At 62.6% G+C, this 54,376-nt stretch carries 62 protein-coding genes, 1 other RNA gene and 1 pseudogene (1 of these 64 cut by a window edge); 25 read left to right on the plus strand and 39 right to left on the minus strand.

Annotated features, from left to right (window positions below):
* Positions 1-539: 539 nt before the first annotated feature.
* The 17 genes from ftsH to X773_RS60335 all read right to left on the minus strand — a co-directional run bounded on the left by ftsH (position 540) and on the right by X773_RS60335 (position 15,547).
* Complete coding sequence (ftsH, locus tag X773_RS60255) at positions 540-2,465, minus strand: ATP-dependent zinc metalloprotease FtsH (protein WP_023677989.1); 1,926 nt, start codon at positions 2,463-2,465, stop codon at positions 540-542.
* 106 nt (positions 2,466-2,571) lie between these two features.
* Positions 2,572-4,002 carry a tRNA lysidine(34) synthetase TilS gene (gene tilS, locus X773_RS60260; RefSeq protein WP_023677990.1) on the minus strand — a complete coding sequence of 477 codons (1,431 nt, stop codon included), beginning with the start codon at positions 4,000-4,002 and terminating at the stop codon, positions 2,572-2,574.
* 57 nt (positions 4,003-4,059) lie between these two features.
* Complete coding sequence (gene ybgF / locus X773_RS60265) at positions 4,060-5,169, minus strand: tol-pal system protein YbgF (RefSeq protein WP_023677991.1); 1,110 nt, start codon at positions 5,167-5,169, stop codon at positions 4,060-4,062.
* A gap of 188 nt (positions 5,170-5,357) precedes the next feature.
* Positions 5,358-5,864, minus strand: coding sequence for a peptidoglycan-associated lipoprotein Pal (gene pal / locus X773_RS60270; protein WP_023677992.1), 507 nt, complete (start codon positions 5,862-5,864; stop codon positions 5,358-5,360).
* A gap of 231 nt (positions 5,865-6,095) precedes the next feature.
* Positions 6,096-6,473 carry a four helix bundle protein gene (locus X773_RS60275; protein WP_023677993.1) on the minus strand — a complete coding sequence of 126 codons (378 nt, stop codon included), beginning with the start codon at positions 6,471-6,473 and terminating at the stop codon, positions 6,096-6,098.
* A gap of 82 nt (positions 6,474-6,555) precedes the next feature.
* A complete protein-coding gene (tolB, locus tag X773_RS60280; protein ID WP_245274748.1) occupies positions 6,556-7,827 on the minus strand; it encodes a Tol-Pal system beta propeller repeat protein TolB in 1,272 nt (423 codons plus the stop codon).
* A gap of 77 nt (positions 7,828-7,904) precedes the next feature.
* Positions 7,905-9,062, minus strand: coding sequence for a TonB family protein (locus X773_RS60285; RefSeq protein WP_023677995.1), 1,158 nt, complete (start codon positions 9,060-9,062; stop codon positions 7,905-7,907).
* A gap of 7 nt (positions 9,063-9,069) precedes the next feature.
* Entirely contained in the window at positions 9,070-9,528 is a 459-nt protein-coding gene (gene tolR / locus X773_RS60290; RefSeq protein ID WP_023677996.1) for a protein TolR, read from the minus strand.
* A gap of 9 nt (positions 9,529-9,537) precedes the next feature.
* On the minus strand, positions 9,538-10,248 hold the full coding sequence (gene tolQ / locus X773_RS60295; protein ID WP_023677997.1) for a protein TolQ: 711 nt from the start codon (positions 10,246-10,248) through the stop codon (positions 9,538-9,540).
* Between the two features lie 296 nt (positions 10,249-10,544).
* A complete protein-coding gene (ybgC, locus tag X773_RS60300; RefSeq protein WP_023677998.1) occupies positions 10,545-11,015 on the minus strand; it encodes a tol-pal system-associated acyl-CoA thioesterase in 471 nt (156 codons plus the stop codon).
* Between the two features lie 127 nt (positions 11,016-11,142).
* Positions 11,143-12,183, minus strand: a complete 1,041-nt coding sequence (ruvB, locus tag X773_RS60305; RefSeq protein WP_023677999.1) for a Holliday junction branch migration DNA helicase RuvB — start codon at positions 12,181-12,183, stop codon at positions 11,143-11,145.
* Between the two features lie 46 nt (positions 12,184-12,229).
* Complete coding sequence (locus X773_RS60310) at positions 12,230-12,514, minus strand: AbrB/MazE/SpoVT family DNA-binding domain-containing protein (RefSeq protein ID WP_023678000.1); 285 nt, start codon at positions 12,512-12,514, stop codon at positions 12,230-12,232.
* Between the two features lie 40 nt (positions 12,515-12,554).
* Positions 12,555-13,175: a Holliday junction branch migration protein RuvA gene (gene ruvA / locus X773_RS60315; protein WP_023678001.1), complete on the minus strand. Its 621-nt coding sequence runs from the start codon at positions 13,173-13,175 to the stop codon at positions 12,555-12,557.
* A 13-nt stretch (positions 13,176-13,188) separates the two neighbouring features.
* On the minus strand, positions 13,189-13,611 hold the full coding sequence (locus X773_RS60320; protein ID WP_023678002.1) for a type II toxin-antitoxin system VapC family toxin: 423 nt from the start codon (positions 13,609-13,611) through the stop codon (positions 13,189-13,191).
* Positions 13,589-13,858, minus strand: coding sequence for an AbrB/MazE/SpoVT family DNA-binding domain-containing protein (locus X773_RS60325; protein WP_023678003.1), 270 nt, complete (start codon positions 13,856-13,858; stop codon positions 13,589-13,591). Before X773_RS60325 ends, X773_RS60320 begins: the two co-directional genes overlap by 23 nt.
* A 56-nt stretch (positions 13,859-13,914) precedes the next feature.
* On the minus strand, positions 13,915-14,427 hold the full coding sequence (ruvC, locus tag X773_RS60330) for a crossover junction endodeoxyribonuclease RuvC (protein WP_023678004.1): 513 nt from the start codon (positions 14,425-14,427) through the stop codon (positions 13,915-13,917).
* Between the two features lie 265 nt (positions 14,428-14,692).
* Positions 14,693-15,547, minus strand: a complete 855-nt coding sequence (locus X773_RS60335) for an SDR family oxidoreductase (protein ID WP_023678005.1) — start codon at positions 15,545-15,547, stop codon at positions 14,693-14,695.
* Between the two features lie 192 nt (positions 15,548-15,739).
* Between X773_RS60335 and X773_RS60340 the strand changes: the two genes are divergently transcribed.
* On the plus strand, positions 15,740-16,057 hold the full coding sequence (locus X773_RS60340) for a helix-turn-helix domain-containing protein (RefSeq protein ID WP_245274745.1): 318 nt from the start codon (positions 15,740-15,742) through the stop codon (positions 16,055-16,057).
* Positions 16,058-16,095: 38 nt separating this feature from the next.
* On the opposite strand, the gene X773_RS60345 is transcribed toward X773_RS60340, so the two are convergent.
* Positions 16,096-16,623, minus strand: coding sequence for a DUF1465 family protein (locus tag X773_RS60345; RefSeq protein ID WP_023678007.1), 528 nt, complete (start codon positions 16,621-16,623; stop codon positions 16,096-16,098).
* A 579-nt stretch (positions 16,624-17,202) separates the two neighbouring features.
* Between X773_RS60345 and X773_RS60350 the strand changes: the two genes are divergently transcribed.
* Positions 17,203-17,754: a DUF2269 family protein gene (locus X773_RS60350; RefSeq protein WP_023678008.1), complete on the plus strand. Its 552-nt coding sequence runs from the start codon at positions 17,203-17,205 to the stop codon at positions 17,752-17,754.
* Positions 17,755-17,794: 40 nt separating this feature from the next.
* Here X773_RS60350 and X773_RS60355 read toward each other — a convergent pair whose 3' ends face one another.
* Both X773_RS60355 and X773_RS60360 read right to left on the minus strand, forming a co-directional pair.
* Positions 17,795-18,565 carry a sulfite exporter TauE/SafE family protein gene (locus X773_RS60355; protein ID WP_023678009.1) on the minus strand — a complete coding sequence of 257 codons (771 nt, stop codon included), beginning with the start codon at positions 18,563-18,565 and terminating at the stop codon, positions 17,795-17,797.
* 92 nt (positions 18,566-18,657) lie between these two features.
* Positions 18,658-19,107, minus strand: a complete 450-nt coding sequence (locus X773_RS60360; protein WP_023678010.1) for an Lrp/AsnC family transcriptional regulator — start codon at positions 19,105-19,107, stop codon at positions 18,658-18,660.
* 132 nt (positions 19,108-19,239) lie between these two features.
* Between X773_RS60360 and X773_RS60365 the strand changes: the two genes are divergently transcribed.
* From X773_RS60365 to X773_RS60375, 3 genes are all read left to right on the plus strand, one after another.
* Positions 19,240-20,124: a DMT family transporter gene (locus tag X773_RS60365; protein WP_023678011.1), complete on the plus strand. Its 885-nt coding sequence runs from the start codon at positions 19,240-19,242 to the stop codon at positions 20,122-20,124.
* 176 nt (positions 20,125-20,300) lie between these two features.
* Entirely contained in the window at positions 20,301-20,948 is a 648-nt protein-coding gene (locus X773_RS60370) for a thiamine phosphate synthase (protein WP_023678012.1), read from the plus strand.
* Between the two features lies 1 nt (position 20,949).
* A complete protein-coding gene (locus X773_RS60375; RefSeq protein ID WP_023678013.1) occupies positions 20,950-21,981 on the plus strand; it encodes a tetratricopeptide repeat protein in 1,032 nt (343 codons plus the stop codon).
* 42 nt (positions 21,982-22,023) lie between these two features.
* Here X773_RS60375 and X773_RS60380 read toward each other — a convergent pair whose 3' ends face one another.
* Positions 22,024-23,040, minus strand: a complete 1,017-nt coding sequence (locus tag X773_RS60380) for an NAD(P)-dependent alcohol dehydrogenase (RefSeq protein ID WP_023678014.1) — start codon at positions 23,038-23,040, stop codon at positions 22,024-22,026.
* Between the two features lie 113 nt (positions 23,041-23,153).
* On the opposite strand from X773_RS60380, the gene X773_RS73720 reads away from it, so the two are divergent.
* From X773_RS73720 to X773_RS60410, 7 genes are all read left to right on the plus strand, one after another.
* A complete protein-coding gene (locus X773_RS73720; protein ID WP_198023577.1) occupies positions 23,154-24,011 on the plus strand; it encodes a LysR family transcriptional regulator in 858 nt (285 codons plus the stop codon).
* A gap of 138 nt (positions 24,012-24,149) precedes the next feature.
* The gene (efp, locus tag X773_RS60385; protein ID WP_023678016.1) at positions 24,150-24,716 is read left to right on the plus strand and encodes an elongation factor P; all 567 of its coding nucleotides are present in this window, start codon (positions 24,150-24,152) and stop codon (positions 24,714-24,716) included.
* A gap of 81 nt (positions 24,717-24,797) precedes the next feature.
* On the plus strand, positions 24,798-25,598 hold the full coding sequence (locus tag X773_RS60390) for an inositol monophosphatase family protein (protein ID WP_023678017.1): 801 nt from the start codon (positions 24,798-24,800) through the stop codon (positions 25,596-25,598).
* Between the two features lie 99 nt (positions 25,599-25,697).
* Positions 25,698-26,405 (plus strand): hemolysin III family protein, encoded by a 708-nt coding sequence (locus X773_RS60395; RefSeq protein WP_023678018.1) that lies wholly within the window; start codon positions 25,698-25,700, stop codon positions 26,403-26,405.
* 115 nt (positions 26,406-26,520) lie between these two features.
* The gene (locus X773_RS60400; protein ID WP_023678019.1) at positions 26,521-27,546 is read left to right on the plus strand and encodes a MotA/TolQ/ExbB proton channel family protein; all 1,026 of its coding nucleotides are present in this window, start codon (positions 26,521-26,523) and stop codon (positions 27,544-27,546) included.
* Between the two features lies 1 nt (position 27,547).
* The gene (locus X773_RS60405) at positions 27,548-28,579 is read left to right on the plus strand and encodes a peptidoglycan -binding protein (protein WP_023678020.1); all 1,032 of its coding nucleotides are present in this window, start codon (positions 27,548-27,550) and stop codon (positions 28,577-28,579) included.
* A 264-nt stretch (positions 28,580-28,843) separates the two neighbouring features.
* Complete coding sequence (locus X773_RS60410; protein ID WP_023678021.1) at positions 28,844-29,242, plus strand: hypothetical protein; 399 nt, start codon at positions 28,844-28,846, stop codon at positions 29,240-29,242.
* Positions 29,243-29,321: 79 nt separating this feature from the next.
* Here the strand turns inward: X773_RS60410 and X773_RS60415 are convergent.
* Both X773_RS60415 and X773_RS79060 read right to left on the minus strand, forming a co-directional pair.
* Positions 29,322-29,579, minus strand: a pseudogene (locus X773_RS60415) (DUF1304 family protein); the annotation flags it as partial.
* Positions 29,580-29,594: 15 nt separating this feature from the next.
* Complete coding sequence (locus X773_RS79060; RefSeq protein ID WP_280952106.1) at positions 29,595-29,717, minus strand: hypothetical protein; 123 nt, start codon at positions 29,715-29,717, stop codon at positions 29,595-29,597.
* A 134-nt stretch (positions 29,718-29,851) separates the two neighbouring features.
* Between X773_RS79060 and X773_RS60420 the strand changes: the two genes are divergently transcribed.
* The gene (locus tag X773_RS60420; RefSeq protein ID WP_023678022.1) at positions 29,852-31,153 is read left to right on the plus strand and encodes a carboxypeptidase M32; all 1,302 of its coding nucleotides are present in this window, start codon (positions 29,852-29,854) and stop codon (positions 31,151-31,153) included.
* A gap of 206 nt (positions 31,154-31,359) precedes the next feature.
* A complete protein-coding gene (locus tag X773_RS60425; protein WP_023678023.1) occupies positions 31,360-33,387 on the plus strand; it encodes a DUF3857 domain-containing protein in 2,028 nt (675 codons plus the stop codon).
* 118 nt (positions 33,388-33,505) lie between these two features.
* Here X773_RS60425 and X773_RS60430 read toward each other — a convergent pair whose 3' ends face one another.
* Entirely contained in the window at positions 33,506-35,308 is a 1,803-nt protein-coding gene (locus X773_RS60430) for an ABC transporter transmembrane domain-containing protein (protein ID WP_023678024.1), read from the minus strand.
* 204 nt (positions 35,309-35,512) lie between these two features.
* Here X773_RS60430 and rpmE point away from each other — a divergent pair, with 204 nt between their 5' ends.
* Positions 35,513-35,734: a 50S ribosomal protein L31 gene (gene rpmE, locus X773_RS60435; RefSeq protein ID WP_006327661.1), complete on the plus strand. Its 222-nt coding sequence runs from the start codon at positions 35,513-35,515 to the stop codon at positions 35,732-35,734.
* A 68-nt stretch (positions 35,735-35,802) separates the two neighbouring features.
* Here the strand turns inward: rpmE and X773_RS60440 are convergent, their stop codons facing one another.
* Positions 35,803-36,444 carry a TetR/AcrR family transcriptional regulator gene (locus X773_RS60440; protein WP_023678025.1) on the minus strand — a complete coding sequence of 214 codons (642 nt, stop codon included), beginning with the start codon at positions 36,442-36,444 and terminating at the stop codon, positions 35,803-35,805.
* Positions 36,445-36,575: 131 nt separating this feature from the next.
* Between X773_RS60440 and X773_RS60445 the strand changes: the two genes are divergently transcribed.
* The gene (locus X773_RS60445) at positions 36,576-37,055 is read left to right on the plus strand and encodes a DUF1772 domain-containing protein (protein ID WP_023678026.1); all 480 of its coding nucleotides are present in this window, start codon (positions 36,576-36,578) and stop codon (positions 37,053-37,055) included.
* A gap of 26 nt (positions 37,056-37,081) precedes the next feature.
* Here X773_RS60445 and X773_RS60450 read toward each other — a convergent pair whose 3' ends face one another.
* From X773_RS60450 to X773_RS60460, 3 genes are all read right to left on the minus strand, one after another.
* The gene (locus X773_RS60450) at positions 37,082-37,393 is read right to left on the minus strand and encodes a SelT/SelW/SelH family protein (RefSeq protein ID WP_023678027.1); all 312 of its coding nucleotides are present in this window, start codon (positions 37,391-37,393) and stop codon (positions 37,082-37,084) included.
* Complete coding sequence (locus X773_RS60455; protein WP_023678028.1) at positions 37,390-38,139, minus strand: YebC/PmpR family DNA-binding transcriptional regulator; 750 nt, start codon at positions 38,137-38,139, stop codon at positions 37,390-37,392. Before X773_RS60455 ends, X773_RS60450 begins: the two co-directional genes overlap by 4 nt.
* Before the next feature lie 237 nt (positions 38,140-38,376).
* Positions 38,377-38,700, minus strand: coding sequence for a helix-turn-helix domain-containing protein (locus X773_RS60460; RefSeq protein WP_023678030.1), 324 nt, complete (start codon positions 38,698-38,700; stop codon positions 38,377-38,379).
* A gap of 51 nt (positions 38,701-38,751) precedes the next feature.
* Here X773_RS60460 and X773_RS60465 point away from each other — a divergent pair, with 51 nt between their 5' ends.
* From X773_RS60465 to X773_RS60480, 4 genes are read left to right on the plus strand one after another with little or no spacing between them, the layout of a single operon-like run.
* Positions 38,752-39,234, plus strand: a complete 483-nt coding sequence (locus X773_RS60465) for an SRPBCC domain-containing protein (RefSeq protein WP_023678031.1) — start codon at positions 38,752-38,754, stop codon at positions 39,232-39,234.
* A 28-nt stretch (positions 39,235-39,262) separates the two neighbouring features.
* Complete coding sequence (locus X773_RS60470; protein WP_023678032.1) at positions 39,263-39,655, plus strand: VOC family protein; 393 nt, start codon at positions 39,263-39,265, stop codon at positions 39,653-39,655.
* 55 nt (positions 39,656-39,710) lie between these two features.
* Entirely contained in the window at positions 39,711-40,073 is a 363-nt protein-coding gene (locus tag X773_RS60475) for a glyoxalase/bleomycin resistance/dioxygenase family protein (RefSeq protein WP_023678033.1), read from the plus strand.
* Positions 40,074-40,103: 30 nt separating this feature from the next.
* Positions 40,104-40,571, plus strand: a complete 468-nt coding sequence (locus X773_RS60480; RefSeq protein ID WP_023678034.1) for an SRPBCC family protein — start codon at positions 40,104-40,106, stop codon at positions 40,569-40,571.
* Between the two features lie 21 nt (positions 40,572-40,592).
* Here the strand turns inward: X773_RS60480 and X773_RS60485 are convergent, their stop codons facing one another.
* The 4 genes from X773_RS60485 to ssrS all read right to left on the minus strand — a co-directional run bounded on the left by X773_RS60485 (position 40,593) and on the right by ssrS (position 43,218).
* Positions 40,593-41,357 carry a TerC family protein gene (locus tag X773_RS60485; protein ID WP_023678035.1) on the minus strand — a complete coding sequence of 255 codons (765 nt, stop codon included), beginning with the start codon at positions 41,355-41,357 and terminating at the stop codon, positions 40,593-40,595.
* Positions 41,358-41,427: 70 nt separating this feature from the next.
* A complete protein-coding gene (locus X773_RS60490) occupies positions 41,428-42,252 on the minus strand; it encodes a YmdB family metallophosphoesterase (RefSeq protein ID WP_023678036.1) in 825 nt (274 codons plus the stop codon).
* Positions 42,253-42,333: 81 nt separating this feature from the next.
* The gene (locus tag X773_RS60495) at positions 42,334-42,921 is read right to left on the minus strand and encodes a 5-formyltetrahydrofolate cyclo-ligase (RefSeq protein WP_023678037.1); all 588 of its coding nucleotides are present in this window, start codon (positions 42,919-42,921) and stop codon (positions 42,334-42,336) included.
* 141 nt (positions 42,922-43,062) lie between these two features.
* A non-coding RNA gene (ssrS, locus tag X773_RS74655) (6S RNA) lies at positions 43,063-43,218 on the minus strand.
* 176 nt (positions 43,219-43,394) lie between these two features.
* Between ssrS and X773_RS60500 the strand changes: the two genes are divergently transcribed.
* The 5 genes from X773_RS60500 (at position 43,395) to msrB (ending at position 47,333) form a co-directional block, all read left to right on the plus strand.
* Positions 43,395-44,234: a MoxR family ATPase gene (locus tag X773_RS60500; RefSeq protein WP_023678038.1), complete on the plus strand. Its 840-nt coding sequence runs from the start codon at positions 43,395-43,397 to the stop codon at positions 44,232-44,234.
* A gap of 117 nt (positions 44,235-44,351) precedes the next feature.
* Positions 44,352-44,798, plus strand: coding sequence for a GNAT family N-acetyltransferase (locus tag X773_RS60505; RefSeq protein ID WP_023678039.1), 447 nt, complete (start codon positions 44,352-44,354; stop codon positions 44,796-44,798).
* Positions 44,799-44,806: 8 nt separating this feature from the next.
* The gene (locus X773_RS60510) at positions 44,807-45,997 is read left to right on the plus strand and encodes a VWA domain-containing protein (RefSeq protein WP_023678040.1); all 1,191 of its coding nucleotides are present in this window, start codon (positions 44,807-44,809) and stop codon (positions 45,995-45,997) included.
* Positions 45,998-46,819, plus strand: coding sequence for a hypothetical protein (locus X773_RS60515; RefSeq protein ID WP_023678041.1), 822 nt, complete (start codon positions 45,998-46,000; stop codon positions 46,817-46,819).
* Positions 46,820-46,928: 109 nt separating this feature from the next.
* Positions 46,929-47,333, plus strand: coding sequence for a peptide-methionine (R)-S-oxide reductase MsrB (msrB, locus tag X773_RS60520; RefSeq protein ID WP_023678042.1), 405 nt, complete (start codon positions 46,929-46,931; stop codon positions 47,331-47,333).
* A gap of 3 nt (positions 47,334-47,336) precedes the next feature.
* Here msrB and X773_RS60525 read toward each other — a convergent pair whose 3' ends face one another.
* From X773_RS60525 to X773_RS60555, 7 genes are all read right to left on the minus strand, one after another.
* Complete coding sequence (locus X773_RS60525; protein WP_023678043.1) at positions 47,337-47,651, minus strand: hypothetical protein; 315 nt, start codon at positions 47,649-47,651, stop codon at positions 47,337-47,339.
* Between the two features lie 66 nt (positions 47,652-47,717).
* Positions 47,718-48,158 carry a hypothetical protein gene (locus X773_RS60530; protein WP_023678044.1) on the minus strand — a complete coding sequence of 147 codons (441 nt, stop codon included), beginning with the start codon at positions 48,156-48,158 and terminating at the stop codon, positions 47,718-47,720.
* A 61-nt stretch (positions 48,159-48,219) separates the two neighbouring features.
* Complete coding sequence (locus X773_RS60535; protein ID WP_023678045.1) at positions 48,220-48,480, minus strand: DUF2312 domain-containing protein; 261 nt, start codon at positions 48,478-48,480, stop codon at positions 48,220-48,222.
* Between the two features lie 164 nt (positions 48,481-48,644).
* Positions 48,645-52,103, minus strand: coding sequence for a pyruvate carboxylase (gene pyc / locus X773_RS60540; protein WP_023678046.1), 3,459 nt, complete (start codon positions 52,101-52,103; stop codon positions 48,645-48,647).
* Between the two features lie 231 nt (positions 52,104-52,334).
* Positions 52,335-53,465, minus strand: a complete 1,131-nt coding sequence (locus tag X773_RS60545) for a branched-chain amino acid ABC transporter substrate-binding protein (RefSeq protein ID WP_023678047.1) — start codon at positions 53,463-53,465, stop codon at positions 52,335-52,337.
* Between the two features lie 138 nt (positions 53,466-53,603).
* On the minus strand, positions 53,604-53,951 hold the full coding sequence (locus tag X773_RS60550) for a DUF6867 family protein (protein WP_023678048.1): 348 nt from the start codon (positions 53,949-53,951) through the stop codon (positions 53,604-53,606).
* A 19-nt stretch (positions 53,952-53,970) separates the two neighbouring features.
* Positions 53,971-54,376, minus strand: the 3' portion of a protein-coding gene (locus X773_RS60555) for an ABC transporter ATP-binding protein (RefSeq protein ID WP_023678049.1). The gene runs 323 nt beyond the window's last position; the window shows 406 of its 729 coding nt (coding positions 324-729); its start codon lies beyond the right edge, outside the window; its stop codon occupies positions 53,971-53,973.

A 54,376-nucleotide genomic window follows, 5' to 3' on the forward strand; every position in this document is an offset into this window, starting at 1 on the left:
AGCACACGCCGGCGGAATCCGACACGTCACAACCGAGTCAATCCGTCGCAGCAAGATGTGTATACGCCCTAGCCTCGTGCGGGGGAGATGTCCGGCAGGACAGAGGGGCACTGTCCAGGGCACTGTCCCGCCGACATCGATGGTCGCCAGCACGCGCCACGTCGGGTCGAAGGAGCCTGAAATAAAAAAACCCGCCTCCGTGGGCGGGTCGGCGGCGCCAATTGGCACCATACTCAAATTAGTAGCATACCTGCCGGCACAAAGCAAGAACAAAATGTGGCGCCGTCGGCAAAAAATGCGAACTTCATTCTCCGGCGCGCCTTGTCGATCTTCCCGAAGTCGTCAACGAGGACGATAGAAGGCCCCATTCCTTCGCGCCCCTCTCTGTCCTGCCGGACATCTCCCCCACGAGGGGGGAGATTGGCCGTTATCGTCACTTTCGCCAATTTCCAGCGATGCAGGAAGGGTCGCATTCCCCAAGAGAAAACGCCGCGGTTAGAGCCGCGGCGTTTCGAAGTCGATCTGTCCTGGGCCGGAGCCTAGCTTGATGGCTGGGGTTCCATGCCGCCTTCGGGCTCGGGGCCCTTCTTGCGGCGGCCGGACTTCGGCACGGCCGAGCCGCGGCTCGGCGGCGTGTCGTCGCCAAGGTCGCGCGCGGGCTTATTGCCGGCGATCAGCTGCTTGATCTCCTCGCCGGACAGCGTCTCGTATTCGAGCAGGCCCTGCGCCAGCGCGATCCATTCCTTCTTTTTCTTGGTCAGGATGGACCTTGCCGTCGAATAGGCCTCGTCGATCAGCCGGCGCACTTCGGCGTCGATGATCTGCGCCGTCTCTTCCGAGATATTCTGCGTGCGCGCCACCGAATGGCCGAGGAACACCTCCTCCTGGTTGTCGCCATAGGCGACATGGCCGAGCTTGTCGGAGAAGCCCCAGCGCGTCACCATGGCACGCGCCAGCTTGGTCGCCTGCTCGATATCGGAGGAGGCGCCGGAGGTGATGTTCTCCTTGCCGAACTTGAACTCCTCGGCGACACGGCCGCCCATCATGATGGCGAGGCGCGAGATCATGTATTTGTAGCTCATCGAATAGCGGTCGCCTTCCGGCAGCTGCATGACCATGCCGAGTGCCCGGCCGCGCGGGATGATGGTCGCCTTGTGCAGCGGATCGGCCGACGGCACGTTGAGTGCCAGGATGGCATGACCGGCCTCGTGATAGGCGGTCAGCTCCTTCTCGGCCTGTGTCATCGCCGACGAGCGGCGCTCGGCGCCCATCATGATCTTGTCCTTGGCGTCCTCGAATTCGGCCATGGTGACGAGGCGCTTGTTGCGCCGCGCCGCCATCAGGGCGGATTCGTTGACCAGGTTCATCAGGTCGGCGCCGGAAAAGCCCGGCGTGCCGCGCGCGATCACCTTGAGGTCGACATTGGGCGCCAGCGGCACGTTGCGCACATGCACTTTCAGGATCTTCTCGCGGCCGACGATGTCGGGGTTCGGCACCACCACCTGGCGGTCGAAGCGGCCCGGCCTCAGCAGCGCCGGATCGAGCACGTCTGGCCGGTTGGTGGCGGCGATCAGGATGATGCTTTCGTTGGATTCGAAGCCATCCATCTCGACCAGCAGCTGGTTCAGCGTCTGCTCGCGTTCATCATTGCCGCCGCCGAGGCCGGCGCCGCGATGGCGGCCGACCGCGTCGATTTCGTCGATGAAGATGATGCAAGGCGCATTCTTCTTGGCTTGGTCGAACATGTCGCGGACGCGGCTTGCGCCTACGCCGACGAACATCTCGACGAAGTCCGAGCCCGAAATGGTGAAGAACGGCACGTTGGCTTCACCCGCGACCGAGCGGGCGAGCAGCGTCTTGCCGGTTCCGGGAGGACCGACGAGCAGCACGCCGCGCGGGATCTTGCCGCCGAGCCGCTGGAATTTCTGCGGGTCGCGCAGGAACTCGACGATCTCTTCCAGATCTTCCTTGGCTTCGTCGACGCCGGCGACGTCCTGGAAGGTGACGCGGCCATGTGCTTCGGTCAAAAGCTTGGCCTTCGACTTGCCGAAGCCCATGGCGCGGCCGGAACCGGACTGCATCTGGCGCATGAAGAATATCCAGACGCCGAGGATGAGGATCATCGGCAGCCAGGAGATCAGGGTGCCGAACAGCGAATTGGAGCCGTCGGATTCAGGACGCGCATTGATGGTGACGTTCTTGTCCTGCAGGCGCGAAACCAGCGACGGGTCCCCAGGCGAATAGGTCTGGAAGCCGTTGGAACTGTCCGTGTAATTGCCGGAGATACGGGCGCCGGCGATGGTCACCGACTTGATCCGTCCCGCCGCGACTTCCTGCAGGAACTGCGAATAGGGAACATCGCTCGAGGCTCCACGCGTCTGCGGCGTCTGGAAAAGATTGAAGAGCGCGATGAGCAGGACCGCTATGATCGCCCAGAGCGCGAGGTTGCGATAATTCGGATTCATCAATTGTCCCGTTGGCGCCCGCTGGGCGGACACGCGTCGTGAGAGGAAACTTGGCCCTAACATAGGGAGAGCGTTCCCCCTTGCCAAGCATAACAGCAGGTCTCGGTTAAGCTTTCGCCCGTGGTAGGCCGGCACTGTGGCCGCCGAATGGCACGGCTGGAACGGGCGCCGCGCCAAGCAACGCGGCGACGGCATCGGCCGGCGCCAGATCGAAGGACGGCAGGAAACGGGCGAAGGGCGCGACTGCCGGATATGCGGCGACAGCCGCCGGCATCGGGCCTTCCCCGGGCAAACCCGGGCCTTCCCCGAGCAAACCAAGGCATTCGCCGTCCCGCCAGAGCGCCGGCTCGGCGGCCAGGGCGGCACGTACAAGGCTTGCCGGCGTGCCATGCCCTTCAATTGCCCGCTTTGCGGCAAGAGCCGCCCCGAGCGGTGCCACCAACGGCGGCGCGATCAACAATGCACCTGAACTGTCGCCCAATGTGATCCGTCTGCGGCCGTCCCACAGGGCATTGTCGGAAACCGCAACAGCGGGCGGCAGATCCCGCAATTCGCGGTGCAGAAAGATGCCGGTACGCCGGGCATCGATCACGGTCCGCGACAATGTGGCACAAAGCGGCCCGGTGCGGAACCGGCCGAAAAGGGCTTCGCTGCGGGCCTGGTCGGGAAGGAAGGCGGTGCCGCCGGTCGCCGCCAGCAGGATGCGCAGCGCATAAATGGCCGTCCGGCTGTCGGCGGCCGTCGCAAAATCCCGATCGAGGCGGACGAGGCCGGCGGCCGGCCTGGAGGCCAAGCTGCGGATCAGCATGGCCGCGCGATTGCCCAGCTGCTCACGCTCGGCCGCCGCCTTTCTGGCCAGCGCCATAGCTTCAGCCATGCGAGGCGCATCGTCGCCTTCAACAAGTGCTGCGCGGACGCGCGGCCGCTCGAAAGCAGTGTCGGCATTGGTCGGATCTTCGATCCAGGCGACCTGTTCGCGTTGCAGCAATTCGCGCAGCTCAGCACGCCGCACGCCGAGCAGCGGCCGCACGATCCAGTGCCGCCAATCGTAGAGGGTTGCCGGCGCCATGCCGGCAAGGCCCCGCCCTTCGTCGCGCGGCCTCTCCTCACCTGGCCCGTCGTCACGTGCTTGCCGCATCAGCACGGTCTCGGCCTGGTCGTCGGCGGTGTGGCCGGTCAGGATCAGGCCGATGCCTGCCGCTTCGGCGGCCTCGGCGAGCAGCCGGTATCGGGCTTCGCGCGCGGCGGCAGGCAGGCCGGTCGATGGTTTGTGCCCCGACCAGGCGAGGACGCGATGGGCAATGCCGCGCGCCGCGCACAGCCTGGCCACGGCTTGCGCTTCCGCTGCCGCTTGCGGCCGCAATTGATGATCGATCGTTACCGCCAGCAATTTCGTTGCCGGGGCGTTACGGTCGAGATGGGCTTTGAGGAGGAGGAGAAGGGCGGTCGAGTCGCTGCCGCCGGACACGGCCGCAACAGCGCCGTTGGAAAAGTCGATCCGCGAAAAATCCGGAAGGTCAGGCTCGGTGTCGAGCATCATGCATGTCGCCCAAAAGTGGGCCCGGTTTTGGGGCAACGACATGCAAAGGAAAAACTAGCACGCCGCGAGCGCCCTTTCCTGCTTGACCCGCTCCTTGAGCGCGCCGGAAATATCGGGGTAGCGCTTGCCGATCTCGCTGAAAGTGGCACAGGCCACGTCGCGCTGCTTCAGCCCGACCAGTGAAACGCCGAGCTTCAGCAGCATGTCGGGCGCTTTCTTGGCCTTGGGATAGTCCTTGCTGGCAGCAAGGAAAATCTCGGCCGCATCGCGGTATTTCTGCTGGCCGAGCAGCGATTCACCAAGCCAGTAATGCGCATCCGCCGCTTTGGCGTCCCGGGGAAAACGAGCGATGTGGTCGCGGAAACCCTGTTCGGCGGTGCTGTAGTCGCCCGACAGGATGAACTGGTAAGAATTGCGGTAAAGCTCCTCCGGGTCGTTGGTCGACGGGAGTGCCGCGACCACCGTATCGTCGGATTTACCGGCCTTGTTGCCGGCTGCGCTGGCGCCGTTGGCTGGGGCCGTACTCTGCTGCGGCGCGTTCGCCTGCGCATTGCCATCGGCTTCGACGACATTGCCGTTTTTGTCGACGGTGATGGTGCCGAACGTCTTGGGCGGCGCGCCGGGGATCAGCTTGCCGGGATCGCCGTTGGGCGATTCGACGATGACGTCCTCGACGCTCTTGTCGCCGTCTGCCGCCTTGCCCGCATCGGCCGGAGCCGGCGTCCCCGGCGCCTCCGCCACGTTACTGTCGCCGTTGTGGCTGTCGCTGCTAGGCGCCACCTCGGACTTCTTCTGCTCGGCCGGCTGCTGCGCGCCTTGCGGACCGCCTTCCAACTGCTGGAAGCGGAATTCGTTGTCTTCCTGCTGCTTGCGGATCTGCTCCTGCATCTGCAGGACCTGGAAATTGAGTTCCTCGATCTTGCCATTCATCTGCCGGAGCTGTTCCTCCAGCGCCGGAGTGCCGGTGCCATCCTGTTGCGCGAATTGAACCTGATCCGGCTTTTTCTTTTCGCCGAAAATGCCGGGCAGTTTGATCGTCGGCAGATGGAAGGAAAAACCGCTTTCCGATGACTGCCCGGTGCCGTTTGCCCCGTCAGCAAGTGCCGCGATACTTGATACGAGCAGCAGCGCAAGCGTGCCGCTCAAGACCGATCTGAAATGCATGTGCCTCTCGCCGTGAAACCATTGTTGCGCGCCTCTCATTCGAAGTAGACCAGTCAACTGGGGACTAGCCAGACGCTCTCGGCTCTTAACAGGACGTGAGACTTCGGCCAAATTTTGTTTGGAGCGAGGAGATATGAAAAAGGCGGCCTTTTGGCCGCCTTTCGCACCAAGTGTTGCATTTATGCCGATCAAGAACCGGCGCCGCCCAGCGTGGTTACGGCGCGGCGGTTCTGCGACCAGCAGGAGATGTCGTCGCAAACGGCGACCGGACGCTCCTTGCCGTAGGAAATGGTCTTCAGGCGCTGCGCCGAAACACCCTTAGCGACCAGGAAGTCGCGTGTGGCGGCAGCACGGCGGGCGCCGAGCGCCAGATTGTATTCGCGCGTGCCGCGCTCGTCGGCATGGCCTTCGATGACGATGGCGTACTGCTTGTATTGGTTCAGCCACTGCGCCTGGCGCGACAGAGTCGTCTGCGCATCAGCGCGGATCGAGGATGAATCGGTGTCGAAGAAGATGCGGTCGCCGATGTTGACGGTGAAGTCCTGGGCCGACCCGGGCGTTGCCGCGCCGGCGCCGTTGAGGCCGAGATCGGCGGCGCTGTTCGGCGTCTTCTTCGAGGCGCAACCGGTGATCGCGAGCATCGCGACCAGCGCGATCATGACCGGGTTTGTGGTAAGTGCTGCGATACGGCCCATGCCGCCTCTCCTTCGCAATTCGAGTGATTTCATTGATCGTCCAGTAACCACGTTTGGGTTAACCGGCGCTCAAGAAACACGGTTAAAATTTGGTTTCGGCTGCCGTCCGCAACCGTTCTGCCGAGGGCTACTCAAAGGCGACAATGAGCGCGGACCGTAGGCGGAAATGCGGCCAAAACATGAAAAAGAGGGAATTGAGGAACTGAAGAACTGAGGAATTGAGGAAAGAGATCACCTCAGCTTCTCTCTGAGATTGACCAGCATTCCGTAGATGCGGGCATAGGATTGCAACCAATCGTCGCGTTGCGCCTGTGTGATGTACTCGAGGTCGAACGCATACGAAATCCAGGTCTCCACCTCACTGCATGATCCTATGGCCATCGAAATGAAGCGTGCGAATTCGGGCTTGGAGTGAGTCTGTTTGGCAAAGCCTTCGGCCAAATTGGCGCAGATCGCCTTGCTGGAACGACGTAGTTGATCGGCGAGCGCGTATTGCTCCATTTTCGGAAAAGCAAGCGTGGCTCTGTGTACCCCAAGGGAAACCGCATAGGCACGCTTATAGACTTCTAAATCCCTCGCGTGCTCGATGTAGACCCCTGCCTTCTCCATTCTTCAGTTCTTCAACTCTTCAGTTCTTCAACTCGTCAGTTCTTCAATTCCTCAGTTCTTCAATTCCTCAGTTCTTCTTCCATCACTCCAGCAGCGGCGACCAGGCCGGATCCGAGGCGAAGTTCGCCGTCGGGATCGACTGTTCGTTGCGGCCGGTGAGATCGACCGAAACAAGTTTTGGTCCACCGTTCGAATCGCGGAAGAACATCAGCACCCGGCCGTTGGGCGCCCAGGTCGGCCCTTCCTGCTGAAAGCCGGTGGACAGGATGCGCTCACCCGAACCGTCGGTGCGCATGACGCCGATCTGGAATTCGCCGCCGGTCTGCTTGGTGAAGGCGATGAGATCGCCGCGCGGCGACCACACCGGCGTCGAATAGACGCCGTCGCCGAACGAGATGCGGGTCTGGCCCGAGCCGTCGGCGCCCATCACATAGATCTGCGCGCGGCCGCCGCGATCCGAGGTGAACACCACCTTGCTGCCGTCAGGCGAGTAGGACGGTGAGGTGTCGATGGCGGTCGAGTTGGTGAGCCTGGTCGTCGAGCGGCTTCTCAGATCCATGGCGAAGATGTTGGAATTGCCGTCATCGCGCAGCAGGCTCATGATCACCTTCTGGCCGTCGGGCGAAAAGCGCGGCGCAAACGTCATGCCGGGGAAATTGCCGACCAGCTCGCGCTGCCCCGTCTCGATCTGCAAAAGATACACCCGCGGCTGACCGCTTTCATAGGACATGTAGGTGATTTCCTGCCGGTTCGGCGAGAAGCGCGGCGTCAGCACGATCGATTTGCCGTTCGAGAGATAGCGGACGTTGGCGCCGTCCTGGTCCATGATGGCAAGCCGCTTCTTGCGCGCATTCTTGGCACCGGACTCGTCGATGAAGACAACGCGCGTGTCGAAATAGCCCTTCTCGCCGGTCAGCCGCTCGTAGATCGCATCGGCGATGATATGGGCGACGCGCCTGGTATTGGCGTCGTTGGCGAAGAACTGCTCGCCCGACATCTGCTGGCCGGCAAACGTGTCCCACAACCGGTACTGGGCGCGAATGCGGCCGTCAGCCTCCTTGCCGACACTGCCGGTGACCAGCGCCTGCGCATTGATCACCTTCCAGTCTTCGAAGCGCGGCGTGGCATCCGGGTTCGAGATCTTTTCAATGAAAGCGCTTTTGTCGATCGGCGCGAACAGGCCGGAGCGTTTCAGGTCGGCACTGACGATGCCGGAAATCTCGGCGCCGAGCGCATCGCCGCCCTGGAAGTCCGTGATGGCGATCGGCAACGGCTCGACATTGCCCTTGTTGACGTTGAGCTCAACGAGCGCCCGCGCCGGCAGGGTGACAGCAACAGTCATACCCAGCGCCATCGCTGCGATCGTCAGGAGCGGCTTGAGGATGGATTTCATGTCTTCTCGCTTCTTTCGCTGATTCTGTAGCGCCGGGCCTAAAGACCGAGCATCTCCCTGGGGTCAAAAGTGACCCGAACGTCGGACCAGATGTCTTGCTTGCCCGCCGGAACCTGCAGGCCGGCCACATCGCATTTCTGAACCGCGCGCACTGCGCTTTCGTCAAACGGGCGGTTTCCGCTCGACTTTTCAACGCTCGGCCGGCCATCCAGCTTGCCGGAGGCGTCCAGATTAAACCGGACCACGACGACGAAATTCTCCGAACCCTCGAGCCCTGCCGGAAGCGTCCAGCAACCACCAAGCTGGGCCTCCAATGCCCCCTGCTCCGATTTCGAAAGCTTCTGGCCCTGATCCTTCTCGCCGCCGAGCGATGCCTGCTGGGTCGAGCGCTTGGCGCCGCCACCGGCTGGCTTCCGCTTGTCGAGCAGAGCCGAGATCTCGTCGGCGTTGAATTGCTTGTCGTCCGATTTCGGCCTGGAGGAGGCTTCCTTGACCGGCTTGTCGGTGTCCTTGCGCTCCGGCGCCTTCGCGCTTTCAGCCTGGGCCGGCTGCGGCTTCGGCCGAGCCTCAGGCGCCGGCGCCGAGTCCGGAAGCTGCGCCTCCTCGGTCGGCGGTTGCTTGGCAATCGCCTCGGCAACGGCATCCGGCTTGACCTCGGGCTGCGGATCGATCGCGGCAGTCTTGTCCTGCGGCGGCGTGGGCGTCGGCTCCTTGGCCGGCGTCGGCTTGGGCTCGGTCTGCTTGACAGGTTCGGGCTTGACCTCTTCCTTCGGCTGCGGCACCGGCGCCACCTCCGTAGCGGGAATAGGCTTCGGCTCTTCCTTCGGCTTCGGCACGTCCTCGGGCTTGGGCTTTTCGACCGGCGTCGGCGCGGGTGGCGGAGCCGCCGTCATGTCGACTGGCTGGGGCTTGGGCTCAGGTGTCGGCGGCTTGTCGGTGTCGACGCTGTTATCGCCGACTTTCTGGGCATCGGGAACGATGTCGGGACGCTGCGTCGGTACCGGCGCCGGCTTGTCGTGCATTACAGCCTTCTTGTCGCCTTGCAGGACCTGTGCCGTCGCTTCCATCGGCACGATCTCGACCGACACCGATTCCGCATCGGACGCAGGCATCGCGGGCGGCGAGGACAACGTGAACAGCCCGAAGGCGATCGCCACCGTATGCAAGATCACCGATGTGGTGAGGCCGGTCCTCATCTCGCGTTTATTGATCCTGTTTCGGCAGTGTAATCAGGCCGAGGTTCTTGTAGCCTGCGTCCTGGATGAGACCCATCACCACCATCGCGTCGCCATAATTGGTGGTCTTGTCGCCCTTGACGTAAATGCGCTCTTCGTAGCCGGTCTTAGAAATCGCCTTCAGCTTGGCGATCAGCTCCTCCTGCGGGATTTCGGTCTCCTGCACGAAGATCTTGCCTGTGCCGTCGATCGTAATCGTAATCGGCTGGGTATCGGCGTTCATCGCCTTGGCCTTCGTCTCCGGCAGGGTGACCGGCACGCCGACCGTCAACATGGGTGCGGCGACCATGAAGATGATCAGCAGCACCAGCATCACGTCGACCATCGGCGTGACATTGATTTCCGATATCATCGCGTGATGGCGGCCGCGCCGCCTGTGGCCTCGACCACCGCGCCCTCCGCCACCCGCGCCTACAGACATTCCCATGATCGTTCCTCAAGCCTTCTGCGCGACTTTTTCATCGATTTGGCGCGAGAGTATGGCGGAGAACTCATCCGCGAACCCTTCCATGCGCACCGCGATCTTGCTCGCGTCGGACGACAGCTTGTTGTAGGCGATGACGGCCGGGATTGCGGCGAGCAGGCCGATGGCCGTCGCCAGCAGCGCTTCGGCGATGCCGGGCGCGACCACCGATAGGCTGGTGTTCTTCGAGGCGGCGATCGCCTGGAACGAGGTCATGATGCCGATAACCGTGCCAAACAGGCCGATGAAGGGCGCCGCCGAGCCGGTGGTGGCGAGAAAGCCGAGCCGCCCTTCAAGCTTTTCCATCTCGCGGGTCAGCGCCAGATCCATCGCTTTGTCGATGCGGGTCTGCAGGCCGAGTGGCGATTTCGCGCCTTTCTCGAAGCTCTTCTTCCATTCGCGCATGGCGGCGACGAAGATCGCGCTCATGCCGGTCGTCTTGCGGTCGGCGAGCGTGCGGTAAAGCTCTTCCAGCGACTGCCCCGACCAGAACACCTGTTCGAAGCGGTTGAGCGCCAGCCGCATGCGGGCATAGGCGACGAGCTTGTCGACGATGATCGCCCAGGTCCAGATCGAGGCACCAAGCAGCCCGATCATGACCAGCTTGACCACCCAACCGGCCTGCATGAACAAGGCCCAAATCGATAAATGCGCGCCCGGTTCGGCGAGAGCGATGTTTTCCATGTTACGTCCTTAAAGATTTTCCGGGCGTGGCTGGCGGCTGGCCCATGGGCATCCCTTGTGGTCCGTTCGCGTTAGGCTTGCGGAATAACCCCAAATGCACCGTTGGCGGCCTTTTCGGGGCAAATATTGGTGAAAGGAAGGCGCTTGGATTCTCCCAATCTTAACCAATCCCTTCATGGACCGTTATGGTTAAGGATGGGTTAGGACGTACAGCGCGGCGCATTGCCGCGCCCTGATAGGCCGCCTCGCGATTCTGGCCTGGACCGGGAGCTCCGGGATCGTCCGCCTCTGAACCTTTATTTGCGCGTTCTGGGCATGAAGGCTGCGATCCAGTCCTTGGGAAAGCGCCGCGGCCGCCCGTTCTCGCCGACGATCGCCGCTTCGACACGCGCCTCGACCAGCACTTCGCTGCCGCGCTTCAATTGCTGCGCCATGACGATGCGGGCGCCGGAAATCTCGTCGGTGCGCGTATCGATGGTCAGGATGTCATCCATGCGGGCCGAACCGCGGAAATCGATCTCCATGCGCCGCACCACCCAGACTATTTTCTCGCCATGCTTGCCGTCGGCAAGCTCGGTGTGGTGGACGCCGGCCAGCCGCAGATAGTCGGACCGGCCGCGCTCGAAGAATTCGAGATAGCGCGCGTGGTAGACGACGCCGGAAAAATCGGTGTCTGCATAATAGACCCGCGCCATCAGTCGATGGCCGAATTCCGTCAGCGCGCCGGAAAGTCCGGCGGACAATGCCGATTCACCGTGATCGTCCATTGCGCTGTCCTTTTGGCCCGACAGGCCCTGTTTCAAGCAACACCTGTTTTGCGCATAGACCGGCGATGATCAAGACCTGGAGGGCTGGGCCGGGGAACTGCCAGCACCGAGCCATAAGTAGCGGAACTTAGGGTTCTTCCTGGAACAGGCTGATCTGCTGCTGCGCCAGGTCCTTTGGCGCGTCGAGGCCGAGATGCCGCCAGGCATTGGCCGCCAGCACGCGGCCGCGCGGGGTACGCATGATGAAGCCTTGCTGGATCAGAAAGGGTTCGATGATGTCCTCGATGGCATCGCGTGGCTCGGAAAGCCCGGCCGCGATGGTCTCGATGCCGACCGGCCCGCCGCCGAAATTCCGTGCGATCATCGACAGATAACGGCGGTCGAGCGCGTCGAGGCCGAGCCCGTCGACCTCCAGCCGCGTCAGCGCCTCGTCGGCGACCTTGCGGTCGACATGGCCGTCGCCGGCAACGCTGGCGAAGTCGCGCACCCGGCGCAACAGCCGGCCGGCGATGCGCGGCGTGCCGCGCGCCCTCCGGGCGATCTCCAAAGCACCGTCGTCGCCGAGCGGCATGGCAAGGATGCGGGCGCCACGCCGCACGATCTGCTCGAGTTCCTCGACCGAGTAGAAATTGAGCCGCACCGGAATGCCGAAGCGGTCGCGCAGCGGGTTGGTCAACAGGCCGAGCCGGGTGGTGGCGGCGACAAGCGTGAAGCGGGCCAGGTCGATCTTGACCGAGCGCGCCGCCGGCCCCTCGCCGATGATCAGGTCGAGCTGGAAATCCTCCATCGCCGGATAGAGGATTTCCTCGACCGCCGGGTTGAGCCGGTGGATCTCATCGATGAACAGCACGTCGCGGTCTTCGAGGTTGGTGAGCAGCGCCGCCAGATCACCGGCCTTGGCGATGACCGGACCCGAGGTCGAGCGGAAATTCACGCCGAGCTCGCGCGCCATGATTTGCGCCAGCGTCGTCTTGCCGAGGCCGGGCGGGCCGACGAACAGCACATGGTCGAGCGCTTCGCTGCGCCCCTTGGCGGCCTCGATGAACACTTTGAGATTGGCCCGCACCGCCGCCTGGCCGACGAAGTCGCCAAGCGTCTGCGGCCGCAAGGTCTGCTCGGCGTCCTCGCCGCGTCTGTCGGGAGCAATGAGGCGTGGCGAAAGGCTCATGCGCATACCGCCCGAAAGAAAAAGTTTGTATCGATACCGATCAACGTCACCCGGCACCCTCTCGTTCGTCGCCGTGCTCCTCGCCAACAACATGGCGGCCCACTGCATCTCTTACCACCGCGTCGATCTGTTCCAGCGCAGCAGGCCCGTCAGGTGGATCGCCTAGAAATCCAGCGAGGTCGGCAAATTCGAGATTGCGCGGCGTTCCTATCAGGAGACCATCCACGACCGTCCACGCAACAGTATCGCCTGACTTGAGCGACAACTCGTTCCGGACTTTCTTTGGAATCGTAAGCTGCCCCCTGGAGGTCAAGCTTGCATATCCGACCATGCTCTTGTTCCTAGTCGGAATTTATTTGTCGGGCAACGTCTCACCGTGCCAGCTCCTTCAGCCCGAAGCGGATCAGCTTCGACGCGTCCGCCTCCTCGCCTGCCGTCTTCAGCGCCGCCGCCACCGCATTGGCGGCGGTGTCGCGCGAATAGCCGAGATTGACCAGCGCCGAGACGGCGTCGGTGATCGGCGCCGAGGCGACGCCCTCGCCGAGCTCCTGCTTCAGGCCGATGGTGCCGGAGGCAGTGCCCGCATAGGCCGGCGCCTTGTTCTTCAATTCGGTGACGATGCGCTCCGCCACCTTCTTGCCGACGCCCGGCGCACGGCTGACCATGGCGATATCGCGCAACGCAATCGCATTGGCGAGATCGGCCGGCGCCAGCGTCGACAGGATGGCCAGCGCCACCTTGGCGCCGACGCCTTGCACATTGTTCATCAACAGCCGGAACCATTCGCGCTCCAGCACCGACTGGAACCCATAGAGCCGCAGCATGTCCTCGCGCACATAGGTCTCGATGAACAGCACGACCGCCTCGCCCGGCCGCGGCAATGCCGCCAGCGTGCGCGCCGAGCAGTAGGCGACATAGCCGACGCCATGCACGTCGACGATGCAGAAATCCTCGTCGATCTCATCCAGCGTGCCTTTTAGCTTGCCGATCATTTGAGCGTGCCGATCATGCCGGGTGGGTTTCCGGAGAGATGATATCGAGGTCCGGGAAATAGCCGCGATAGCGCGCGGCATTGCGCGTCAGCAGGCGATGCCCGGCGACAACCGCATGGGCTCCAATAAAGAAATCCGGCAGCGTTCGTTCGCGAATGCCGCCGGCGCGGCGATAGCGGGAATGCGTGACACCGGCGAGGAAGGCTGCTTCCCACGGCAGGAATTCGCGATCCATCTTGAGCATGTCGGCTGCTTGACGAAGAGCCTGTTCGGTCGCAATCAACGGCGCGAGTTCGGACCAGACGATTGCATTGATAACAAGTGCGCCGTCGCGCCGGCATGCGGTAATCGCGGATGCCGACCATTTCGTCTCCCGTCCGGCAGGACCCCAAACGTCGATCAGGACATTTGTGTCAATCAATGTCGAGATCTTCACGTGGGCCCCTCAGCCATTCCATATATTCGTCCGTCGTCATGCCTCCCAGATCCAGCGTACCGGCCATACGATCGAGCATCTGGCTGAATCTGCGCGAGGCTTCCTCCTCCGACATGTTTTCGTCGACGGCTATGACACGAGCCCCGTCCTCGGTGGGGACGAACTCCACCTCCGAGCCCGGGCCGATACCCAGATGATCCCGTATTTCCTTCGGGATGGTCACTTGGCCCTTGGTGGTAACGCGCATGGTAATACCTCGTTGGTATTACTTATTGCCCACTGGAGAACAAGTCAAGAACATACTTATCCGGCCAGCGCCGCCATCCTGTAGGCGATGCTCTGCCGGTGATGCGCGTGACAGATGGCGATAGCCAGCGCGTCGGCGGCGTCGTCGCTGTCGAAAGTCGCCTTCGGCATCAGCACCTTGACCATCATGTGGATCTGCTTCTTGTCGCCATGGCCGACGCCGATCACCGCCTTTTTGACGGCGTTTGGCGCATATTCGGCAACGACAAGGCCGGCACGCGCCGGCACCAGCATGGCGATGCCGCGTGCCTGGCCGAGTTTCAGCGTCGCCGCCGCGTCCTTGTTGACGAAAGTTTGCTCGACCGCCGCCTCGTGCGGCATCGCGGCATGCAGGATCTCGGCGAGCCCGTCATGCAACTGGCAAAGACGCACCGCCAGCGCGGCCTTGTCGTCGGACCGCACCGTGCCGGAAGCGACGAAGCGAAGCGAATTGCCGAGGCTTTCGACTATGCCCCAGCCGGTGCGCCTCAGCCCTGGATCGATGCCGATGATGCGAATCGCTTCCCCCATCCGTCAACTTTAACCCCGGCGAGCAGCGATGCCAGCGAAATGTGAACAAACCAGAAACAGCAAGCCGAGTCTGGTTTAGAGAATGTTTGAGAATTCGCTCTGGCGAGACAGATAGCGTGGTTTTCGAGAACCGGAGCGGAGCGTACATAAGTACGCGAGCACCGGAAGCGCAGAAGGCTGCGCTGGTCTAGCCGTTTGAATAACTGTTGGCGCGAGCGACAGACGGTCCTCTGATCCTTTGGCGGATGTGACAGCCATCTCGGTTTCAACCGCGCAATGCTGCCGCAACGACGCTCTCCAGTGGCGTTGTCGGTCGACCGATCAGCCGGCTCATGGCGCCGCCGTCATCGAACAACGCTCCGCGTGAGGCTGCAATGTCGGCATCGGCCAGGATAGCGGCGAGATCGGCGGGCAGCCCGGCGCCTGTCAACACACCCTCATAGGCCGCCCCGGCAAGATCGTTGTAGGCGATCGCTTTGCCCGATTGCCGCGAGACCTTCGCCGCAAGCTCGGCGAGCGTGAAGGCTTGGTCCGCGGCGAGCTCGTAAGTCCTCCCTGCTTGATCCTCGCTCGTCAGCACCACGGCCGCGGCCTCGGCATAATCCTGCCGCGCCGCGGACGAGAAGCGCCCCTCATTTGCGGCGCCGATGAAGGCGCCGTGCTCCAGAGCCGCCGGGAGCGCCATCAGATGGTTCTCGGTGTACCAGCCGTTGCGCAGGATGACGGCGGGTAGGCCGGAGGCCGCGATGACCTCCTCCGTCTGCCGATGTTCGACCGCGAGCCTCGCGGGAGACGTGTCCGCATGCAGCATGCTTGTGTAAGCGATCAGCGAAACCCCCACCCGTTGGGCGGCCTTGATCACTGACCGATGCTGCGGCAAGCGGCCGCTGACTTCGGTCGAGGAAATCAGCAGCAGTCTATCGACGCCGGCCAGCGCCATCGGGAGCGTGTCGGGACGATTATAGTCCGCCTCCCGCACGACTACGCCGCGTTGGACAAGATCGCTGGCCTTTGCCGGATCACGAACCGCCGCAACGATCCGGCTGGCCGGAACTGTCTTCAGCAGTGCGTCGATCACGAGACGGCCAAGCTGTCCTGTTGCTCCAGTTATTGCGTACATCGTTCTGTCCATTTCGTGGTTGGATGGATTGAGAGCCTCAGATAGCGGCTCTCGTTACCGTCGGAAACCACGTATCTTGTAGTTACCATCATTTTCCGGTATCCAACTGGAAACTCTCATGGAAGATGCGCGATGGTCCTCAGGATGCGAACGAAGGTGAAGGCGCTTCCCGGCTGCCCCATGTCGAGGTGCATGGCGCTGCTTGGCGGGTGCTGGACACCCGAGGTGCTCTGGTCCTTGAGCGACGGCCCGCGCCGGTTCTCCGAATTGCGCCGCGATATCCCAGCCATTTCGGCGAAGGTGCTGACCGGCAGGTTGCGCGATCTCGAGGAGCGTGGCGTCCTCGCACGCCACGTGATGCCGACATCGCCGCCGACCGTGGAGTATGAGCTGACGTCATTGGGGCAGGAGCTGCTCCCAGCGATCAGGTCTATCGTGGAGGTCGGATCGCGCCTGCTGCTGCGTGATTCTCCCCGCCTGATGATCGCGAGCCCATCCCTTCGCGGTTAGTCTAGATGGCCGCCGGAGTAGAATTATGAAACGTTCTCTCAGCCGCGGGCGAAAGCCGTGTTGAGCAGCGTGATCTGGTCGGACACCGGATTGAGGCGACGGCTCGACGGCGGCACCTCGGCGAGGCCGCCATAGATCTCCTCGTCCATGCGGCGCACCAGCGCCTGCAGGCGCAGCGAGCGGTTGACGAGATCGATGAAATCCGTCGGCAGCTCGGCCCAGCCGGGCGCCTCCTCATGCGCGGAGGCGGTATCGAGACGCACCTTGGATTTTTCTGAGGCCACCTGATCGCGGGTCATCTCGCCGGAATTCGCCGCCCGCTGCAAAAGCAGCCACGAGGCGACCTGCATCAGCCTGGTGGTCAGCCGCATCGATTCGGCCGCATAAAGCGTCGCCGCCAGCCTCGACAGCTTCTTGGCCTCGGCGCGGCCCTTGCCGTCGAGATATTCGGCGGCCTGCTCGACCAGGCCCATGCCTTCCTGATAGAGCGGCTTGAAGGATTGGGAGAAAACCCGGCGCTCCGCCAGCTTGATGGTTTTCGCGCTCGCCTTCGAAGGCTCGTTCATCGCTACGCCCCTGCACTTGCCTGACAGCCGGCCGATTCGGCTCTTGGCCGCCATATCCGGCAGCCTAAACGACTGAAGCTTGAAAATGCGCTTCGCTGCCAGCGAAGGCAAGCACATGTTTAACAAACGGTTAACGGCCGCATTTAGCCGGAAGAACGCCCATGCCAGCGGACAAAAAAAGAGCCGCGGATAAGGCGGCTCTCAGGAGTTTAACAGGGAGGCGTCAAACAAAGTGGCTCCAACCACTCGGTAAGAATCCAGATCACTGGATGGACATAGTAAACGCCTGTAAAGCTTAACGAAGCTTTAACGCGGGGCATATTTTTCGATCAAGCGCCCAGCATCTGTGCCGTAACAGCACAGCTGACTGGCCACGGCGCCGTTCACACCACCGGCTGGAAAGTCGGGGCGACGCTTGCGCCATGGTTTCCTCCAAATGGTGACCGGCTTACCGAAACAAAACGGCACTGCGCGCGACATCGTTCCGAAACAGGCGCCGCGCTAAACGCCCGTTCCTCGCAACGAGGCGGAGCAAACCTTGCGCTCCGGCAAATCATCAAATCTCTCAAGGAGCGAATAATGGACTGGTACTCGGCCGTTAAATTTCTGCATATCGTCTCGGCGATCCTCTGGGTCGGCGGCGGCTTCACGCTGATGCTGCTCGCGGTACGCGCCGACCGCGCTGGAAACGTCGAAGGCATGCTGCAGGCGATGCGCGCCACCGGCGAGCTCGGCAACCGGTTCTTCGCGCCGATGTCGATGCTGACATTGCTTTTCGGCCTCATCATGTGCGGCTTCTGGGTCGGCTTTTCCGATCTGTGGGTGCTGATCGGCCTTGCCGGTTATGCGACGACCTTCTGCATCGGCATGTTCATCTTCAAGCCGACTGCCGACCGCATGGCAGGCATGATCGCCAAGGAGGGCGTGACGCCGGCAGTGCTTGCCCAGGGCCAGCGCGTTCTCAGCGCCGCGCGCTTCGACTATTCGGTGATGCTGGTGATCATCGCGGACATGGTGCTGAAGCCGACGCTGCACGACATCACCATTCTGGGCTGCATGGCGCTCGTACTGGCAACCGGCATTGCCCTGGCGCTTGGCAGGACGCGGCAGCTGCTGCCGAGTGCCGCCTGAGGTGTAAGGAATCCGGCGGCGGCCGAATGGGGCCGCCGTCTTACAGGAGGCCGGCGATGCCGTCCCACAGAAGCTTGACCGCGACGACCGCCACGGTCGCATAGGTGAAGGGATAGAACAGCTCCGGCCGCATCCGCCGCACCAGCCAGGCGCCGGCGATTGTCGACAGCGGCGCCAGCGGCATCAGCACCGCCGACGCGGTCAAATTGGTGGCGTCGAACTGGCCGAGCGCGAAATAAGGGATGAGCTTCAGCGCGTTGGTGACGGCGAAAAAGATCGCCGCGGTGCCCGACAGCACCTTCGGATCGAGCCTGATCGGCAGCGCATAGACCTGAAAAGGCGGGCCGCCGACATGGGCGACGAAGCTGGTGAACCCGGCAACAGTACCCCAGAAGCCCGCAGCGACGCGGTTGGGCTCCGCCGCGTGGCCGGCACCGTGGCGGAGTTGCAAATAGAGCCAGCGCAGCACGAAGATCAGGGCAACCGCGCCGACGATCAGCCGCACCATCTCTTCGGTTACAAGTGCCGCCGTCAGCCAGCCAAGGGCGATGCCGATCACGGCGCCCGGCATCATGTCGGCCAGCATCTTGCGGTCAAAGATACCCCACCACGTCCACACCGAGACAATGTCCATCAGGCACAGAATTGGCAGAAGAATTGCGGCAGCCTGAACCGGCGGCATGGTCAGCGCCATCAACGGCACGCCGACAAAGCCGACGGCGCCGCCGAAGCCGCCTTTCGACAGGCCGACGAGGATGACGGCCGGAATGGCCGCGGCATAGAACCAGGGATCGACGAGCAGGCCTGACATGGGAAAGGACGCTGGAGGGAAAGTGATCTCTGGAATAAACCAGAAATGATCGGACCGCGACCGCAAATACTTGGGCCACGCCACCGAACCCGTCACATGTTTGGCATGTCGAGCGGTGGCGGGCGTCTCCGGATCGGCTGCGCCTTGATGATGGCCGTGCTGGTTTCGGCCTTGTCGGCGATGCGGTCGAGAATCCCGTCGAGCTCGCCGATCGAGCGGACGAACAGCCGGGCAACGAAGCAGTCATCGCCCGTCACCTTGTCGCATTCGCCGAATTCCGGGATTTCCTCGATCAGCTTCTGGACGATGTGCAGCTTGCCCGGCAATGGCCGGATGCGAACGATCGCCTGCAAGGCGTAGCCGAGCGCCTGCGGATCGATGTCGATGGTGAACGCGCGGATGACGCCGCGATCCTCTAGCCGCCGAAGCCGCTCCGAAACGCTTGGCGACGACAGCCCGACCTGCAGCGCCAGTTCCTTCAGCGAGGTCCGTGAATCCTTGACCAGGATATCGAGGAGCTTTCTGTCGAGCTCGTCCAGCATTTTACAATTCCAAGAAAAAGCCGATGTTTACCTAATTTAATGAGGTTCATCATGCATATCACCAACTAGAAGTGATGGAAAGACCCGATCCGCTGTGGGATTATAAAATCTCAACGGATTTCAGGAGCATCCATGGACAACACGGTACGCGGCACGATCGAAATGACGGCGGCGATGGCGATCCTCGGCACGATCGGCTGGTTCGTCGTGCTTTCCGGCCAACCCATCATGGACGTGGTGTTCTGGCGCTGTGCTTTCGGGGCGGTAACGCTGCTGATCATCTGCGCGGCGCTGGGACTGCTGCGCGGCAGGCTGTCGCTTCGCATTGTCGCGATCGCGGCGCTCGGCGGTGCTGCCATCGTTATCAACTGGCTGTTGCTGTTCAGCGCGTTTTCCCGCGCGTCGATCTCGATCGCCACGGCTGTCTACAATACGCAGCCCTTTATGCTGGTGGGTTTTGGCGCGCTCTTCTTCTCCGAACGGCTGACGGTGACCAAGCTGACCTGGCTCGGCATCGCCTTCGCCGGCATGCTGCTGATCGTGCAGGCCGCGCCCGATGCAGGCGATCATGGTACGGATTACTTTACCGGCATTGCGATGGCGCTGGCCGCGGCTTTCTTCTGGGCCGTTGCGGCTATCGTCACCAAGAAGCTCAAAGGCACGCCGCCGCACCTGATCGCCCTGATCCAGGTCTGCGTCGGCGTTCTCATGCTGGCACCCTTCGCCAATCTCACCCACCTTCCCGTCGATGCGCGGAGCTGGGTCATGCTGGCGACACTCGGCATCGTCCATACCGGCCTGATGTACATCCTCATGTACGGTGCCATCCAGAAGCTGCCGACGCATCTGCAGGGATCGCTGTCCTTCATCTACCCAGTCGTCGCCATCCTCGTCGATGTCGTCGCCTTCGGCCATCGGCTGCATCCGGCGCAGATCGTCGGCGCCGCGGCCATCCTGGTCGCCGCCGCCGGCATGAATCTCGGCTGGTCGCTGTGGAAATCGAAGGTGCCTGCGTAGGGCCGCAAGCGACCAGGCGAGGAGAATTTCGGCTAACGGCAGCCATGCGCCGAACCCTATGGAATCGTTGCCGGCAAACGTGATCCCCCTGCCGCCTGTTCAATCCCCGCACTTTGCTCTATGCCGCAATGCAACCATCTTCGCCCGGCATAGGCGATAACCGGGACCGAACACCAATGAATGACGCAACGCCGCCCAACCGCTGCCGTATCGTGCTGATCGCGCCGCCGAACGTGCCGGCCGAGCGCATCGCCGCGGCCTTCGACGGCGGTGACGTCGCCTCGCTTATCCTGCCGGAAAACGGTATGGACGAGGCCTCTTTCCAAGCCTTTGCCGAGCAGATCGTGCCGGTGGCGCAAGCGGCCGGCATTGCCGTCATCATTGCCGGCGACACCCGCATCGCCGGCCGCGTCCAGGCCGACGGCATCCATGTCGAGGTCGGCAAGGACGAGCTCGCCGAAACGATCGAACACTTCCAGGCCAGGATGATGGTCGGCACCGGCGGCGCCAAGACCCGCGACGATGCGCTGGAACTCGGCGAGGTCAGGCCTGATTACATTTTCTTCGGCCGTTTCGGTTACGACAACAAGCCTGAGCCGCACCCCCGCAACCTGTCGCTCGGGCAATGGTGGGCGGACGTCATCCATATCCCCTGCATCGTCATGGCCGGATCGGATCTTGCCTCGGTGGAAGCGGTCGCCGCCACCGGCGCTGAATTCGTGGCGCTATCCAGCGCCGTTTTCGCCGACGGCGTCGATCCGAAGATGGCGGTCGCCGCCGCCAACGCGCTGCTCGACGAAACCGCGCCGCGCTTCGAGGACTGACGTGCTCTCGCGGAAAATCCTTTTCAGCGCCTTTCTTGCAACGGCCGTGACGCAGGCGATAGCGGCGGAACCCGTTCCGCTGCCGCAGCCCAGGCCGGATTCCAGCGAACCTGCCGACAAGCCCATCGCCGCACAATTGCCGCAGCCCGCCACCACCGCCCCGTTGCCGTCGGCCGATACCATCAACCCCGACCGCTTCGGCGCAAAGCCGTCCGACGCTGCCTACGGCGCCTTTCAGCGCGGGCTCTACAAGACGGCCTACAACCTTGCGCTTTCGCGCGCTCAAAACGGCGATCCGGCGGCACAGACGCTGGTGGCCGAGATATTGTCGCGCGGCCTCGGCGTGCCGGTCGACGCGGCAGGGGCGGCGAAGTGGTATGCGCTTGCCGCCGAGCAGGGCGTGCCGGAATCGCAATTCCAGTATGCGCTGATGCTGCTCGACGGCCGCTACGTCAAAAAGGACGAGAAGGAAGCCTATGCGCTGATGCAGGCCGCCGCCGAGGCCGGCAACCGCCTGGCGCAGTTCAATTTTGCGCAGCTGATGGTCGAACAGGAGCCCGGCGATGCCGGTATTGCCAAAGCCGTGTCCTATTACGAGCGCGCTGCCGCGACCGGGCTTGCCGACGCACAATATGCGATGGCACAGGTCTACGCCAATGGCGCCGGCGGCAAGCCGCGCGACGATGTCCGCGCCCGCGGCCTGCTGGCACAGGCCGCGCGGCAGAACTACGACACGGCACAGATCGATCTCGCAACCTGGATGATCGAGGGGCGCGGCGGCGCCCGCGACCTGAAATCCGGCTTCAACTGGATGAAGCAGGCCGCCGAGGGCGGCAATGTCGCCGCCCAGAACCGTCTCGCCAAGCTCTACATGAACGGCATCGGCACCGACCCGGATCTGATCCTCGCCGGCGCCTGGTATGTTGTCGCCCGCCGCGCCGGGCTCATCGACCAAGAGATGGACGATTTCCTGCAGGGCCTGACCGACGAGCAGACGCAGCAGGCGCTGCAACGGGCCAACCGCCTGCCCTGACCGCGGTCTCGCGACTCATTGCACCAGGCTCATCAGGCGGACTCATTGCGTATGATCGAGCACGACCTTGCCGAAGGGAGAGCCGTGTTCAAGGTACCGAAAGGCTTCGGCGGCCCGGCTCCATGGCACGACCCGGTCGATCACCGGTCTCAACCGGTTGACGACAATGGCGCGGTTCATCGCCTCGAAGGATTCGCGTGAGCCCACCGGTATGCCTCGCGCCCGGACCTGCCGGCGGAAGATGTCGAGCGGGTTGATGGCGCCGTCACTGCCGCCGAGATAGCCGATGACGTTGATCTGGGCGCCGCGCGCCGCTGCCCTCAGCGATTGTGCAAAACTCTGCGGTCCGCCAACCTCGATGATATGGTCGGCGCCGCGGCCATCCGTTAATCCCAGCACGGCCGATGCCCAATCGGGGACGCTGCGATAGTTCACGCCATCCTGCGCGCCAAGTTGCTTTGCCCGCGCAAGCTTCTCGTCGCTGCTCGACGTCACGATGACGCGCGCCCCGGCAGCGGCGGCGAACTGCACCGCAAACAGCGAAACGCCGCCGGTGCCGAGGCAAAGCACGGTGTCGCCGGGTTTGACGCTGCCCTCCGTAAACAGCGCGTGCCATGCCGTCACGCCGGCGCATGGCAGCGTCGCCGCTTCGAGGTCGCTCAGATTGGCCGGCGCCAGCACCGCCGCCTGTTCGTCGAGCCGGGCAAATTCGCTGAGCAGCCCGTCGATCGGGCCGCCACGTTGATAGGATGGCTCGGCCATGGCGAAACTGCCGCCGACCCAGCGCTGCCAGAACGTGCCGCAGACCCGGTCGCCGATCTTGAACCGGCTGACCTCGGCGCCGATGGCAACGACTTCGCCGACGCCGTCCGACAGCGGCACCAGCGGCAATGCAAACTTCGTGTGATAGCTGCCGCGAACGATCTCGGCATCGCGGTAGTTCAGCGCCGTCGCCTTGACCTTCACAATCATCTCCTGGCGCCCTGGCTCAGGCATCGGCCGCTCGACCATTCTGAGGTTCTCGAGGCCGCCCGGGCTCTGCAATTCGATCGCCTTCATCGTCGTTCCTTTCCAGCTGGGGTCCTGCCGGAAGAAAATCGCTTGCCATCCATCGGATTTCAAATTCATAATGTTCAGGATAATTATGCTTCTATGACATGTTCGGGTGTGTCGTGCTTGAAGAACTGAAAACACTGGCCCTCTTTGCCGAGGAGGGTTCGATTCAGAAGGTGGCGCAACGCCTGCCATTGACGCAGCCGGCCGTCACCCGCCAGATCCAGCGGCTGGAGGAGATGCTCGGCACGGAATTGCTCGACCGCCGGCTAAAGCCGTCGCGACTGACCCCGGCCGGCGTAGAGGTGCTGGCACGCGGCAAGGAAATTCTCGCCGCCGTCGCCGCGCTGAGATCATTCGCCAAGGGCGACGAGCCGGAGGGCCTGCTGCGGCTCGGCCTCGCGCATGGACTTTGCGACAAAGCCGTGGCCGCCGCCATTGGTGATGCCGTGGCCCGGTTTCCGAAGGTCTCGCTGCGTCTGAAGAGCGGCTGGAGCCTTGAGTTGGCCGACCAGCACAAGCGCGGACAGCTTGACCTCGCCGTCATCCTGGACGGCAGCAATTCCAAAGCTGGCGACGGCGTTGTCGGAACCGAGGCCCTCGGCGTCATCGCTGCCGAAAGCACTGTCCGGCAAGCCGACGTCAAGACCATGCCCTGGATCCTCAGCCCTGAGCCTTGCGACGCGCGCCGGCGGCTGACGGCTGCCCTTGCTGAGGGCGGGAACAGATTGACTGTCGGCGCCGAGATTCAGGACAGCGCGCTGCAGATCGACTGGGTTCGTCGAGGCCAAGGCCTTGGCCTGCTGCCCAGGCGGCTGCTGCGGGAAAAGCTGCCGCAGGGCATTGCCCTGGTCGACGCTCCCGGCCTCGAGCTGTCGCTGCGAATTGTCGTCCTGCGTTCGCCGCACCTGCATCTTTTGAGAGAGGTCGCCGACGCAGTGACCGAGGCCGTCACCGCGACTGTCAGGACGGACTGAGGCCGCCACGCCGCGCTGCCGGGCCAGCTTCGTTCCCGCTTCATCGGAAGGCGCTCCTTGCCTCTGCTGGCGATTTGTGGTCTTGGAGGCGCCAAATTGCCCTTTGCGGCGATCATCTCATTTCCGGATCACCTCACCATGGCCAAGATCAATGGCAACGAAATCCGTCCCGGCAACGTCATCGAGCACGATGGCGGCCTTTGGGTGGCGGTCAGGACCAACACCGTCAAGCCCGGCAAGGGCGGCGCCTACAACCAGGTCGAACTCAAGAACCTGATCAACGGCACCAAGCTCAACGAGCGCTTCCGTTCGGCCGAGACGGTCGAGCAGATCCGGCTCGATCTGAAGGATTTTTCTTTCCTCTACGAGCAGGGGGACGCGCTGGTGTTCATGGACACCGAAAGCTACGAGCAGCTCGAATTGCAAAAGGAGTTCGTCGGCGATCGCGCCGCCTTCCTGCAGGACGGCATGATGGTGACGGTCCAGCTCTATGACGAAAGGCCGATCGGCATTTCGCTGCCCGACCAGGTGACGCTGACCATCACCGAGGCCGACCCGGTGGTGAGGGGCCAGACGGCAGCCTCGTCCTACAAGCCGGCGATACTCGAAAACGGCATCCGCGTGCTGGTGCCGCCGTTCATCGGCTCGGGCGAGCGCATCATCGTCGATACCAACGAAATCACTTACGTGCGCCGCGCCGACTAAGGCGTGATCCCAAAGAGTTGCAGACTTTTTGGATAAGATGATGCGTCAAGGCAAATAGGCGCAGCGACAGGAAGAACAGCAATGGCGCGTTCCGCGATCCTCAATGTCATGGTCCAGGCCGCAATGAAGGCCGGCCGCTCGCTGTCGCGTGACTTCGGCGAAGTGCAGAACCTGCAGGTCTCGATGAAGGGGCCGGGCGACTATGTCAGCCAGGCCGACCGCAAGGCCGAAGACATCGTCTTTGCCGAACTCTCCAAGGCGCGGCCCGGCTACGCCTTCCTGATGGAGGAACGCGGCGTGATCGAGGGCGACGACGGCCAGCACCGCTGGATCGTCGACCCGCTCGACGGCACCACCAATTTCCTGCACGGCATTCCGCTCTTTGCCGTTTCGATCGCGCTGGAGCGCCAGGGCCAGATCGTCGCCGGCGTCGTCTACAATCCGGCGATGGATGAGCTCTATACCGCCGAGCGCGGCGGCGGCGCTTTCATGAACGACCGCCGGCTGCGCGTCGCCGGCCGCACCAAGCTGGTCGATGCGGTGATCGGCTGCGGCATGCCGCATCTCGGGCGTGGCCAGCACGGCAATTTCCTCATCGAGTTGCGCAATGTCATGGCCGAGGTCTCTGGCGTCCGCCGTCTCGGCTCCGCCTCGCTCGATCTCGCCTACGTCGCCGCCGGCCGCATGGACGGGTTCTGGGAAACCGGCCTGTCGGCCTGGGATGTCGCCGCCGGCATTTTGCTGATCCGCGAGGCGGGCGGTTTCGTCTCCGATTTCGCCGGGGGACAGGATGTGCTGAACGCCGGTTCACTGGTCGCCGGCAACGAACTCATCCAGCGCGCGCTGTTGAAGACTATCAAAAGGCCACTCTCAGCCGGCTGATACAGGCACGCCGCGCTGAACCGCCGCAGTCGCAAAACCGCAACCAAAGCTTGAAATACTGTCCCGCGGCCGCCCAGATAAGGTGGCGCAGGATCATCGATGACGAACAGCCGGCCCCAACCCCAGAGCGAACTCTCCCAGCTCGACATTCCCTTTATGGGGCGCTGGCATTACTCGCGCGCCGAGATCATCGCCGACGGCATTGTCCACGCCGTGGGCATCGTGCTGGCGATCGCTGCCGGCTCGACGCTGCTGGCACTGGCCGCCTATCGAACCGGCCCCGGCGAATACGTTGCCGCCGCCTTCTATGTAGTCTCGCTGCTCACCGTGCTGTCGGTTTCGCTGGCCTACAATGTCTGGCCGGTGTCGTCGCCGGCAAAATGGATATTGCGGCGCTTCGACCATGCCGCGATCTATCTGCTGATCGCTGCCACCTACACGCCTTTCCTGGCCCAGCTCGGCGGCTCGCCGCTGGCCGTTTCCATGATCGTCCTGGTCTGGACCGCCGCGGCGGTCGGCATCGCCATCAAGGTCTTTCTTCCCGGCCGTTTCGACCGGCTGGCGATCGTCTTCTACCTGGCCATCGGCTGGAGCGGTATCGTTCTGGTGGAGCCGCTCGTGCGGACGCTGCCGGCGACATCGATCGCGCTCATCGTTGCCGGCGGCATCGTCTACTCCTGTGGCGTGATCTTCTTCGCCTGGAAGGGCCTGCGCTTCCACAATGCGCTGTGGCATGGCTTTGTCGTCACCGGCGCCGGCCTGCATCTGGCCGCCATGGTCGACTGCCTGGTCATCAACCGGCTTTGACCTCCGGTCGCGGACAGTGGCAATATTGCCAAGCGCCATTCAATTTCGTCACAATTCCGTTTAGAGTCGCAAACACAAATTGATCGGCGGCGACGGCATCGGAAACGGGGCACGGATGACTCTTCTCAGATCCTTCGGCATGGGCAGGCGCTCCGACGTTCTGATCTACGACCCGCACAAATTGTCGAGCCCGCAGGTGTTTCTGCTGACCATGGTGATCTTTCTGTTCATCGTGGCCTTCATCGCCGCCATCCTGACCCGCCAGATCTCGACCGCCTTCGTCACCAATCCCGGCCTCAACGGCCTGATCATCGGCGTGCTGGCGGTCGGCATCCTGCTGGCCTTCGTCCAGGTCGGCCGGCTGTTCCGCGAGGTGCGCTGGGTCAACTCGTTCCGCGCCGGTTCCGAAACCACCGAACCGGTGTTGCTGGCGCCGATGAAGGCGATGATCGGCCGCTCCTCGACGATTGCTTTCTCGACCAGTTCGATGCGCACCATGCTGGATTCGATCGCCACCCGCCTCGACGAAAGCCGCGACACGTCGCGCTACCTTGTCGGACTGCTGGTGTTCCTCGGCCTGCTCGGCACCTTCTGGGGCCTGCTCAACACGATCGGCTCGATCCGCGAAACCATCGAGTCGCTCGATCCCGGCACCGGCGATGCCGCGGCCGTGCTCGAATCCCTGAAGCAGGGGCTTTCCGCTCCGTTGGCCGGCATGGGCACCGCCTTCTCGTCCTCGCTGTTCGGCCTCTCCGGCTCGCTGGTGCTCGGCTTCCTCGACCTGCAGGCCGGCCGCGCCCAGACGCGCTTCTATACCGAACTCGAAAACTGGCTGTCCTCGGTCACCGACCTGTCCTCCGACATCGTCGTTGCCGACGCGGCCAAGACCGAACCCTCCGAGGAAATCCGGCTGTTGTCGGAAAAGCTGCGCACTCTGCAGGAGAATGGCGGCGGCTCCAATCCGCGCGTCGCCACCGCCATGGCCAATCTCGCCGACGGCATTTCCGGCCTGGTCAAGAACATGCGCTCGGAACAGCAGATCATGCGCGACTGGGTCGAGGCCCAGTCCGACGAGCAGAAGGCGATGCGCAACACCCTGGAGAAGATCGCCGACGCCTTGAAGAAGCCTGGAGTGCATTGACGTGGCGTTGGCACGAGGCCGGCGCTCCGACCGCCGCATCGATTACTGGCCGGGCTTCGTCGATGCGCTGTCGACGCTGCTGTTGGCGATCATGTTCCTGCTCACGGTTTTCGTGCTGGCGCAGTTCCTGCTCGGCCGCGAGATCTCCGGCAAGGACACGGTGCTCAACCGCCTCAATTCGCAGATCAACGAGTTGACCCAGCTTCTGGCGCTGGAACGCTCGACGACGCAGGACAAGGAGGACACCCTTGCCAATTTGCAGGCGTCGCTGTCCGCGTCGGAGGCGGAAAAGAGCCGGCTCGAGCAATTGCTGGCGCAAGGCGCTGGTGCCGGCGATGCCGCCAACCAGCGCGCGACGGCACTTTCCGGCGAGCTCGACAGCCAGCGCCAGATCAGCCAGCAGGCGCTGAGCCAGGTCGAGATCCTCAACCAGCAGATTTCGGCGCTGCGCAGGCAGATCGCAGCGCTCGAACAAGCGCTCGACGTGTCCGAAACGCGCGACCGCGAATCCAACACCAAGATCGCCGATCTCGGCCGCCGCCTCAACGTCGCACTGGCGCAACGCGTGCAGGAGCTAAACCGCTACCGCTCCGATTTCTTCGGCCGCTTACGTGAAATTCTTGCCGACCGCGAGAACATCCGCATCGTCGGCGACCGCTTCGTCTTCCAGTCGGAAGTGCTTTTCCCGACCGGCTCCGAGGTGATCAACGATGCCGGCAAGGTCGAGATGAAGAAGCTCGCCGATGCCATCATCGAATTGCAAAAGGAAATCCCGCCGGAGATCAACTGGGTGCTGCGCGTCGACGGCCACACCGACAACAAGCCGCTCTCCGGTACCGGCCGCTACCGCGACAATTGGGAATTATCGACGGCGCGCTCGACATCGGTGGTCAAGTTCCTGATCGAGAACGGCGTGCCGGCCAACCGGCTGGTCGCGGCCGGCTTCGGCGAATTCCAGCCGCTCGACCCCGCCGATACCGAAGAGGCGCGCAACAAGAACCGCCGCATCGAGTTGAAGCTGACCGAGCGGTGATCTGCAGGCCTTTGGCTTGTATCATGCGCCAGGTCGGGCCGGCTCAAGTCGGCGGCATTTAGGGCACTGGTGCGGCAGCGGCAAGCGCTGAAAAAATTACCTTTTTTTAATTACACTTTGCCGCCATGGCCTTTTAGCCTTGGTCATGGGCCGAGAACCGCCGGCGGTGGAACCGCTCATCGCGACGCGACGGAACCTGACGGCCCGCGGCCGGAAGGCAAGACCCTCCCAACCACCGCCTTCCCCAGTAAAGGAGACGCAACCATGCGCTTCTTCGCTCCCACGAATCTCAGGACTGCTACGCTCGCCACACTTCTCCTCGCCGTTCCGTTTGCTGGCGCTCACGCCGGCCCGCGTGCGACGGCCCTGATCAATCAGATCCAGAGTGTGGAGACGGGTATCCAGGGCGCCATCCGGGCGAACAAGCTCGACCCGGGCGAGGCACGTGACTTGCGCACGCAGGTCGCTCAACTCGATCGGGCCGCCCAGAGGGCCGCACGCGATGGAACGATGCCGGGCACGCAATATCAGCAGTTGCTGGCGCAGCTCGACGATGTCAGCCAAAAGCTGCGCGCTGACACCGGCAGTGCCTTCCTCATCGGCAACGGCGCCGATGGCGGATACTATCCCAACGGCTACGGCCCAACTTATCCAGGCGGCTGAAATCGGCCGCAGTGCCCGGCACTGTGGCAATGGATTTTGCGCATGATCCTTTTCCAGCTTTCGGTTCGGGGATCATGCGCTAGCCCAACGCCAGTGCAATCAGCGCCAGCACTGCCGGCACTGTCTCGATGAACAGGATTTTACGGCCCGCCGTCGCTGCCGTAAAGGCCGGCGACGGCGACGCAGAGCAGGAAGAAGACTTTGAACTGGAAACCGGCTTCGCCGAGGTAAAGCCCCAGATCAGGCCGGCTGCGAGAAAGCCGTTGTAAAGCCCCTGATTGGCCGCGAGCACTTTCGAGGCACTGGCGAATTCCGGCGTCAGCCTGAATACCATATGGCCGCGCGGCGTGTCCTACAGCACCATCTCAAGATAGACGATGCAGAGGTGGATCACGGCCACCAGCCCGACCAGCACATTGGCGATCATGTTTCGTCTCCGCATCGCGGTCTGCCGCCGCCGGACGACATTGATCACGCACGCCACCGCTTCCACAAGATGCTTTTCGGCCGTTGCAGCCGGCAGTCAATGCGTCGATCGCGGACGGCTTCGGGGTTGCCAACACTTTTGCATTGGTATCTTTTCCCGCCGTCAAATCAGCGGAACCCACAATGTCCTTTCAAAAACTCGACGACCTCGGCCACAAGCTCGAAGCGCTGGAACACGCCCTCGCCATCCTCGGCGCCGACGAGGCGACCCATATGGCGGTCGGCGGCGGCGAGAAGCGCGCAGAGGCAATGTCGGCGCTTGCCGGCATGCACCATGCCCGGGCGGCTGCGCCGGAGATTGCCGACTGGATCGCGGCGGCCGAGCAGGAGGCGCTGAACGAAGAGCAGCAGGCCGCGGTCAGAGAATTCCGCCGGCAATACACCAACCTGACCTGCCTGCCGGTCGAGTTCGTCGAGCGCCAGACGACCGCGCGCATGCGCTCCGAGCAGCTCTGGCGCGACCTGCGCGCCAAGAACGACTGGGCCGGCTTCCTGCCGGCGCTGGAAGGCNGGCTGGCGAAACATCCGCTGAAGCCGCTTTCCGGCAGATACCCCTTGGACAAGCAGCGCGAGCTTGGCCTCGCCATGATGGCGGCGGTCGGCTTCGACCTCACCCACGGCTCGCTGTCGGTTTCGCACCATCCCTTCTGCGGCGGCGTGCCGAGCGACGTGCGCATCACCACCCGCTACAAGACCTCGGATTTCCTGTCGGCGCTGATGGGCGTGCTGCACGAGACCGGCCATGCGCTGTACGAGCAGAACCTGCCGAAGGCGTGGGCGCACTGGCCTCTGGGCAGAGCGCGCGGCATGGCGGTGCATGAAAGCCAGAGCCTGTTCGTCGAAAAGCAGATCGGCCGCAATCCAGAATTCTGGCGCTGGGCACTGCCGGTGGTCGAAAGACACCTCGGCGAGAGCTGGACGATCGACGACATCCTGCCGCATGTACACCGGGTCGAGCGCGGCCTGATCCGCGTCGATGCCGACGAGGTCACCTATCCGCTGCACGTCATTCTGCGCTACGAGCTGGAGCAGGAGCTTGTCTCGGGACGGCTGGAAGCAGCCGACCTGCCCGAAGCCTGGGATGCCAAGATGCGCGATTATCTCGGCCTGTCGACATCAGACAATCCGGCTGACGGTCCGATGCAGGACGTCCACTGGCCGGGTGCCGCCTTCGGCTATTTCCCCTCCTACACGCTGGGCGCCATGATGGCGGCGCAGCAATGGGCGGCGCTGACCAGGGATCATCCTTCAGCCGACGAAGACCTCGCCAAGGGAGATTTCGCCGCGATCAACGACTGGCGCCGCAAAAGGATCTGGTCGCAAGGCTCGCGCTGGTCGACACCGGAACTGCTCGAACGCGCTACCGGCGAAAAGCTCGATGCCGCACATTTCACTGACCATCTGAAGAAGCGGTACGGGAACTGAGCCGCTTCGTCTATTCCAGGTTCTTGCCGCGGTGACTGCAGAAATCCGCGAAACTGGCCTTTACTTTGGTGGGAAAGCCTCTGAAAAAGGAGTTCTTCCAAGTTGGGCGAGCGTAGATGTCTGTCTGTTACAGTTTTCATAGGATGAAGTCTTTCTGGCCCCGCTTGGTATTTTTCATCTTATTGATCGGCCTGAGTTCTCCGGCCATGTCCGACGACATGGTTCTCAAGGGTCCGGCAGAAAGCTGGGTAAAGCAGCTTGATATTCCGGCTGCCGATCCCACCCGATCGGATCAAATCAAGAATGGCGTTTCATGGCTGCTCTCGGACGACCAGATCAAGCATCGCGCCGGCGGCTATGTCGAGTACTCGCGCACCGTCTATAAAATCGTCGACCGTCCCGGCCTGGATCGTGGCGCGAGTATCGATCTGCAGTTCGATCCGTCCCGGCACAAGGTCACGCTCAACCATCTTCACATCATCCGCGATGGCGCCGTTCTGGACCGGCTGGAAGGCGTCGAATTCGACATCTTCCGCAGGGAAAGAGACGCCGAGAAGGGTGTCTTCGACGGCTGGCTGACAGCACATGTCAACATCGATGATGTGCGCACCGGCGACATCGTCGATTACGGGTCGACCTACGAAGTAACACCGCTGGTCGGCAAGGACCTTTTCTTCAAGAATTTCTCCACCGAATGGGAAGAGCCGGTAGCGCTTATCCGCACAAGCATCATTTGGCCTTCGGGCCAGCCGCTCCAGATCAAGACAAGGGGAACGCGACTTAAGCCCTCAATCTCCCCGACTGGGCCGGACACCACCTATCTATGGGAAATTCCAAACCCGAAACCGGTCAATGTCGAGGACAACCTGCCCGTGACCTATCCAGGCTGGGGCTCCATCGATGTCGCGTCTACCGCGAATTGGCAAAGTGTGGTCGATGCCGTTGCGCCCTATTACAAGCCAGCGACCGTTTTTCCCCCGGCTTTTGCCGCAAAGCTCGACGACATCGCTCTGCGGCATCCGGTGCCCGAAGACCGGATGGTCGAGGCAATGCGGTTGGTGCAGGACCAGATCCGCTATGTAAGCCTGTCGATGGGTGCCGGTTCCTACGTTCCGCGTGATCCCGCGACGGTTATCCTGAGCGGGTTCGGTGACTGCAAGGACAAGGCCCTGCTGCTGGTTTCGTCGCTTGTGCGGCTTGGCATTGCTGCCGAGGTCGCCTTGGCCGATCTCGACGAGGGACGGGCCCTGGACCAGCATCTGCCGGCGCTCCGCGATTTCGACCATGCCATCGTCAAGGCAAGGATCGGAGCAAAGACATATTGGCTGGACGCCACGAACTATCTTCAGGGCGGCAGGGCGCACAATCTCGCACAGCCGGACTACGGCTTCGCGCTGCCGCTTTCCAGCACCGGCGGGTTGGAGAAGATGCCGAGCCCTGTGCTTACCAGCCCGTCGATCCAGATCGCCGAGGAATTCGACTTTCCGCGGAAACCGGGCGATCCCCTCGTGCTGACGGTCTTCTCGACATATGAGGACGCCGATGCCGATTGGATGCGCGGCAATTTCGCCAGCCGGTCGCTGAGCGAGGTGTCGGACGCCTACCTGAAATACTACAACAAGCAATATCCAGGCATCCAAACCATCGCCAAGCCGGAAATCGTGGATCGCCGCGACGGCAACATAGTGAGCGTGAAGGAAAGTTATCGCTTGCCGGCGGAGGCGCTGACGGCCAACGATCTGGCAAAGAATTTCCCGATCCGCGCGGCCGATCTCGGCAACAACTCTCTTCCAACCCCGACAATCGTCGACCGAACCGGGCCCGTCTCCCTCGGCCCCCAGTTCTACCGCCGCCACAAGGTGACCGTGCGCAACCTCAAGGCGAGGTTTTCCGGCGAGTCGATGAAAAACGTCGTGACGCCCTATCTGTCTCTCAAGGCATCCTGGTCCAACACGCCCACCGAATTGCAAGTTGAATGGAACTTTCAGACGCTGGCGACTGAAGTACCGGCCAAGGCGATTGCCGATTATCTGAAAACCGTCGATGACCTCGCAGACCAGGTTCGCTGGCAGTACGATTTTACCTATGAAGAGCCGCCTGCCGATGTGCAGCTCAGCGATCCGGCAAAGGAGCAGCGACAGACCGTCGCCAGCATGCTTTTGTTGTCGTTGCTTGTCGGTGTTCCCCTGTTCATCGCCTATCGACGCGGCAAACGCCGAGCTTTCGGTAGCTGAAGAATCTCGGCCGCCGCTGGGCACCATGATCCCGAAAAGTGGACGCCGGTTTTCGGAAAAGATCATGGTCAAACAAGAAGATGGAGCCTCATCCCGATTTCATCGGGATGGAGCGATGCTACTCGGCCGCGCCCCTGAAAGCATTCGCCCCGGTATCGAACTGCAGCTTGGCCAGCCGCGCATAGATGCCGCCCTTGGCGACCAGACTCTGATGCGTGCCTTCCTCGACAATGCGGCCGCCATCCATGACCAGGATGCGATCGGCCATCAGCACGGTTGCCAGCCGATGGGCGATGACGATCGTGGTGCGGCCCTTCATCAGCCGGTCCAGCGCCGTCTGCACCAGCGTCTCGCTTTCGGCATCTAGCGCCGAGGTCGCCTCGTCGAGCAGCAGGATGGGCGCATCGCGCAGAATCGCGCGGGCGATCGCCACGCGCTGGCGCTGGCCGCCCGACAGCGTCACGCCGCGCTCGCCGACCTGGCTGTCATAGCCCTTTTCGAGTTTCAGGATGAACTCGTCGGCAAGCGCGTCCTTCGCCGCCGCCTCGATCTCGGCCTGGCTGGCGCCAGGCCGGCCAAAGCCGATATTGTCGCGCGCGCTTGCGGCAAAGATGGTGACGTCCTGCGGCACGATGGCGATGCGCGCGCGGATCGCGGCCGGATCGGCCTCGCGCAGATCGACCCCGTCGATGACGATTCCGCCGGACTCCGGATCGTAGAAGCGCAGAAGCAGCGAAAACACGGTGCTCTTGCCGGCGCCCGAGGGTCCGACGATCGCCACCGTCTCGCCGGGTTTGACCTGAAAGCTCAGGCCATGGACGGCGGCGCGGTCGGGCCGGGCCGGATAGGAGAAGGAGACATCGTCGAAGCTGATCGCACCTCTCGCCTTTGCCGGCAGCGGCTTCGGATCGGCGGGCGCCTGGATCGCGGGTTTCTCGGCCAGGATCTCGGTCAGCCGTTCGGCAGCGCCCGCTGCCTGGGACAGTTCGCCCCAGACCTCCGACAGGGCGCCGAGCGCGCCGGCGGCGAACACCGAATAGAGCAGGAATTGACCAAGCGTGCCCGGCGACAGCGTGCCGTCGAGCACGTCGCGCGAACCGAACCACAGCACCGCCACGACTGACGAAAAGATCATGAAGATGGCGAAGAAGGTGAGAAACGAGCGGGCAAAGATCGAGGCCCGCGCCGCTTCGAACGCTGCTTCCACGGCGGACGAAAAATACCTGGTTACAAGCTTCTCGTTGGTGAAGGCCTGCAGGGTGCGCACCGCGCCGATCTGCTCGCTGGCATAGGCGGTGGCATTGGCCAGCGTATCCTGCGCCAGCCGTGACTTGCGCCGCACCGAGCGGCCGAAGGCGACCAGCGGCAGCACGATTAGCGGAATGGCCGCGATGACCAGGCCGGACAGTTTTGGGCTGGTGAAGACCATCATCGCCACGGCGCCAAGGCCGAGGATGACGTTGCGCAAAGCCACCGAGGCGGTGGCACCGACGGCCGATTTGATCTGTGTCGTGTCGGCAGCGAGCCGCGAGACGATCTCGCCCGACAGGGCCGTGTCGAAGAAGGAGGGCGACAGCGTGGTGACGTGGGCAAAGACATCGCGGCGGATATCGGCAACGACGCGCTCGCCGAGCGTGATGACGAAATAGTAGCGGCTGGCCGATGCCGCCGCCAGAACGGCGGCCATCACCACCAGCATGGCGAAATATTCGGCAATGAAGCTGGAATCGGAAGCGGAAAAACCGTGGTCGATCATCCGCCGCACGGCCAGCGGCAGCGCCAGCGTCGTCGCCGCCGCGACGGCCAGTGAGACGATCGCGCCGATGACCATTTTGCGGTAATGGGTGATGTAGGGAAACAGGCGCTGCAGCGGCTTCAGCGAGCGCCTGCGCTCGTCTGCATCGCCGCTGATGTTCGCCATGACCGTTTCCTTTGGCCCTTTGAGGCTTGCGCCATCAATATGCGCTTGCCGCGGCCTTGTGATTCAATTCCGGCTGATGTATAGGCTCGCCGACCGTTTTAGAAGCCGTGGCTCCTCAATAGCTGCGGCTTCGAGTTTTAAAAAGGGGCGCATCGACGCAGGCTTCAGCCCGTCGGCAGCACCCGGCAAGCCAGGAACAGACCCATGAAGACCGATATCCATCCCGACTACCACACCATCAAGGTCGTCATGACCGACGGCACCGAATACATGACCCGTTCGACCTGGGGCAAGGAAGGCGATACGATGAACCTCGATATCGACCCGACCACCCATCCGGCCTGGACTGGCGGCCAGCAGACCCTGCTCGACCGCGGTGGCCGCCTGTCGAAGTTCAAGAAGCGTTTCGAAGGTTTCGGCCTTTAAGCGCACTGGCGTTTCGCAGATCGAGAAACCCGCCTTCGTGGCGGGTTTTTTATTGCGAAAATACGGCCCTATTCGCCGACCAGCTCGCGCAGCGCCATCCGCTTGTAGGCGGCAACCAGCCTGTCGCCCTCTTGCCGCCCGACCGAGATCGCCAGCCGCATTGCGGCCTCGCCCATCTGCCAGATGAGAAACGCCGTCGTTTCCAGCGCTTCCGGATCGGCGGACGGCCGCAGCCGCTTCAGCACCGCAGTGAGGAATTCGGCGTTGGCCCGGCTGTCGGCGAGCTCGAGTTCGCGCAAGGCCTTGTCGGCCTGCGTGCCCGACCAGATGTCGCGCATCACCGGCTCAGCCAGGAACATTCCGTAGTAGATATCCACCAGTTCCGAAAATGCCCGGCGCAGGCCTTCGGCGTCATTGACCTCGGCTAGCGCTGCCGCAATGCAGGCCTGGCTTTCGGCGGTGTAGCGTTCGGCCAGCGCCCAGATGATCGCCCTCTTGTCGGGGAAGAACTGGTAGAGCGAGCCGATCGACACGCCGGCCCTCTCGGCCACCTCGCCCATGCGCATGGCGTCGCTGCCTTGCTCGGCGATCAGCGCCGAGGCGGCAGCCAGCATGCGCTCGACCCGCTCGCGGCTGCGCTGCTGGCTCGGCGCCCGGCGCGGCGATGCGGCCTGCTCGTTGCGGGAACCCGGTGCAGCGGTGCCTTCCATGACTGTCTCCAGAAAAATGGCTTGACTGACAAAATACGAGGGTTTATCACGTTTTGCAAATGTGAGGATAATTCATATTTTTAGACGACGCACCAATCGAACTGCTCGAATCTGAAACCGGAGCAACTGACATGATCATGAAACTGCTTCCCACCCTCACCTTCGTCGCTGCCATTGGCTCAGGCGTTGTCGGCGGCGTTTTCTTCGCCTTCTCCAACTTTATCATGCCGGCGCTCGCCCGCTTGCCTGCCGCAGGCGGCATCGCCGCCATGAATTCGATCAACATCACCGTGATCACGCCGACATTCATGACCGCACTTTTCGGCACCGGGCTGGTCTGTCTTGTCCTCGCCGCCGGCGCTCTTATCGGCTGGAGCCAGCCGGGTTCGTTCTGGCTTCTCGCCGGCGCCCTGATCTATGTCGTCGGCAATCCGATCGTGACGATGATGTTCAACGTGCCGCTCAACAACGCCCTGGCTGCGGTCGATCCGGCAAGCGCCAAGGGCGCCGCCGTGTGGGCCACCTATCTCAAGGACTGGGTGATGTGGAACCACGTCCGCACCATCACCGCCATCGTGGCGCTGGGCTGCTTCATCTTCGCGTGGCGGTGAATGCAGGACGGAAGTGTAAAAGGCCTTCAGGCAGGATCTTTTGACTTATCGCCCTTGCGGTCGGCATGGCCGAGATCGCGATCCGGATCGATGACATCGCGAACCAGTTGCTTGAGCTTTGCGGCGTCGGGAAAACCGCCATCACGCTTGCGGTCCCAGACCAGCGTGTCATTGCAGGAAATGGTGAAGATGCCACCGGTGCCGGGCACCAGCGTCACCTCGCCGAGATCGGTACCGAAGGTGGACAGCAGCTCCTGCGCCATCCAGCCGGCCCTGAGCAGCCACAGGCACTGGGTGCAATAGGTGATGCGGACTGTGGGCAGCGCGTGTTGGGTCATGCCGCGCTGAGCTTCGCCAAGGTCTCCTCGTCGACCTCGAAATTGGCGTAGACGCTCTGCACGTCGTCGTCGTCCTCAAGCGTCGCAACCAGCTTCATCAGCGATTGTGCCCGCTCCTCGTCGACCGCGATATTGGTCTGCGGCTTCCAGATCGGCTTCACCGATTCAGCCTCGCCGAGCGCGCCTTCCAGCGCCTTCGACACTTCGCCGAGATTCTCGAAAGCGCAGTAGATCGTGTGGCCTTCCTCGTCCGACTGGACGTCGTCGGCACCGGCCTCGATCGCCGCGTCCATCACCTTCTCGGCGCTGCCGGCCGATGCCGGATAGTAGATCTCGCCGACGCGGTCCCACATGAACGATACCGAGCCGGTCTCGCCCATCGCCCCGCCCGCCTTGGTGAAGGCAGCGCGCACATTCGACGCCGAGCGGTTGCGGTTGTCGGTCAGCGCCTCGACGATCAGCGCGACGCCGCCTGGCCCGTAACCCTCGTAGCGCACGGCTTCGTAGGTCTCGGCATCGCCCATCGACGCCTTGTTGATGGCGCGCTGGATATTGTCCTTCGGCATCGACACCGCCTTGGCGTTCTGCACCGCAAGGCGCAGGCGCGGGTTCATCGATGGATCGGGCGTGCCGCTCTTGGCGGCGACGGTGATTTCGCGCGCCAGCTTGGAAAACATCTTCGACCGCACCGCATCCTGGCGGCCCTTGCGGTGCATGATGTTCTTGAACTGTGAATGGCCAGCCATGGCACCCCTGTCATCTTCTCGGCTAGAGCATCTGCCGCCTGGTGAACCACCCGGCATCTTGCAAAATGCTCGAATTCAAAATTTCAGAACGTCCTGCTGCGTCCCTGACGGACGGACGGCGCTCGCTGTCGGAATGGCCGGCTTATAGATAAATCGGCTCAATTCGTCCAGCCGCGCCATTGCTGCCGGCACGCAAGGCTTTCAAGATCCGAAAATCGGCAGGCTTCGGCAAACCTTTCATCCCTCAAGATCGGATTTCAGCCGGTCGAGGATGCTGATCGCGTGCGTGGCATATTGACTGATCCAGCGGTCGTGGATGTGCTTGATCGGCAGCGCGTTGAGATGGTTCCAGCGTTCGCGCCCCTCGCGCCGCGCCACGACCAGGTCGGCCTCCTCCAGCACCTTCAGGTGCAGCATGACCGTGCAGCGGTCCATGTCGGGGAAGGCATCGCACAACATGCCGGTGGTCTGCGGCGCATCCTTCAGCCGGTCCAGCAACGCACGCCGGCGCGGATGCGCCAGCGCCTTGAAAACATTGTCGTCTCGCGATTGGCTTGACATGTTATGTTTCTATAACATATCCTTGAGCCATTCAAGGAAGGAGCTGTGGATATGTCTCTTGGATTCAGGGTTTCTGGCCGCATCGGCAAACCCGTCGCCGAAGTCTTCGATGCGGTCGTCAATCCGAAGAAACTTAGCGGCTACTTCACCACGATCGGCGGCGCCAGCGCACTGCTGGAGGCGGGCGCCACCGTCATCTGGTGGGGCAAGGTTCCCGTCGAGGTCGACGAGGTGAAGAAAGACAGCCGCATCGTGCTGCGCTGGGATGCCACCGACGCCGACGGCAAGCCAGCCTACAAGACCCGCATCGAGATGAATTTCGAGCCGCTCGACGATGGCGGCACCTTCGTCACCATCGCCGAAACCGGCTGGCACGAGAACGCGGTCGGCCTGAAGAAATCCTACCTCAATTGCGAGGGCTGGTCGCAGATGCTGGCCTGCATGAAGGCCTATGTCGAATACGGCATCAATCTGCGCGACGGCTATTACCGCAGCGAGATGAAGGGCGAGCCGGCCAACGAGAACAACATCTGAAAAGCCACCAAGATGACGGAGGCCTGCGATGAAGCAAGTGACGCCATTTCTGATGTTCGAGGGCAAGGCCGAAGAGGCAATGACCTTCTATTGCGAGACGATCCCCGACAGCAGCGTCCTTGACGTCACACGTTACGGCTCCGGCGAAGACGGCCCGGAAGGAACGGTCAAGCTGGCGCGCGTGTCCATAAGCGGTCTGGAAGTGATGGTCTACAACAGCCCCGTGCACCATGCCTTCACGTTCACGCCATCGGTCTCGCTGTATGTGAATTGCTCCACGGAGGCAGAGCTGAACGGCATTGTCGAGGCTCTGGCCAAGGACGGCAAATTTCTGATGGCGCTGGACAATTATGGTTTCAGCCGCCGGTTTGCATGGCTCAACGACAGGTTCGGAGTCTCCTGGCAAATCAATTTGGCATAGCGAGTTCTGGACCGAACCGGCCAATCGAACCTGAACACGGCAATGGAGTCAGCAAATGACCGCGAAGATCACCGGCGGCATCAACATCGCGATGAAAGTCCCGCCGCATCAATACCAGGCAACGATCGCCTTCTATCGCGACGTCATCGGCCTGAAGCCATTCACGGCCAAATCGCCGGCCGTCGGGTTCGAACTTGGTCCCAATCGGCTGTGGATCGACGAGGCGCCGATGATGAGCCAGGCCGAGATCTGGCTGGAACTGTTCACCGATGATTTTCCGGCCGCTGCGGAGCATCTCGCCGAGGCCGGCGTCGTGCGCTGCGATGCCATTGAGGCACTGGGCGAAGGCTTTCGCGGCGGCTGGATCACCAATCCGGCCAACATCATTCACCTCGTGCGCGAACCCGATGCCTGGTGAACAGGGCGGCGCCGTGGAAAGGAGGACGCTATGAAAATCCGTGAAACACCGACCGCCGAAGCCGGCATGCTGATAAGGCGGCCGGTCGCCGACGTATTCGAAGCCTTCGTCGATCCGGCGATCACGACGAAATTCTGGTTCACCCATGGCAGCGACAGGTTGGACAGCGGCAAGGAAATCAGTTGGGAATGGCGCATGTATGGCGTCTCGACGACGGTCAATGTCAGTGAGATCGTCGATAACAAGAAGATCGTCATGCAATGGAGCGATCCGCCGACCACGGTAGTGTGGACTTTCGCCGAGATGCCGGGCGGCACGACCTTTGTCGAGGTCCGCAATTTCGGCTTTGTCGGCAGCCCCGATGAGCAGGTCAAGCAGGCGATCGGCTCGACCGGCGGTTTTGCGCTGGTGCTCGCCGGCGCCAAGGCGTGGCTGGAGCAAGGCGTGATGCTCGGCCTGATCGGCGACCGCCATCCGAAGGGTGTGCCGGGGAATTAGGTCAGCCGCGGTGGGCCATCCTCAGTGCCCGCCGCCTTTTGCCTTCTTCCGCCGCCGCGCCAGCATGTTGAGCCCTTCGACCAGTGCCGAAAAGCCCATGGCGGCGTAGATGTAGCCTTTCGGCACGTGGTAACCCATGCCGTCGGCGATCAGCGTCATGCCGATCATCAGCAGGAAGCCGAGGGCCAGCATGACGATGCTGGGGTTCCTGGCGATAAAGTCGGCCAGCGGCCCGGCCGCCAGCATCATCACGCTCACCGCCACGATCACCGCGATGTACATGATCGCGATTTCGTCGGTCATGCCGACGGCGGTGATGATCGAGTCGATCGAGAAGACGAGGTCGAGCAGCAATATCTGGAAAATCGCGCCGGCCAGCGAAAGCTGCAGCGTCTCGCCCATCATGGTGTCCTGGTGATCATCGAGATCGACCGTGTGGTGGATCTCCTTGGTCGCCTTCCAGACGAGAAACAGGCCGCCGGCGATCAGGATCAGGTCGCGCCATGAAAAGCCGTGGCCGAAGGCGGTGAATATCGGCGTCGTCAGTTGGACGATGATTGAGATGGTGGCCAGTAGGATCAGCCGCATCACCAGCGCGGCCGAGATGCCGAGCCGCCGGGCGCGGGCCCGCTGCGCTACCGGCAATTTGTTGGTCAGGATCGAGATGAAGATCAGATTATCGATGCCGAGCACGACCTCCAGCACGATCAGCGTCAGCAGCGCGACCCATGCCGTCGGGTCGGAGACAAAGGCGAAATGCGGCGCCAGGAATTCGACTAGCTGCATGGAGGTCGTCCCCTCTACGATCTAGAGCAGTTTCGCCGGCAATTGGGTATTGCAAGCGTCTATATCAATGTCACGACCAGAAGGATGGAGCCGTTTCCTCCAGCCGCGGGCCGCGGCGAAACGGCGCGATCCGTTCGGTCAGGCCGCTACGGTCGGAAATGTCGACGCCGACGCCGCACAATGTCGCCGGTCCGGTCGACGCCTCGAAGCGGCCTTTCGGCACCTTGGACAAGAACCGGTTGAGCGGCTCCTCCTTGTCCATGCCGAGCGAGGAATCGTAATCGCCGCACATGCCGGCATCGGAAATATAACCGGTGCCGCCATTGAGGATCTGGTGATCGCCGGTCGGCTGATGCGTATGGGTGCCGACAACAAGGCTGGCACGGCCGTCGACGAAATGAGCGAAGCACATTTTTTCCGAGGTCGCCTCGGCATGGAAATCGATGACGATCGCATCGGCCTGCTCGCCAAGCGGGCAAGCGGCAAGTTCGCGCTCGCCGGCCTGGAACGGATCGTCGAGCTCGGGATGCATGAACACCCGGCCCATGATGTTGGCGACCAGCACGCGCGCGCCGTTCCTGGCGATGTAGACGCCTGAGCCGCGCCCCGGCGTACCCTTGGGGAAATTAGACGGACGCAGGAAGCGCTCTTCGCGCGGCGCGAAAATCAGCGCATCGCGCTGGTCCCAGACATGGTTGCCGGTGGTGACGACATCGGCGCCGGCCGAGATCGTCTCGCGAAAAATTTCCTCGGTGATGCCGAAGCCGCCGGCGGCGTTCTCGCCATTGACGATGACGAAGTCGAGCTTGAAATCCGAGATCAGGCCAGGCAGTTGTTCCCACACCGCCGTACGTCCTGTCTTGCCGACCATGTCGCCGAGAAAGAGAAGTCTCATATAAGCGTGATCCCGAACCGAAGGTCAGCGAAGCAACAAGCTGCATGACTTTCGGAAAAGACCATGCGTCCAGGAACTTATCTACAATTTCGGCGCGAAGCGACGCAACCCGCTCTCGGTGAGTATTTCCGGAATGATCACGTCATGCGGCTCGTCAGGCACCACGGCCACCTCCTGGCAGTCGAAGGCAATGCCGATCAGCCGCGGCTGCTGCCCCTTGTCGACCAGCCGCGCGATCGCCCGGTCGTAATAGCCGGCGCCGTAGCCGATGCGGTGGCCGCGCGCATCGAAGGCGGCAAGCGGCACCAGCATCAGCTGGGGATCGAGCACCTCGGCTTCCTCGTGTGGCCCGACGGTGCCGAAGCCCATGTCGACCATCGGCGCGCCGCGCACCAGTTCGCGAAAGACGATGATGGTTTTGTCGAGAATGGCCGGCAGGCAGAGCCTTGCCCCCTTTTCGCGCAAGGCAAACATCAGCGGCCGGACGTCGACTTCCGAGCGCATCGGCCAGAAGCCTGAGACGATCTGGCCCGGCGCGACGGTGATCCGGTCGCGCGCCGTCTCGGCCATTTCGAGTGCTGCCTCCACCCGCCAGAAAGGATCGAGCGCGTCGCGGCGCCCGAGGGCTTGGTTGCGGAGATTTTTTTTCAGGTCTTTTGGGGATGTCATGCGCCGACGTTAGAAAAGGTCAGATTTGGATGGAGTTTTACGAGCGACGTTTTGGAGGAGCGGGGCGAACTTTTCGTTCGTGAGAGCACCGCACAAAGCGGCGCGACGACAAGATCCGCCAGACATGGCCTTTTCGATAGGTGACGATCCACACAACCGGTGGAGAGAGCGATCCCGGGAACCTACAAAGTAGGTGGGCGCCGTATGAGAAAACCCACGGGTCTTCCCAGGGACAGCTCCCTAGGGATCATTAAGGCCCCGGGGAAAATGTTCTCCTGCCGGGAAGCGCAGACCGTCTCCGCCAATATAGGCAGACGGCAGACCAAGCGCCAGAGAGACGACATGTTTCGAGTCTTAAATCGACGCAGAACCGCTCGACGAGGGTCGCGCCGGCAAGATCCCCGCTTTGCCAGCAGCGCCTTGCACAGCGAAGGCCGCGTCCTTAGGGTCGCGCGATGAACCCGGGAGCAAAAATGCGTTTCGAAGGCACGGCAGCCTATGTTGCCGACAAGGATCTGATGGTGGCGGTCAACGCGGCGATCGCGCTGGAGCGGCCGTTGCTGGTCAAGGGCGAGCCCGGTACCGGCAAGACCGAACTTGCCCGCCAGATGGCGGCGGCGCTCGGCCTGGATCTGATCGAATGGCACGTCAAGTCGACCACGCGGGCGCAGCAGGGCCTCTATGAATATGATGCCGTCTCGCGGCTGCGCGACAGCCAGCTCGGCGACGAGCGCTTCAACGACATCCGCAATTACATCAAGCGCGGCAAGCTGTGGGACGCCTTTGCTGCCGGCAAGAAAGTCGTGCTTCTGATCGACGAGATCGACAAGGCCGATATCGAGTTCCCCAACGATCTGTTGCAGGAACTGGACCGGATGGAGTTCTTCGTCTACGAGACCGGCGAGACCATCCGCGCCACCGTCCGGCCGATCGTCATCATCACCTCCAACAACGAAAAAGAGCTGCCGGACGCCTTCCTGCGCCGCTGCTTCTTCCACTACATCCGCTTTCCCGACGTCGAGACGCTGCACAAAATTGTCGACGTGCACTATCCCGGCATCAAGCAGAACCTGGTGCGCGCCGCACTCACGCAATTCTATGAAATCCGTGACGTGCCGGGCCTCAAGAAGAAGCCGTCGACCTCCGAGGCACTCGACTGGATCCGCCTGCTGGTCGCCGACGACATCGCGCCCGAAGACCTGCGCGCCGACCCGAAGAACGCGCTGCCGAAACTGCACGGCGCCTTGCTGAAGAACGAACAGGACGTGCATCTGTTCGAGCGCCTGGCCTTCATGGCGAGACGGCAGGGGTGAGGGGCCGGTCGGCCGGAAGCCCACGAAGTCACCGGACAGCGCTTTCCCGGTGCTGGACCGTTGCCTCTAGCCGGGCACGGAGGCAGCTTCAGGTTGCCGACTTCAGAGGGAAACGAAATGACCGAGATCACCGTCCGCCCATTGGCGCAATCTGACCATACCAATTGGCGGCGTCTGTGGACCGCCTATCTCACCTTCTACGAAACCAAGCTGCCGGAAGAGGTTTACGCCGTCACCTGGAAGCGGCTGTTCACGGCGGGCGAGTTCGAGCCGAAAGGTTTCATCGCCACCCTCGACGGCAAGGCCGTCGGCCTGACACACTATCTTTACCATCGCTCCTGCTGGTCGCAGATAAACAACTGTTATTTGCAGGACCTGTTCGCCGACCCCGATGTGCGCGGCAAGGGCGTCGGCGCCGCCCTGATCGAAGCGGTCAAGCAGGAAGCCGGCAAGATCGGCGTCAAGAACGTCTACTGGATGACCCACGAGACCAACACCACCGCACGCAAGCTCTACGACCACGTGGCGCGCAGGACCGGCTTCATCGAGTATGATCTGCTGTAGACGGTGAGATGTTCATCCCCTTCTTCCTCGAACTGAAGGCAGCGCGGGTTCCGGTCTCGCTCCGCGAATATCTGTCGCTGCTGGAGGGGCTGGAAGCCGGGCTGGTCGACTATGATGTCGAGGGCTTTTACTATCTCGCCCGCGCCGCTCTGGTGAAGGACGAGCGCCACATCGACCGCTTCGACCAGGTCTTTTCGCACATCTTCAAAGGTGTCGAGGCGCAGGCTGGCAAAAACCCGGTCGATGTCGCAAACATCCCGGAGGAATGGCTGCGGAGGCTCGCCGAAAAGCACCTGACCGATGAGGAGAAGAAGCTGATCGAGGCGCTGGGCGGCTTCGAAAAGCTGATGGAGACGCTGAAGAAGCGGTTGGAGGAGCAAAAGGGCCGGCATCAGGGTGGTTCGAAATGGATCGGCACCGGCGGCACCTCGCCCTTCGGCGCCTATGGCTACAATCCCGAAGGCGTGCGCATCGGCCAGCACGAGAGCCGCAACCGCCGCGCGGTAAAAATCTGGAACAGGCGCGAGTTCAGGAATTTCGACGATGCCGTCGAACTCGGCACCCGCAACATCAAGGTCGCGCTGAAGCGCTTGCGCCGCTGGATGCGCGAAGGCGCCGAAGAGGAGTTCGACCTGCCCGGCACCATCCACGCCACCGCCGAGCACGGTTATCTTGACGTTAAGACACAACCCGAACGTCGCAATGCCGTGAAGCTGCTGATGTTCTTCGATGTCGGCGGCTCGATGGACGACCATGTCAGGAGCGTCGAGGAGCTGTTTTCGGCCGCCCGCGCCGAGTTCCGCCAGCTCGAATATTTCTATTTCCACAACTGCCTCTACGAAGGCGTGTGGAAGGACAATCGCCGCCGCCATGCCGAGGTGATTCCGACCTTCGATCTCCTCCATAAATATGGCCCCGACTACAAGGTGATCGTCGTCGGCGACGCCTCGATGAGCCCCTATGAGATCGCCCAACCCGGCGGCTCGGTCGAGCATTGGAACAAGGAGGCCGGTGCCGTCTGGCTCGGCAGGCTGCTGCAGCAATGGCCGAACGCCATTTGGCTCAATCCGGAAGACGCGAAGAACTGGGGCTATACCCATTCGATTGCCATGATCCGCGATATCTTTGGCGGCCGCATGTTTCCGCTGACGCTCGCCGGCCTGGAAGCCGCGACGAAGCAACTTTCAAGGAAGCACTGAATGGATCCACGCAAAACAGGACGGTCGACCTGTTTCCTTTGCCTGCAATGCGGTGTCCAGTTCGCGGCGACAGCGACGCCGCCGCGATATTGCCCGATCTGCGAGGACGAGCGGCAATATGTGCGCTGGGAGGGCCAGGCCTGGACCACGCCGGAAGAGCTCGCCGCCGGGCATCGGCTCGTGATCAAGGATGATGCCGGCGTGCTCGCCTTCGGCATCGAGCCGCGCTTCGCCATCGGCCAGCGCGCATTGCTGGCGCAAACGCCGCACGGCAATGTGCTGTGGGACTGCATCTCGATGGTCAGCGACGAGGCATTGGCGGAGATCAACCGCCGGGGCGGCCTGGCCGCCATCGCCATTTCGCACTGCCATTATTATTCGGCAATGGTCGAATGGAGCGCGGCGTTTGGCGGCGTGCCGATTTATCTGCACGCCGATGATCGTCAGTGGATCATGCGGCCGCATCCGGCAATCATCAGTTGGGAGGGCGAGATGCGCGCCATAAACCCGTCGCTGACGCTCATCCGCTGCGGCGGCCACTTTGCCGGTGGCCAGGTGCTGCACTGGAAGCGCGATGCCGGCAATGCCATCCTGGCCGGCGACATCCTGCAGGTGACGCCGACCCGCCGTCATGTCAGCTTCATGTACAGCTATCCGAACTATATCCCGCTCAACGCGACGAAGGTGCACGGCATCAAGGCCGCGCTGGAGCCTTTCGCGTTCGACCATATCTACGGCGCATGGTGGAACCAGAACGTCATCGGAGATGCAAAGGCGGCATTTTCAGCATCGGTTGCGCGCTATCTCGCGGCCATCGCCTGAGGAATTCTTTGCAACGGGATAGGAAATACGGGCAAACGCCGTAACAAATGCCTATTTCAGGCGAAGTTGGGAAGGCAACCCAAATAGCGAGATAAGCTAAGAGGAAAAAATGGACAGCCACACCTACCCCGTTACCCGCACCGATGCCGAATGGCGCGCCCGGCTGACGCCCGAGCAATATGCGGTGATGCGCAACCACGGCACCGAGCGGCCGGGAAGCTGCGCCCTGCTGCACGAGAAGCGCGCCGGCACCTTCTCCTGCGTCGGCTGCGACCAGCCCTTGTTTGAATCCAAGCTGAAATTCGAGAGCGGCACCGGTTGGCCGAGCTTCAACGACCCAGTGCCGGGTTCGCTCGAGACCACCGTCGACCGCAGCTATGGCATGGTCCGCACCGAGTGCCATTGCGCCCGCTGCGGCAGCCATCTCGGCCATGTCTTCGACGACGGCCCGCCGCCGACCGGTCTGCGCTATTGCGTCAACGGCGTGGCGCTCAAATTCGATCCGGCCGCCTGATCGTCAGGCCACAACCACCAGGATCAGCCACAACGTGGCGCCAAGCGTCATCAGCGAGGCCATGACGCCACTCGATTTTCCGGCAGTTCGCCAAACGGCAAAGGTCAGGAAGATATTGTAGGGCACCGGCGCGAAATGCACCGCCAGGACGAGCGCAAGCGGCAGCTTCAGCCCGAGCAGAATGAGCGCCGCCACAGATGACGCGACGTTGATCGCTGTGCCGACAACGACCAGGTCGCGCCAGAACAGCCGATCGAGCGGCACGCCGCCGAACCAGCGTGAGCGGAAGAAGGCGGCAACGCGCGACATGATCGTCATCGATCGACCGGCTCCCTCGCTCTGCTCACCAGAGCGATTCTAAGGATTGCGTCTGGAAACCCAGCTTTATTCCTGACCCAGAACTTCGGCAATCGCGCGCTCGAAACGCGAGGCTTCCGTCACCAGCCAGTCGGTCATCGCCGGCCAATTGTCCTCGGCAAAACAATTCACCCGCCACATCGAATTGATGCCGAGGCCGTCGCAACTTTGTTCTGGCCTGAGCTTCAGCCTGTCTTCGATGGCCGGCTGGAACGGCTTCAACCGCGACCAGGCTTGCGTGGCACCGAACTTCTCGTTGCGGCCGAAGAAGACGCCGACATGATTCTGCGCAGGCGCGACGTACATGGAAAGGACCAATGCGAAATCGGGCAGCCCACGCTGCCAGAACCACGGTCCGCGCCTCGCCAGCAGAGCCCTTTCATCCGGATGCCGTTCCGCGAACAGCATCCAGAAGCTGCGTTGGCGGAATTCAGAGGCGCGGCGGGCGCCAAAATCGAATTCGCTCATGGCTGGAATCCATGGTAAGAACCGCTTCTCCCGCGATCGTCTCCGGCGCCGAGGCCGGCCTTTACACCATGCCGAGCGCAGCCTTGTACAGATCGAGGATGGATTCCTCTTCCTGCCGCTCGGCCTGGTCCTTCTTGCGCAGCCGGATAATCGACCGCATCGCCTTGGTGTCGAAGCCGGTGCCCTTGGCCTCTGCGAACACTTCCTTGATGTCGTCGGCAATCGTCTTTTTCTCTTCCTCGAGCCGCTCGATGCGTTCGATGAAGGCGCGCAGCTGGCCGGCGGCAACAGTCTGGCTGGTCTCGATGATGTCGTCGGCCATAGTCTTCTCTCCGCGTCGTTTTCTCACCGCGACTCGGGGTGACCCGAGCGGCGAATTGCAGCGGTTCGATGCCCGACCGGGCGCGGCGGGTCAAGGTGCTATCGATGCGGCATGAAGGGTTGCTGCCAGGCGCCGACAAGGCCCTATCGAGATGCTGGCCTAACTCACCCGAATGCGATCAGCAGATCCTTGGCATCGATCTGGTCGCCGGCCTTGACCAGCACCTCGGCTATGGTGCCGTCGCGTTCGGCATGCAGCGCTGTTTCCATCTTCATCGCTTCGATCGACAGCAGCACGTCGCCGGCCTTCACCGCCTGGCCGGCAGCCACCGCAAGCGCCGAGACGACGCCAGGCATCGGCGCGCCGACATGCGCCTCATTGCCCGGCTCCGCCTTGCGCCGTGCCTTGGCGGCGGAGGCGCCATGCGCCCGGTCCGGCACCTTCACCCGGCGCGGCTGCCCGTTGAGCTCGAAGAACACGGTGACCATGCCCTTTTCGTCGACATCGCCGATGGCAAGGCAGCGCACCACCAGCGTCTTGCCTTTTTCGATGTCGACGAAAATCTCGTCTTCCGGCTTCATGCCGTAGAAATAGGTCGGCGTCGGCAGCACGCTGACCGGCCCGTAGGTCTCCTGCGCGGCGGCAAAATCGGAAAACACCTTCGGATACATCAGCCACGACGCGAACTCGAACTCACTGAGCTTGCGCTCGAGCTTTTCCTCGACCTCCGTGCGACTGGCCTTGAGGTCCGCCGGTTTGAGCAGCGAACCCGGCCGCACCGTGATCGGCTTTTCGCCCTTCAGCACCTTCTTCTGCAATGGCTTTGGCCAGCCGCCCGGCGACTGGCCGAGATCGCCGCGCAACATCGACACCACCGAATCCGGGAAGGCGATGTCCCTCGCCGGATTCTCGACGTCGGCGACGGTCAGGTCCTGGCTCACCATCATCAGCGCCATGTCGCCGACGACCTTGGACGACGGCGTCACCTTGACGATGTCGCCGAACATCAGATTGACGTCGTGATAGGTCTGCGCCACTTCATGCCAGCGTGTCTCCAGCCCGAGCGAGCGCGCCTGTTCCTTGAGGTTGGTGAACTGACCGCCCGGCATTTCGTGCAGATAGACCTCCGATGCCGGCCCCTTCAGGTCGCTTTCGAAGGCTGAATACTGGTTGCGCACCGCCTCCCAGTAGAACGAGATGTTCCTGATCCACTGCGGGTCGAGGCCCGGATCGCGCTCGGTGCCCTTCAGCGCCTCCACGATCGAACCGAGGCACGGCTGCGAGGTGTTGCCGGATAGCGAATCCATCGCCGCGTCGATGGCGTCGACGCCGCTCTCGACCGCCGCCAGCACGGTTGCCGCCGACAGGCCGGATGTGTCGTGGGTGTGGAAGTGGATCGGCAGGTCCGTCGCCTCGCGCAGCGCCTTGAACAGCACGCGGGCAGCGCTCGGCTTTAGAAGCCCAGCCATGTCCTTGACGGCGATGATATGGGCGCCTGCTGCCTGCAATTCCCTGGCCAGGCCGACATAGTATTTCAGATCGTATTTGGCCCGCGCCGGATCGAGTATGTCGCCGGTATAACAGATCGCCGCTTCGATCAGTCTGCCCTCGGCGCCGACCGCATCCATGGCCACGCGCATGTTCTCGACCCAGTTCAGGCAGTCGAAGACCCGGAACAGGTCGATGCCGCCGGCAGCGGCCTGGCGGACGAAATGCTGGACGACATTGTCGGGATAGTTGGTATAGCCAACGCCGTTGGCACCGCGCAGGAGCATCTGCAGCACAAGGTTGGGTGCTGCCTCGCGCACCAGCGACAGCCGCTCCCATGGGTCTTCGGTGAGAAAGCGCATGGCGACGTCGAATGTGGCGCCGCCCCAGCATTCGAGCGACAAAAGCTGTGGCAGCGCGCGCGCATAAGTGCCGGCAATGCCGGCGATGTCATAGGTGCGTACCCTTGTGGCGAGCAGCGACTGATGCCCGTCGCGCATTGTCGTGTCGGTGACCAGCACCTCTTTTTGCTCGCGCATCCACGCGGCGAATTTCTCCGGCCCGAGCACGTCGAGCTTCTGCTTGCTGCCTTGAGGCACATTGCCGTTGAGATATGGCACCACCGGTGGCGCCGCATCGGCCTTTGGCTGCGGCCGGCCGCGCGTCTCGGGATGACCATTGACCGAAACGTCGGCAAGGTAGTTGAGCAGCTTGGTCGCGCGGTCCTGCCGCTTCACACTGGCGAACAGTTCCGGCGTCGTGTCGATGAACTTGGTGGTGTAGGAATTGTCGGCGAAGCTCGAGTGATTGATGATCGCCTCGAGGAACGTGAGGTTGGTCGCCACGCCGCGGATGCGGAACTCGCGCAGCGCCCGGTTCATGCGGGCAATGGTCTCGGCCGGCGTCGGCGCCCATGCCGTCACCTTCTCCAGCAGCGGGTCGTAGAAGCGGGTGATGACCGCGCCCGAATAAGCGGTGCCGCCGTCGAGGCGGATGCCGAAGCCGGTGGCGCCGCGATAGGCGGTGATGCGGCCATAGTCCGGGATGAAATTATGCTCGGGATCTTCGGTAGTGATGCGGCACTGCAGCGCGTGGCCGTTCAGCCTGATGTCCTTTTGCGCCGGCACGCCCGATTCCGCCGTGCCGATGGCAAAGCCGTCGAGGATGTGGATCTGCGCCTTGACGATGTCGATGCCGGTCACCTGTTCGGTGACGGTGTGCTCGACCTGGATGCGCGGATTGACCTCGATGAAATAGAATTTTTCGGTATCGGCATCCTGCAGGAACTCGACTGTGCCGGCGCCGATATAGCTGGTCTCGCGCGCGATCCTCAGCGCGTAGCCGCAAAGCTCCTCGCGCTGTGACATTTCGAGGTAGGGCGCCGGCGCCCGCTCGACCACTTTCTGGTTGCGGCGCTGGATCGAACAATCGCGCTCGAACAGGTGCACGGCGTTGCCATGTGTGTCGCCCAGCACCTGCACCTCGACATGGCGCGCGCGCTCGATCAGCTTTTCGAGATAGACTTCGTCCTTGCCGAAAGCCGCCTTCGCCTCACGCTTGCCTTCCATCACCTCGCGCGCGAGATCGGCCTCGGAGCGGATGGCGCGCATGCCGCGGCCGCCGCCGCCCCAGGACGCCTTGAGCATCACGGGGTAGCCGATCGTCTTGGCGAGTTCCTTCACCGCCGCCATGTCGTCCGGCAAGGGATCGGTAGCGGGAATTACCGGCACACCGACTTCGATTGCGAGATTGCGGGCGGCGACCTTGTTGCCCAGCCTGCGCATCGTATCCGGCTTTGGCCCGATGAAGATGATGCCGGCCTTGGCGCAGGCTTCGGCGAATTCCGGGCTTTCCGACAGCAGGCCGTACCCTGGATGGATGGCATCGGCGCCCGATAGCCTGGCGACGCGGATAACCTCCTCGATCGACAGATAGCTTTCGATCGGCCCCATATCCCTGGCCAAATGCGGCCCGCGCCCGACCTGGTAGCTTTCGTCGGCCTTGAAGCGATGCAGGGAGTATTTGTCCTCCTCTGCCCAGATCGCCACGGTTTTGAGGCCGAGCTCGTTTGCCGCGCGGAAGACGCGGATGGCTATTTCGGAGCGGTTGGCGACAAGGATCTTCGAGATTGCCAAGGACAGGGCTCCGGACGCGGGGAAGGGGACTGCCGGACATGATTAGCGCGAAAATGCTGCAGTGCAAACAAAATCGAAAAGAGGATTAAACCGATTTAATTTGATCTATCGCGCTGACACATTGCGTGTCGATCCGAAGAACGCCTGGGCAGTTCCGATCCAGGCTTTCGGGAACTCTCATAAAAAATGCCCGGCGCGAGGCGCCGGGCATTCTCATGTAGCAACGTCCGGTTATTTGCCGGGTGCGTTCTCGACATAGGTGTACTTGCCGTCGTCACCCTTCTTCCAGGTGTACATGACGTAGTCAGGACGGGTGATATCGCCCTTCGCGTCGTAGCCGATCTCGCCGATCGCGGTCTTCCAGGGGCCGGCCGACTTGATGGTCTCGGCTACCTTCTGAGCGTCATCGGCTGAACCGGTCTTGGTGATGGCGGCCGCGATGATTTCCATCGCTGCGTAGGAATAGAGGGTATAGGCCTCGGGCTCGAAGCCGGCCGCACGGAACTTCTCGACGAGTTCCTTGGCGTTCGGATTCTTGCGCGGATCCGGAGCGAACGTCATCAGCGTGCCCTCGACGGCGTCGCCGGCGATGGAGGCCAATTCGTTCGACACGATGCCGTCGCCGGACATGAAGGTTGCCTTGAGGCCCTGGTCAGCGAGCTGGCGTATGATCAGGCCGGCTTCGGTGTGCAGGCCGCCATAGTAGACGACCGAGACGCCCGCGTCCTTCATCTTGGCGATGAGGGCCGAGAAATCTTTGTCGCCGACATTGATGCCTTCATACATGGCCTCAGTCACGCCGTTGGCTGCGAGCGCCTTCTTGGTTTCGTCGGCGAGGCCCTGGCCATAAGGCGTCTTGTCATGGATGACAGCGATCTTGGCATCCTTAAAGTTCGCGGCGAGATAGTCGCCAGCGACCTTGCCCTGCTGATCGTCGCGTCCGCAGGTGCGGAAGGTGTTCCACATGCCACGTTCCGTCAACTTCGGATTGGTCGCGGCCGGCGTGATCTCAAGGATGCCGTTCTCGGCGTAGACTTCCGACGCCGGGATCGAGACGCCGGAGTTGAAGTGGCCATCGACGTACTTGACGCCGTCGGCGACGAACTTGTTGGCGACCGAGATGCCTTGCTTGGGATCGGAGACGTCGTCGCCGACTTCAAGCTTGAGCTGCTGGCCAAGAACGCCGCCCGCCGCATTGATATCGGCGACTGCCTGTTCGGCACCCTTCTGAAGCTGGGCGCCGAACGCTGCGTTCGGACCGGTGATCGGACCGGCGACGCCGATCAGGATGTCAGCCCACGCGTTGCCGCTGAACGCGACAAGCGCGGTCAGGGCGACGGCAGACAAAAGTGACTTTTTCATTGAAACGCTCCCATTTACCGAGTGGGCGTGGATGTTGCTTTCATGCGATGCCCACTCTTGCTCGCAGAAAGAGTACTTTGCCGATTTTCAGGCACTTGTCACGCCGATTCATCCCTGAAACGCCGTTAATGATAAATGTCAACCTTTTGGTTTCCAGCTCAAAAGAGAGGCTCTTTCGTAAAGCCAATTATACTGCGTTACCATCTGGTTGGTGCGCGTGTATTGGTAGCCGATGAAGCCCAAGATCATCAGCACAATGGTATCGACGATGTAGTAATGCAGCGAGAACATCGTTCCGCCGAACAGCGCGTGATGAATGAACCTTATGCCGATGCCGAGCCCCAGCATGAAGGCGAACAACTGGGCGAAGCTGCGCCACGTCTGCGCACACGCCTTCCCCGTCATCCACGCCGCCCAGCCGCCGAGCAGGCAGGTGACGAAGAAGAACTGCCAGATCGAGGGTTCCTCATAGAGAATGCCCTGCATGATTGATGTCTCCTGAAACTCAGTGATGGCCGCCTTCGAGATAGGCGGCGCGCACTTCCGGATTGGCGAGCAACTCCTTGCCGGTGCCGCTCATCGTCACATTGCCGTTGACCATGACATAGCCGCGCGTGGCGAGCTTCAGCGCGCCGAAGGCGTTCTGCTCGACCAGGAACACGGTCAGGCCTTGAGTCCGGTTCAACTCGCGGATTGCGTCGAATATCTGCTTGACGATCAGCGGCGCCAGGCCGAGCGACGGCTCGTCGAGCAAAAGCAGCTTCGGCCGCGCCATCAGCGCGCGCCCGATCGACAGCATCTGCTGCTCGCCGCCGGACAGCGTGCCGCCACGCTGGGCAATGCGTTCCTTCAGGCGTGGAAACAGCGTGAACACCTTCTCGACGTCCTCGTCATAATGCTCGAGGTTGTCG

This window comes from Mesorhizobium sp. LSJC280B00 (assembly GCF_000502835.1).
Classification (GTDB): Bacteria; Pseudomonadota; Alphaproteobacteria; order Rhizobiales; family Rhizobiaceae; genus Mesorhizobium.

Coding starts and splice junctions, on each gene's coding strand:
- msrB (WP_023678042.1), top strand. CDS start 46,929: ATGGACAGCCACACCTACCCCGTTACCCGCACCGATGCCGAATGGCGC.
- X773_RS60530 (WP_023678044.1), bottom strand. CDS start 48,158: ATGAGCGAATTCGATTTTGGCGCCCGCCGCGCCTCTGAATTCCGCCAA.
- X773_RS60515 (WP_023678041.1), top strand. CDS start 45,998: ATGGATCCACGCAAAACAGGACGGTCGACCTGTTTCCTTTGCCTGCAA.
- X773_RS60325 (WP_023678003.1), bottom strand. CDS start 13,858: ATGCGCGTTACCACCAAGGGCCAAGTGACCATCCCGAAGGAAATACGG.
- X773_RS60285 (WP_023677995.1), bottom strand. CDS start 9,062: ATGAGGACCGGCCTCACCACATCGGTGATCTTGCATACGGTGGCGATC.
- X773_RS60455 (WP_023678028.1), bottom strand. CDS start 38,139: ATGGCTGGCCATTCACAGTTCAAGAACATCATGCACCGCAAGGGCCGC.
- X773_RS60490 (WP_023678036.1), bottom strand. CDS start 42,252: ATGAGACTTCTCTTTCTCGGCGACATGGTCGGCAAGACAGGACGTACG.
- X773_RS60340 (WP_245274745.1), top strand. CDS start 15,740: ATGGCGCTGCTTGGCGGGTGCTGGACACCCGAGGTGCTCTGGTCCTTG.
- X773_RS60360 (WP_023678010.1), bottom strand. CDS start 19,107: ATGCTGGACGAGCTCGACAGAAAGCTCCTCGATATCCTGGTCAAGGAT.
- rpmE (WP_006327661.1), top strand. CDS start 35,513: ATGAAGACCGATATCCATCCCGACTACCACACCATCAAGGTCGTCATG.
- X773_RS60335 (WP_023678005.1), bottom strand. CDS start 15,547: ATGTACGCAATAACTGGAGCAACAGGACAGCTTGGCCGTCTCGTGATC.
- X773_RS60545 (WP_023678047.1), bottom strand. CDS start 53,465: ATGAAAAAGTCACTTTTGTCTGCCGTCGCCCTGACCGCGCTTGTCGCG.
- X773_RS60275 (WP_023677993.1), bottom strand. CDS start 6,473: ATGGAGAAGGCAGGGGTCTACATCGAGCACGCGAGGGATTTAGAAGTC.
- ftsH (WP_023677989.1), bottom strand. CDS start 2,465: ATGAATCCGAATTATCGCAACCTCGCGCTCTGGGCGATCATAGCGGTC.
- X773_RS60505 (WP_023678039.1), top strand. CDS start 44,352: ATGACCGAGATCACCGTCCGCCCATTGGCGCAATCTGACCATACCAAT.
- X773_RS60390 (WP_023678017.1), top strand. CDS start 24,798: ATGGCGCGTTCCGCGATCCTCAATGTCATGGTCCAGGCCGCAATGAAG.
- X773_RS60410 (WP_023678021.1), top strand. CDS start 28,844: ATGCGCTTCTTCGCTCCCACGAATCTCAGGACTGCTACGCTCGCCACA.
- X773_RS60460 (WP_023678030.1), bottom strand. CDS start 38,700: ATGTCAAGCCAATCGCGAGACGACAATGTTTTCAAGGCGCTGGCGCAT.
- X773_RS60535 (WP_023678045.1), bottom strand. CDS start 48,480: ATGGCCGACGACATCATCGAGACCAGCCAGACTGTTGCCGCCGGCCAG.
- X773_RS60450 (WP_023678027.1), bottom strand. CDS start 37,393: ATGACCCAACACGCGCTGCCCACAGTCCGCATCACCTATTGCACCCAG.
- X773_RS60345 (WP_023678007.1), bottom strand. CDS start 16,623: ATGAACGAGCCTTCGAAGGCGAGCGCGAAAACCATCAAGCTGGCGGAG.
- X773_RS60400 (WP_023678019.1), top strand. CDS start 26,521: ATGACTCTTCTCAGATCCTTCGGCATGGGCAGGCGCTCCGACGTTCTG.
- ruvB (WP_023677999.1), bottom strand. CDS start 12,183: ATGAGCCTTTCGCCACGCCTCATTGCTCCCGACAGACGCGGCGAGGAC.
- ybgF (WP_023677991.1), bottom strand. CDS start 5,169: ATGCATTTCAGATCGGTCTTGAGCGGCACGCTTGCGCTGCTGCTCGTA.
- tolB (WP_245274748.1), bottom strand. CDS start 7,827: ATGGCGCTGGGTATGACTGTTGCTGTCACCCTGCCGGCGCGGGCGCTC.
- X773_RS60365 (WP_023678011.1), top strand. CDS start 19,240: ATGGACAACACGGTACGCGGCACGATCGAAATGACGGCGGCGATGGCG.
- X773_RS60480 (WP_023678034.1), top strand. CDS start 40,104: ATGAAAATCCGTGAAACACCGACCGCCGAAGCCGGCATGCTGATAAGG.
- tolR (WP_023677996.1), bottom strand. CDS start 9,528: ATGGGAATGTCTGTAGGCGCGGGTGGCGGAGGGCGCGGTGGTCGAGGC.
- X773_RS60395 (WP_023678018.1), top strand. CDS start 25,698: ATGACGAACAGCCGGCCCCAACCCCAGAGCGAACTCTCCCAGCTCGAC.
- X773_RS60495 (WP_023678037.1), bottom strand. CDS start 42,921: ATGACATCCCCAAAAGACCTGAAAAAAAATCTCCGCAACCAAGCCCTC.
- X773_RS60485 (WP_023678035.1), bottom strand. CDS start 41,357: ATGCAGCTAGTCGAATTCCTGGCGCCGCATTTCGCCTTTGTCTCCGAC.
- X773_RS60550 (WP_023678048.1), bottom strand. CDS start 53,951: ATGCAGGGCATTCTCTATGAGGAACCCTCGATCTGGCAGTTCTTCTTC.
- ybgC (WP_023677998.1), bottom strand. CDS start 11,015: ATGGACGATCACGGTGAATCGGCATTGTCCGCCGGACTTTCCGGCGCG.
- X773_RS60445 (WP_023678026.1), top strand. CDS start 36,576: ATGATCATGAAACTGCTTCCCACCCTCACCTTCGTCGCTGCCATTGGC.
- efp (WP_023678016.1), top strand. CDS start 24,150: ATGGCCAAGATCAATGGCAACGAAATCCGTCCCGGCAACGTCATCGAG.
- X773_RS60465 (WP_023678031.1), top strand. CDS start 38,752: ATGTCTCTTGGATTCAGGGTTTCTGGCCGCATCGGCAAACCCGTCGCC.
- X773_RS60310 (WP_023678000.1), bottom strand. CDS start 12,514: ATGGTCGGATATGCAAGCTTGACCTCCAGGGGGCAGCTTACGATTCCA.
- X773_RS60425 (WP_023678023.1), top strand. CDS start 31,360: ATGTCCGACGACATGGTTCTCAAGGGTCCGGCAGAAAGCTGGGTAAAG.
- tilS (WP_023677990.1), bottom strand. CDS start 4,002: ATGCTCGACACCGAGCCTGACCTTCCGGATTTTTCGCGGATCGACTTT.
- X773_RS60500 (WP_023678038.1), top strand. CDS start 43,395: ATGCGTTTCGAAGGCACGGCAGCCTATGTTGCCGACAAGGATCTGATG.
- X773_RS60380 (WP_023678014.1), bottom strand. CDS start 23,040: ATGAAGGCGATCGAATTGCAGAGCCCGGGCGGCCTCGAGAACCTCAGA.
- X773_RS60525 (WP_023678043.1), bottom strand. CDS start 47,651: ATGACGATCATGTCGCGCGTTGCCGCCTTCTTCCGCTCACGCTGGTTC.
- X773_RS60370 (WP_023678012.1), top strand. CDS start 20,301: ATGAATGACGCAACGCCGCCCAACCGCTGCCGTATCGTGCTGATCGCG.
- X773_RS60430 (WP_023678024.1), bottom strand. CDS start 35,308: ATGGCGAACATCAGCGGCGATGCAGACGAGCGCAGGCGCTCGCTGAAG.
- X773_RS60440 (WP_023678025.1), bottom strand. CDS start 36,444: ATGGAAGGCACCGCTGCACCGGGTTCCCGCAACGAGCAGGCCGCATCG.
- X773_RS60470 (WP_023678032.1), top strand. CDS start 39,263: ATGAAGCAAGTGACGCCATTTCTGATGTTCGAGGGCAAGGCCGAAGAG.
- X773_RS60355 (WP_023678009.1), bottom strand. CDS start 18,565: ATGTCAGGCCTGCTCGTCGATCCCTGGTTCTATGCCGCGGCCATTCCG.
- X773_RS60510 (WP_023678040.1), top strand. CDS start 44,807: ATGTTCATCCCCTTCTTCCTCGAACTGAAGGCAGCGCGGGTTCCGGTC.
- X773_RS60350 (WP_023678008.1), top strand. CDS start 17,203: ATGGACTGGTACTCGGCCGTTAAATTTCTGCATATCGTCTCGGCGATC.
- pal (WP_023677992.1), bottom strand. CDS start 5,864: ATGGGCCGTATCGCAGCACTTACCACAAACCCGGTCATGATCGCGCTG.
- tolQ (WP_023677997.1), bottom strand. CDS start 10,248: ATGGAAAACATCGCTCTCGCCGAACCGGGCGCGCATTTATCGATTTGG.
- X773_RS60475 (WP_023678033.1), top strand. CDS start 39,711: ATGACCGCGAAGATCACCGGCGGCATCAACATCGCGATGAAAGTCCCG.
- ruvC (WP_023678004.1), bottom strand. CDS start 14,427: ATGGGGGAAGCGATTCGCATCATCGGCATCGATCCAGGGCTGAGGCGC.
- ruvA (WP_023678001.1), bottom strand. CDS start 13,175: ATGATCGGCAAGCTAAAAGGCACGCTGGATGAGATCGACGAGGATTTC.